Source organism: Nocardia caishijiensis NBRC 108228, assembly GCF_001612825.1.
Lineage (GTDB): Bacteria > Actinomycetota > Actinomycetes > Mycobacteriales > Mycobacteriaceae > Nocardia > Nocardia caishijiensis.
This window is the reverse complement of record NZ_BDBE01000033.1, coordinates 55173-111021: the sequence shown is the minus strand read 5'-3', so window position 1 is coordinate 111021 and position 55849 is coordinate 55173. Positions and strand designations below refer to the sequence as shown.

Genomic DNA, 55849 nt, shown 5'->3' with positions numbered 1-55849 from the left:
GTCCGAACCCGGTCTCGCACCGGCCCATCCGGCTCCGGCGCCGCGGGCGCACGACACCGCCGACACCGGTTCGGCCGGTGGGATCGGCTCGGGCAGCGGGCTCGCGGTCGACCCGACACCGCCCACCGACATCTGGCCGTACGAGAAGGTGTCGCCGAACCCGCAACTGGTGAACCCGGGCGAGTTCCCGCTGGACTACCCGACCCAGCTCTACGGCGACGCGGCCGAGGACGAGCCGCTCCCGCTGGAACCGGTGCAGGCGGTGGCGCCCGAGATCCCGGCCGCCGCGCAGACCGTCCCCGGCACCGGCATCCCGCCGAGCATGCATCCCGCGCAGGCGATGACGCCGCCGCAGGGCGGGATGTCCCAGTCGGCCGACTGATCCGTACACGGGCCGCGCGAGCTGATCGCGCGGCCCGTTCCGGGTCAGGAACCGGTGCGGCGCTGGTACATCCACCGCGCGGCGAGGTATCCGGGCGCCGCGATTCCCGCGCACCACAGCACCGCGAGCACGCCGCTGTCCCCGATGGGCGTACCCATCAGCAGCCCGCGCATCGTCTCGATCACCGGCGTCACCGGCTGGTTCTCGGCGAAGGTGTGCAACCAGGTCGGCATGGTCGAGGTGGGTACGAACGCGCTGCTCACGTACGGCAGGAACATGAAGAAGAACGTGAACCCATTGGCCGCCTCCGGGTTCCTGGCCAGCAGCCCGAGCCCCGCCGACAACCACGACAGCGCGAACACGAACATCGCGAGCAGACCCGCGACACCGAGCCAGCGCACCGGATCGGTGGTCGGCCGGAAACCGAGCACCACGGCCACGCCGATCACGATGGCCGAGGTCACCAGGTTGCGCAGCACGCTCTCCACGACATGACCCGTGAGGACCGCCGAGCGGGTGATCGCCATGGCCCGGAACCGGTCGACGATGCCCTCGGCCAGATCCGTCGACAGCGCCACCGCCGTGGTCGAGGCACCGAAACCCGCGCACAGCAGGATGATCCCGGGCACCACGTAGTCGATGTAGGCGCCGTCCACGCGCATCGCGCCACCGAAGACGTAGACGAACATCAGCAGGATCATGACCGGCAGGGCGATCGTCATGATCATGGTGTCGGGGCTGCGCAGGGTGTGGCGGATATTGCGGTCGAGCATGGTGACCGAATCCCGCGCGGCGGTCAGTGCGCTCATGCCGCCACCGCCGTCCGGCCGGTCAGCGCGAAGAACACGTCGTCGAGGTCGGGGGTGTGCACGGTGAGTTGCTCGATGGCGATGTCGAGTGCGGCGAACCGGTCGAGCAGCTGTTTGATCTCGACGGCGCTGCCGGTCGAGGACACCTGCATGCTCAGCTGTTCGGGGTCGACCTGTGCGCCCGGCACCGCCCGCGCGGCCGCTGTGAGCAGCGCGTGGTCGGCGAAACGGAACCGCAGGTGGCCGCCGGGAACCAGCCGCTTGAGCTCGTCGGGGGTGCCGTCGGCGACGATGCGGCCACCGTCGAGCACGGCGATGCGGTCGGCGAGCTGATCGGCCTCCTCCAGGTACTGGGTGGTGAGGAAGACGGTGGTTCCGTCGGCGGCCAGTTCGCGGATGGCGGTCCACAGGTCGCGTCGGCTGCGTGGGTCGAGGCCGGTGGTCGGCTCGTCGAGGAAGACCAGGCGTGGGCGGCCCATCAGGCTCATCGCCAGGTCGAGTCGGCGGCGCATGCCGCCGGAATAGGTGTCGGCCGGTTTGACGGCGGCGTCGACGAGATCGAACCGGTCGAGCAACGCCGCACTGCGGTGGGCGATGTCGGACTTGTCCAGGTGCAGCAGTTTGCCGGTGAGGCGCAGGTTCTCCCGGCCGGTGAGAACTCCGTCGACGGCCGCGAACTGGCCGGTGACGCCGATCAGCGCGCGCACGTCGTCGGCCTCGGTGACCGGGTCGTGGCCGAGGACACGCAATTCGCCCCGGTCCGGTCGGGTCAGGGTGGCGAGGATGCGGACCAGCGTCGTCTTACCCGCGCCGTTGGGGCCGAGCAGGGCGAAGACGGTGCCCGCCCGGACCTCGAGGTCGAGGTCGTCGAGGACGACGTGTGCGCCGAATGACTTGTGGAGCTGCCGCACCGACAGTGCGGGTGGTTCGGGTGCCATGGGGTTCTCTCCGCTCGGGCAAAACTGTTTATGGTCTATATTGTTTATAAGGTAAACAGTTCTCGGGCGCAAGGGGGTGGCGGGCTACAGTCGTGACGAGCGAAGGAGGCGAGGAGTCGATGACGACCGGCGAAGCGGCGTTGCCCAGGGCGGTGGAACTGATGTGGGGACTGGCCCCGCCCGCCGGTCGCGGCCCGAAACGGACGCTCACCATCGAGCAGATCGTCGACGCGGCCGTCGACGTGGCCGACACCGAGGGTCTCGCCGCGCTGTCGATGAGCAGGGTGGCCAAGCAACTCGGCTTCACCGCCATGTCGCTGTACCGCTACGTCGACAGCAAGGACACCCTGCTCGACCTGCTGACCGACCGTGTGGTTGGCTCACCGCCCGACATCCCCGCCACGACCCCCTGGCGCGCGGGCCTGGAACAGTGGGCCGTCGCCGAGTTCGACCGGGTCGGCAGGCATCCGTGGTGGATCGACATCCCCCTCGCACGGCCGCCGATGGGCCCGAACAACATGGCCTGGCTCGAGGTGGCGCTCGGCACGCTCGCCGGAACCGGTGTGCCGGAGCCGGTGAAGCTGCAATTGGTGATGAACCTGTCGGTCTACGTCATCGGCAAACGCCGGATGCTGCGCGATCTGCAGACCGAACAGGGCGCCGATTTCGCCCCGGTGATGGCGCGGGTGCTCGACCCCGCGCGGTTCCCGGCGGTGACGACGGCCATGTCGGGCGCGGCCTTCGACGGCGACGAGGGCGTCGACTTCGACTGGGCCCGAGCTGATTTCGAATTCGGTTTGGCGCGGATGCTCGACGGTTACGAGGTGTTCATCCGCACCTTCGCCGACTGACTACACCGACAGGTCGCGGCGCAGTTTCGCCACGTGGCCGGTGGCGCGCACGTTGTACTGGGCCACCTCGATCGTGCCGTCGGCATCGACGAGGAAGGTCGAACGGATGACGCCGGTGACGGTCTTGCCGTACATCTTCTTCTCGCCGAACGCACCCCACTGCTGTAGCACGGCGCGGTCCGGATCGGACAGCAGCGGGAAGGTGAGGCCCTCGGCGTCGCGGAACTTGGCCAACTTGGCGGGTTTGTCCGGGGAGATGCCGAGGACTGCGATCCCCGCCTCGTTCAGTTCGGCGAGGTTGTCGCGGAAATCGCAGGCCTGCTTGGTGCAGCCGGGGGTCGAGGCGGCCGGGTAGAAGTAGACGATCACCTTGCGGCCTCGGTAGTCCGACAGCGACACGTCCTTGCCGTCGGCGTCGGGCAGCGTGAAATCGGGTGCGGTGTCTCCAGGGGAGAGGCGATGGTTGTCGGTCACCTCCGCACGGTAACCGACCGGGTCCGCCGACGGCATGGATAGACTCGGGCGAGCACAGACACATACCTGGAGGTGACGGTGGCCAAGGACGACACCGACCGGATCGAACGCGAGATCGAGATCGCGCGCGCCCGGTTGGCGACCACACTCGACGAACTGGCGGTGCGCGCCGATCCGCAGCGGATCGCCGACGACACCAAGGCGATCGTGGTCGCCAAGTTCAACGAGCCCAAGGTCAAATACACGCTGATCGGCGCGGGTGCCCTCGTGGCGGGCCTGGTCCTGGTCAAACTCTTCCGCCGCTGACAAACGGCCCGGAACACAGAAACACCCGATGCGGCACCAGCCACATCGGGTGTTCTGTATTCAACGCACCCACCCCGACCCGACCTCGAGGAGGGTCCGCCGCGAAGCGGCGGTTGGCGGCCGTCCCGTCGATCAGGCGCCGTTGCGTAGGCGACGAAGGAGCAAGCAACGGTGCCTGATCGACGGGACCTCAGGGCCGCCAACTCGAGCGCGCCAGCGCTCCAAAACTACTGCGTGGGGCAAGCGAGGCCGTCACCGTCGGGGTCGAGGTGGGGGGAGTAGCCCGCCTCGCCGCGGAAGAGCGGGGCGCGACCGGCGGCCATCGCCTCCTCGCAGCTGCGGAACGCGCCGCCCGCCGAACCGGACTGGACCAGGTTGGCCGAGCCGGTGGCGCCGAGCAGGGAGTCGAAGCTGGACGAGCCGGTGCCCGCGGAACCCGTCACCAACGGGTTGGCCTGAGCGGCGGGGGCGCCGAGCAGGCCGAGGCCTACGGCGGCGAGGCTGACAGTGAGCCGACGAACGTTCATGAATTCCTCTATGTCTGCTGCGGTTCGGATGTTGGCCCGGACACACGCGTCGGGCGGCCAAGTCAACCTTCATGACGGGGCCCCCGCTTGTCAACCGCACCGCGCGTGCCTCCCGCGTTACTCGCCGAGCCTGCGTCCGGTGAGGTGTTCGGCGGGCACGGTACCCATCCGTCCGGCCTGGAAGTCCTCGATGGCCTCGATGATCTCGGCGCGGGTGTTCATCACGAACGGTCCGTACTGGATCACGGGCTCGCGCAACGGTTTTCCACCGAGCAGCAGTACTTCGAGGTCGCCGAAATCCTGGTCGGTGTCGGCCGTGAGCGTGATGGCCTCACCGTGGCCGAACATCACGAGTTGGCCGGTGTGGATCGGCCTGCGGTCGGTGCCCGCCGTGCCACGGCCCGACAGCACGTACGCCATGGCCGTGAATTCCTGCGGCCACGGGGTTTCCAGCTGCGCGCCGGGGCTGATCGAGGCGTGCGCGTAGGCGATCGGGGTGTAGGTGGAGCCCGGTCCGGCGAAGCCGCCGACCTCGCCCGCGATGAGCCGCACCAGGGCGCCGCCGTCGTGCGAGCTCACCAGGGTGAGTTCGCTGCCGCGCAGGTCCTGGTAGCGCGGGGCCGCGAACTTCTGGGCGCGGGGCAGGTTCACCCACAGTTGGATGCCGTGGAACCGGCCGCCCGAGATGACGAGTTTCTCCTCGGGCAGTTCGTCGTGCAGCATGCCCGAGCCCGCTGTCATCCACTGGGTGTCGCCCTCGCCGATCACGCCGCCGCCACCCTGGGAGTCGTGGTGGACCATGATGCCGTCGAGCATGTAGGTGACGGTCTCGAAGCCGCGATGCGGGTGCCACGGCGCGCCCTTGGCCTCGTACGGCTCGTAGGCGACGGGGCCCATCTGGTCGAGCAGGATGAACGGGTCGGCCGCACGCAGGTCGACGCTCGGGAAGGGGCGCGTCACCTCGAAGCCCGCGCCCTCGCGCCGGCGCTGGGCGGTGACGATCTGACGTACCGGTCGCTGGGTTTCGGTGACGTCCGGGCGGGGGAGCCGGGGTAGCACCATGAGGTCGTCGACAGTGATCGCGGGCATGGGAAGCGCCTCCTGGAAGGGAACCTATTTGGTTTCCATGTCAACCAATCGGGTTCTAGGATCATTCCCGTGACCCGATGGTTGTCCGAACAGGAACAGCAGACCTGGCAGGCCTTCATCCGGATGCGACAGCGCCTGGACGCGGCGCTGTCGGCCGGGCTGGCCGAGCACGGGCTGTCGATGGCCGACTACGAGCTGATGGTTCCGCTGTCGGCCGCGCCGCAGGGCTGTCTGCGGGCCAGGGACCTGGCCGCCGAGGTGTGCTGGGACAAGTCGCGGCTGTCCAAGCAGCTCGCGCGGATGGCGGCGCGGGGGCTGATCGAGCGCGCCCCGGCCGCCGACGACGCGCGTGGCATCGTCGTCACGCTGGCCGACCACGGGCGCGAGGTGTTGCGCGCCGCCGCGCCCGAACACGTCGAGCTGGTGCGAAAGCTGTTCGTGGACAACATGACCCGCCAGGAAGCCGCGGCATTGCGGTCACTCGCGGACAAGGTCGCCTCGGCGGTCGAGCAGCGCTGACTACCGGCGTCGCCGGGTGCCGAACAGGCTGCGGCTGATCTCGCGCCCCGCCGCACTGGCCGCCGAGCGCAGGAAGCTCTTCACGGCCGGGTTCTTCATGATCCGTTCGGCCGCCGAATCCGCGTCCGGTCCGGCGGGCGGCGGGGCTGTTTCCGGTGTGGGTGCGGCAGCCACGCTGGCCAGCAGCATCTCGTAGGCCGATTCGCGGTCGATGCTCTGCCCGTACTTGCCCTGCAACGAGCTCGACCGGGCGGCGGAGCGGATGGCGTCGTCACCGATGGTGTCCATCAGCGACCGCGGCGGCACGATCCTGGTCCAGGCGACCGGGGTCGGGGCACCCCGCTCCGACAACACTGTGACGATCGCCTCACCGGTACCGAGGCTGGTGAGCGCCTCCTCGAGGTCGTAGACCTCCGACTTCGGATACGTGCGAACCGTTTTCGCCAACGCCTTCTGATCGTCGGGGGTGAAGGCGCGCAGCGCGTGCTGGACGCGGGCGCCGAGCTGCGACAGCACCGCGTTCGGGATGTCGGTGGGCAGTTGGGTGCAGAAGAACACACCGACGCCCTTGGAGCGGATCAGCTTCACGGTCTGCTCGATCTGCTGGAGAAATGCCTTGGAGGCGTCGGCGAAGAGCAGATGGGCCTCGTCGAAGACGAAGACGAGCTCGGGTTTGTCGACGTCACCCACTTCGGGCAGCGTCTGGAACAGCTCGGCGAGCACCCACATCAGGAACGTGGAGAACAGCGCGGGCCGCGCCGCCTGCTGACCCAGTTCGACCAGCGTGATGACGCCCTGGCCGTCGACGACCCGGGCCAGGTCGGCGGGATCGAGTTCGGGCTCGCCGAAGAACGTGTCGCCGCCGTCGGCCTCGAGGTTCACCAGCGAACGCAGGATCACCCCGGCGGTCTGGCTGGACACCCCGCCGATGCCCTTGAGGTCTTCCTTGCCCTCAGGGCTGGTCAAGTGGGTGATGACCGCGCGCAGATCCTTCAGATCGAGCAGCGCGAGGCCCCGCTGATCGGCCCAGTGGAAGATCAGCCCGAGGGTCGATTCCTGGGTGTCGTTGAGGCCGAGGACCTTGCTGAGCAGGATCGGGCCGAAGGAGGTGATCGTGGCGCGGATCGGCACGCCGATGCCCTCGGTGCCGAGCGAGACGAAGTCGGTGGGGAAACCGCTCGGTGCCCAGTCGCTCGCGCCGGTCTCGGCGGCGCGAGCGCGGATCTTGTCGTTGTCGGCGCCGGGATCGCGCAGCCCCGACAGGTCGCCCTTCACATCGGCCAGCACCACGGGAACGCCCGCCCGCGAGAGCTGTTCGGCGATGCCCTGCAGGGTTTTCGTCTTGCCCGTGCCGGTCGCTCCCGCGACGAGCCCGTGCCGATTCATCATCCGCAACGGAATACGCACGCGCGCAGCGGGATCGGTGGTTCCGTCGACGACAACGGTGCCCAGCTCCAGAGCCTGACCCTCGAAGGTGTAGCCGGCCGCGATCTGTGCGGCGGCCCCCGACCCGGCCGAGCCCTCGGGTGACGTTGCCGCCGAAGCCGATTGCGCCGCCTCCCGCTCGGCGGCCTCCGCCGCGGCGGCTGCCTCGGCGGCCACACGCGCCGCCTCTTCGGCTGCCAGGCGAGCCGCTGCCGCCTTCTCCTGAGGGGTGGTCATCGCGTCCTCCGTCTCGATCGCAAGAACATGAACGGACAATCTCAGGCAAACTGTATCCGTGCCGGTCACCCCTGTGGTGGCCTTCGGCGGGTGTCGTCGGCAAACACCTTCGCCGCGCCCGCGCGACACACCTGTCGGCGGGGCGCGCCGATACCCCATTAGGGTGGCTCGGGTGAGCGACAAGCTACTGGTCTGGATGGATTGCGAGATGACGGGGCTCCGTCTCGACAGCGACAAGCTGATCGAGATCGCCGCGCTCGTGACCGACAGCGACCTGAACATTCTCGGTGACGGTGTCGACATCGTCATCCACGCCGACGACGCCGCCCTGGCCTGCATGCCACCCGTCGTCGCCGACATGCACGCGAAATCCGGCCTCACCGAGGAGGTCCGGCGCTCGACGGTCACCCTCGAGCAGGCCCAGCAGCAGGTGCTCGACTACGTGCGCCAGTACGCGCCCGCCGCGCGCACCGTGCCGCTGTGCGGCAACTCCATCGCCACCGACCGGGGTTTCATCGCGCGCGACATGCCCGAGCTGGACGCGTACCTGCACTACCGGATGGTCGACGTGAGCTCGATCAAGGAACTGTGCCGCCGCTGGTACCCGCGTATCTACTTCGGTCAGCCGGAGAAAGGGCTCGCGCACCGCGCGCTGGCCGACATCAAGGAGTCCATCCGCGAGCTGGAGTACTACCGGCGCACCGCGTTCGTGGCGCCGCCCGGCCCGTCGTCGGCGGATATCGCGGACATCGCGGCAGCCGTCACCGAGGCCGTCGACGTCACCGGAACGGGCCCCCGACCAGCGGATTAGGGCATCCGGGCCGGTACAAGCTAGTATTTACCGCGCCGGTGCAAGCCGGTGATGGTGACCGTAGTTCAGTTGGTAGAGCACCAGGTTGTGATCCTGGCTGTCGCGGGTTCGAGTCCCGTCGGTCACCCCGAAGAGAAGGCCCTGATCCTCAGGATCGGGGCCTTCTTCGTGCCGGGGGTCGGCTTCCGCTTCATGACGCAGGTCACGTTTGAGCCGCTACACTCTGGACGGCTGCCCAAATGTGGGCGTCGCCATACCCTCGTTCGACCGGAAAGACCCTTGATGAAGCGTTCCACCGTCGTCGTGGCCCTCGCGGCCGCCACCGTGCTCGGCCCCGTCGCAGGCACCTCGGCGGCGCAGTCCCCCGGCCTGCCCCTCACCGACTTCACGGCCACCCCCTCGGGCGGCATGGAACTGCCGGGGCCGCCCGAGACCGGATCGGCGCAGAGCGGATCGACCACCGGCCTCGAGACCACCGGCTCCTCCGGTACCGGCTCGGCCGGGCTGCCCAACCTCGACCGCCTCCTGTTCGGCGGACGCATCCTGTGCGGCGCCCTCGGCAGCGCCATGGCCGTGGCCGGTGAGGCGATGATGGACTGCGCCGATCTGCCCACCCCGATCTGACCAGAGGCACGAAAAAAGGCCGCCGGAAGTATCCGGCGGCCTTTCATCTTCGTGAGGTCAGGAGACGTCGGCGTTGCCGGCCTTCCACTCCGCCCACGGCACGTTCCAGTCACCGAGGCCGTCGACACCCGACAGCGTGCCGCCGACCGTGTTCTTGATGATCGTGATGTCACCGCGCTTGGCGTTCTCGAACACCCAGCGGGCATTGGCGGGACTCAGGTTCAGGCACCCGTGGCTGGCATTCGAGTAACCCTGCTGACCGACCGACCACGGCGCCGAGTGGAAGAAGATGCCGCTGTAGGAGATCCGCGTCGCGTAGTCCACCGGCGTGCGGTAGCCGTCGGCGGAGTTCACGGCCACACCGTAGGTGGACGAATCCATGATGATCTTCTCGTGCTTGTCGGCGACGATGTAGATGCCGTTGTCGGTCGGCGTGGAATCCTTGCCCATCGAGGTCGGCATGGTCATGATCACCTCGCCGTTGCGCTCGACGGTCACCTGGTGGGTGTTGTCGTCGGCGGTGAAGATCACCGCGTCACCGATGGTGAAGTGCGAGGTGATGTTGTCCTGGCCGTACAGACCCTTGCCCAGGTCCTTGCCGTAGACATTCACCTCCACGTTCACCCGGGTACCCGGCTTCCAGAAATGCTCTGGGCGCCACCGGACCTCGCGGTTGTTCACCCAGTAGAACGCGCCTTCGACCGGCGGATCGGTGGTGATCTTGATGGCGTCCTGCGCGGCGCGGCGGTCCGGGATGTTCTCGTCGAACTGGATCGCCACCGGCTGACCGATACCGACCACCTCGCCCTCGCCGGGCATCAGGTACGGCTTGGTCTGGTTGTTCGGTGCGCTCGTGGTGAAGCTCAGGGTGGAGGAGTTCGCTCCGCCGAGGCCGATCGCGGCGGCCGAGAGCTGGTAGGTCTTGCCGTAACCGAGCACCTCGGTGGTCGCCCACGACCGTCCGTCCGGCGCCAGCTGACCCGACACCGGGGTGCCCTGCTGGTTGGTCAGCTTCACCTCGGTGAACTTGCCGTCCTGCACCTCGAACTTCAGCGGCATCCCCGGCGAGACGCCGACCTGACCGTCCTTGATCTCGGAGACCAGCTTCGGCTTGATGAGTTCGGTGATCGGGTTGCGGTCGATCGCCACCTCGACCCCGGCGCCCTCGGCCGACGAGCACGCGGAGGCGCCGAGGGCGAACACCGCCAACAGCGCCACCGGAACGATCATCCGCAGTGACCGAGGTTTCCCCCGCTTCTTACCCATGTCCAACCCCGTTTCCATACCGACGCCCCGCCATTCTGCCAGCCCACACGGTCGCCACCAACGTCGAAAGCGGCGCGACACGACCCTTGTGGGCAATCGTTAGATACGTACCGGGGCCCGATCCGTTAACACTGCGAATCGTCCGGCATCGGTGCTGGTCAGGGGCCGATTTCACTTTTGACCCTCGGGCCTGTTAATGTTTCTTCCGCACCGCAGAGCGGGGCAAGGACAAGCGCCATTAGCTCAATTGGCAGAGCAGCTGACTCTTAATCAGCGGGTTCGGGGTTCGAGTCCCTGATGGCGCACAGTAGACCGCATCCCGGCAGTTATCACTGCCGGGATGCGGTCTTTTTGCGGTCTGCCAGCCTGTTACCGATCGTTACCTACGAGGCCTCGCGCGCCCGTTTCTCCGCCGCGAACAGCCAGGAAACCTGATTTGGGCAAATTTTTTCTGTGACCCATACCACGGCCGACGAGGTTCTAAACCCCCTGCATACATAACGATTCTGCAACCGCCCGGGGAAGCGACCAAGATCGGCAGCACCTGCCGTTCAGATTTCGTTCACCTCGCGTTAACCATCCGTGACCATTCTGTCATCAGGTCACAAACAGACCTGCGGTTTGGTTAGCCACCGGGAACCCGGATACCGAACAGCGCGTGGTCTCCCCGCAGCCAGCTGTGGAGCACCGTGCGACGAACGGGACAGCCATCGAGCGTCTCCGTCACCACAGCGTCGCACATTCCCATACCGACAGAAACAACACATCGCCTGACCGGCGTGCGCCGCTGCGCGCGCTGCGCGGTCCACCGCGCCTCCACCGGGGCCTGCGGTCGCCAGACAGAGATGAAGGAACAGAGAAGCACATGATCGTCAAAGACAAGCTCAGCTCCATGATCGGCCACCGCCGCGAGGCGTTCACCGTGGCGGTCGCCGCGGTCGGCCTGGTGGCCGTTGCCGCGTCCTCGGCGGTGTCCTTCGCCGACGACAGTGTTCCGCAGCGTGCCGCCATGGTCGTCGAGCAGGCCGAGGCCATCCCGGCCGTCGGTGCCGCCCCCGCCGTCGAGGCGATTCCGGCCCCGGCTCCCGAGGTGCTGCCCGCCCCGGCCGCGGCTCCCGAGCCTGCCCCCGCCCCTATGCCCGCGCCCGCCCCGGCGGCGCCGGTGTACCCGAACAACCTCGACGGTTGGATCCGTGAGGCCCTCGACATCATGGCCGCCAAGGGCATCCCCGGCAGCTACGAGGGCATCATGCGCAACATCATGCGTGAGTCGACCGGTAACCCCCAGGCCATCAACCTGTGGGACTCCAACGCCGCCGCGGGCATCCCCTCCAAGGGCCTGCTCCAGGTGATCGACCCGACCTTCGCCGCCTACCACGTGGAGGGCACCCCCTTCGACGTGTGGCACCCCGTCGCCAACATCGTCGCGGCCTGCAACTACGCCGCCGACCGCTACGGCTCGATGGACAACGTCAACAGCGCGTACTGATACGCACTGGAGAACACGGCAACGCCCGCGCACCGGTTTGGGGAAGACCGGGGCGCGGGCGTTCGCCGTAGAATGCCTCTTGTGCCAGACAGCGCCGATCAGGCACCCGATCACGCGCATTCCGACGCGGCGACAGCCAGCCGCGTCGCCAAGGCCCGCCGCTTGGCGGCCTACCTCTGGGCGCGCGACATCAGCAGCGCCGAATTGCTCGCCCTGCCCGCGCCGACGCTGCGCAAGCTCGCCCGTGCCGCCGAGACCAATCCGCCGAGCACCGGCGAGACCTGGCGGGTGGTCGCGGACCTGCTCGACCAGAAGGACGCCTGGGCCGTCCGCAACCCCGATCACGCGGCCGCCCGCCGTCCGCATGCCGACGAGAAGCTGTTGTGGGTGAAGCCGCCGGTGACGCCGTGGTCGGCGCGGTCCTGAGTCAGCCGAGGACGAGACCGATGGCGAGTGTGAGCATCACCACCGCGATCAGCGAGTCGAGGATGCGCCAGGCCAGGGGTTTCGCGAACAGCGGGCCGAGTCGGCTCGCGCCGTAACCGAGGCCGAAGAACCACAGCACGCTGGCCAGCATGGCCCCGGCCGCGAGGAACCAGCGCTCCGAAGGCGCCCAGGTGCTGGCGAAGGAGCCGAACAGGACGAGCGTGTCCAGGTAGACGTGCGGGTTGAGCCAGGTGAGCGCGAGACAGGTGAGCACCGAGGCGCCCAGTGCCGCCGAGGCGCCCGAGAGGTCGGCCTGCAGTGCCGACGACCCGAACGCCCGCCGGGCGGCGAACAGGGCGTAGCAGACCAGGAAGGCCGCCCCGGCCCACCGTGCGATGGTCACCACTACCGGAAACGACTCGACGACCGTGCCGAACCCGGCCACCCCGGCCGCGATCAGCACCACATCCGAGAGTGCGCACACCGCGACCACCGGGAGGATGTGTCGGCCGCGCACGCCCTGTCGCAGGACGAACGCGTTCTGCGCGCCGATCGCGACGATGAGCGAGAGCCCGAAACCCAATCCCGAGAGTGCGGCCAGTGCGGCCGACGATGATGTCATGCTCCTGACGCTAGGAACCACGTCGTCTTCAGTCCAGCTGATAATTCTGCAGAACCATTAGAATCTCTGATGTGGACTTCCAGCTCGACCAGTTGCGCGCGCTCGACGCCGTGCTCACCGAAGGCACCTTCGACGCGGCCGCCCGGCGGTTGAACCTCACGCCGTCGGCCGTCAGCCAGCGCATCAAGGCACTGGAGGAGACGGCGGGCCGGATTCTCGTGCAGCGGTCCAAACCGGTGCGGGCCACCGAATCGGGGCTCGCCGTGCTGCGGCTGGCCAGGCAGATGCACGTGCTCGCCGCCGACACCGCGCGCGAACTGGGCGAGCCGGACCGGCCGACCGGACGGCCCGCGCGCATCCCGATCGCGGTGAACGCCGACTCGCTCGAAACCTGGGTGATGCCCGCCGTCTCGCGGATCGCGAGCATCGCCTGCGTCGAACTGCACCGCGAGGACGAGGAACACACCACCCGACTGCTGCGCGACGGCACGGTGATGGCGGCGATCACCGCGACCGCCACTCCGGTGCAGGGCTGCCGCGTGCGACCGCTCGGCGCGATGCGCTATCAAGCGCTCGCCAGGCCGGACTTCGCGCAGTACTGGTTCCCCGACGGCGCGCGCCCCGGCTCCTACGCCCGGGTGCCGATGATCCAGTTCGACCGCAACGACGATCTGCAAGCCCGCCACCTGCGCGACGCCAACGGGCGACCGGCCGATCCGCCGACGCATTTCGTGCCGTCCTCGACCGCGTTCCGCGAGGCGGTTCGGCTCGGCATGGGCTGGGGCATGCTGCCCGATCCGCAGACCGAAACCGACCGAGCCGACGGCACCCTGGTGAACATCAACGGTCGCGCGCGCATCGATGTGCCGCTGTACTGGCAGCAGTGGAAGCTGGATTCGCCCGCCCTGAACGCCGTCGCGGCGGCCATCACCTCGGCCGCCGCGACGGCCCTGCTGCCCGTCGAGTGACGGGTCAGCCGCCGAGCTTCTTGTAGAAGGCACCCGCGATCGGCGCGGTCATCGCGCGCGGACCGTAGTTGCCCGCCACGCTCATGCCCTTGCTGATGAGGCCGGGGACGATGCGCATCTTGTTGCGGGCCAGCGCGTCGATCGACACCTTGGCGGTGTATTCGCTCGACACCCACAGGAAGTCGGGGACCATCTTGTCGACGATCGACTCCTCTTCCGGCGCAGGCGTTTCCGTACGAACCGGGCCGGGCGCGAGCAGGGTGACGTTGACCCCGCTGTCCTTGAGTTCACCGCGCAGCGACTCGGAGAAGGTGTTGGCGAACGCCTTCGACGCCGCGTAGGTGGCGTTGTTCGGGATGGGCATGTTGCCCGCCGCCGAACCGCTGATGAGGATGCCGCCCGCCTTGCGCTCGATCATGCCGGGCAGCACGGCCAGCGTGAGATCGTGGACGGCGGTGGCGTTGAGCTCCATCTGGGCGCGTTCGTAGGCGAAGTCGAGTTCGGCGACGGGGCCGAAGGTGGCGATGCCCGCGTTGTTGCACAGAATCGCGATATCGCGCACCGACAACTCGTCGACCAGACTCGCACGCTGGGTGCGGTCGGCGAGGTCGACGGCGCGGACCTCGGCGGTGATGCCGTGCGCCAGCGTCAACCGCTGCGCCAGTTCGGTCAGGATCTCGCCGCGCCGGGCGACGAGGATCAGCGAATAGCCGCGCCCCGCCAGTTCGGCGGCAAGGGCGGTACCGATACCGGAGGACGCGCCGGTGACGACGGCACGATTGTCAGCAGTGGGGGAGGGCAGGCTCACACGGCGAAGCTTAGGGGATCGCCCGCCCGGCCATAGCATGGCAGTTGCCATGACAACTGACTCCTCGCCCCGCGCCCAGGAGGCGCCGCTGCTGCTCACCACCGAGCCGCCGCGCACATTCGGTTTCGCCGACCAGGCCGCCTTCTGGACCAATCTCGGGGTGAGCCTGATCGGGTTCACCGGGGCCGTCTACGTGCTGCAGCCGCCAGGGTACGACCGGTTGCCGCTGCTCGGGGCGGTGCTGGCGACCGTGGTCGGCACGATCGTCGGCACGTCGATGGTGGCCGCCGCCGGTGCGGTCGGTGCCGGAACCGGTGCGCCCGCGATGGCCAATTTCCGTGGGCTGTTCGGCACCAGACTGTCCGGGCTGCCGACGGTCGCCAACGTGGTGCAGTGCGTCGGCTGGGGTGTCTACGAACTGACGGTTATCGCGGCGGGCATCGCGGCGCTCACCAGCGACCGGGTGCCGCACGCGGTGGCGGTGATCGCGGCCGGGGCGCTGAGTACGGTGATGGCGATCTGGCCGATGCACGTGGTCGGCATCCTGCGGCGGTACGTGACCGTGGCCGTCGGCATCGCCATGCTGTATTTCACCGTGCAGATGCTGCGTCAGCCACTGCCCGACTTGGGGCAGACCTCCTGGTCCGGGTTCTTCCCCGCCGTGGACACCGCACTCGCCGTCGCGGTGTCGTTCGTGCCGTTGGCCGCCGATTACACCCGGCATTCGCGGTCGGTGAAGGTGGCGGGCGGTGCCACCGTGATCGGGTATTCGGTGGCCCAGATCTGGTGCTACCTGCTGGGTATCGTCGCCCTGCTGCACGTGGGTGGCGACCCGAACCAACTGTTCGACTCGTTCCTCGGGATCACCGCGGGCTGGGTGTTCTTCGCGGTGCTCGTGCTGCGCGAGACCGACCAGTCCTTCGCCAACGTGTACTCCACGGCCATGTCGCTGCAGAACCTGCTGCCGAGGGTGGATCGCCGCATCCTGGCCGCCGTCGTCGGCGTGCTCGCCACCGTCTTCGCCCTGAATGTGCGCGATTTCAGTTCTTACGCGAACTTCCTGCTGCTCATCGGCTCGGTGTTCGTTCCCCTCACCGCCGTGCTCGTGGTCGACTACTTCTTCGGGCGCGGCCGAACCGGCTGGGACCTGTCCGACAACTCGCCCGCCCGCCCGATCATGCTGCTGCCCTGGGCGATCGGCTTCGTGGTGTACCAGCTGTGCAATCCCGGCTCGGTGTCGTGGTGGGCCGACCAGTGGATCGGGATCCAGGACGCGCTCGGCGTGCACCCGACCTGGTGGACCTCGGCATCGCTCTTCTCCTTCCTCGCGGCAGGCGCCGCGACCGGTGTCGTCGTGGTCGTCGGTCGGCGACGGTGACTCGGCGGCGCGGCGGGGTGCTCAGGCCACGGCCGTTCCGGCGCGTCGGTGACGCTGTCGGCTACCCGGCGGCCATCCCGCGATGTCGAACCCGTCGGCTCTCCCCGAGGCGCCGGGCGGCCGGACGGAGCCCGAGCGATGGATGAGGAGCGCGTTTTCGGGATGGGCGACGAGCCGCTTGCCGCACCGACATGGCCCGCGCTCACCGAAGCCGAAGCCTCCTCTGCCGTCGCGGCCACGTGGGGCCTGGATGGGACGACGATCGAATGGCGCAGTGCGCGACCGCTTTCCGCGACGGTCGGGGTGCGCACCGGCAGTGAGCGATTCGTCGTCAAACGGTTGCCGAGTGCGCTGCGTGACCCGGTTGCCCTGGCGGAGGAGCACCGGTTCATGGCACATCTACGCGCACGCGGGATTCCGGTGCCGGAGGTGCGCACCGTCACCGGGTCCGCGTCGCAGTCGGCTGCCTCCTGCGACCGGCTCGGGCAGCACCGGTTCGACGTCGTGCCCGTCAGCGCGGGTGACGGCCACGCCGATCATCGTCATGCGTTCGTCTATGAGGTGCATCAGGCGGGAGAAGGGGACGATCGGTATCGCGCGGACTTTTCCTGGACACCGTTCCGCGACGTCGAGGACGCCGCCGGAGCAGGCACGATGCTGGCCCGATTGCATTCGGCGGCAGAGTGTTTCGATGCCCCCGCCCGTCCCGCCCGCCCGTTGCTCGCCAGCATGCACAACGACGTCGTCAGCGCCTTCGAATGGCATACCGCGCGTCGGCCCGCTCTCGCGGCCTTCCTCGCCGACCGCGATTGGCGCACGGAAGTCCCCGATCTCCGCGCCGATCCCACCACCGTCGAACCCTTGTGGACGCATGGTGATTGGCACCCCACCAATCTCCTCTGGCGCGACCACGAGGTGACCTCGGTGATCGATTTCGGTCTGTCCGACCGCACCACCGCCGTCTTCGACCTCGCCACCACCGTGGAACGTACCGCCGTGGACTGGATCTCCCTCCGGGACCGCGGCCCCGCCAACGTTCGCACGGACCAGATCACGGCCCTGTTCGAGGGCTACCAATCCATCCGTCCGCTGAACCACGCGGAAAGCCGACTGCTACCGGATCTGCTCCCCCTGGCACACCTCGGCTACGAACTCTCCGAGATCGACTACTTCCTCACGATCCCCCAGGAACCCCGCAACGCCGAAATCGCCTACCACGACTGGCTTCTGGGTCACCTACGCTGGTACGAAACGCCCGAAGGCCACGACCTCAGAACACTGCTCCACGAACTATGCGTGTGCTGAGAGCTGTGGTTGCGAATTGCGTATTCCAGCTGTCAATGCATTTGAGTCGGCGACCGTCGCATTTCCAGCACACCATCCTACCTGCGCGTCAGTGGGGTCAGTTCTGCGCGGATCCCTCGATCACGAGGATCCCTGTATCTCCAAATACCAGATTGTGTGCTCGCCACCAATACCTTTGGTTACAGCTGATTTTGGGCTCACGATGGAGTCTGGAGTGGCATAGGTGAGTCTCTTGACGATGGGGCCTCGGTCTCTGTCGTCGTAGGCAAAGACAACTTTGCCATCGTGCACGAACACCTGTGTTGTAGATTCGGAGTGGGTGTGCAGCCCGGTCCATTTCGCTCCGTCCGTTCCCAGTGCTCGATTGAGTTCGTCGCTGGTATTGGGGGAGTTGAAGCTGTACATCCGGTCCCATGGACCGATTTGAGCGCCGGATGATGTGATGATATCGCCCAATCGGGCGGTTCCCTTTTCTTCCAAGAGATGCGCGAAAGCCGCAGTCAAGGCAGGACTCCCGTCCTGTACGGTGATTTGTTCACCGTTCGATGAGGAACTGCATCCGGCGACCGAGGTGAAGGCTACCGTGGCTACGAACGCCAACAGCAGGCTGCTCATCCGTTTCCGAGTACGCACCGAAGCTCCTTTGAGGTGTCGACCCACGTCGGGGTTAGGTCATTTGGGAGACGGCTTGTTGTCCGGAATCAATGAGCCGGGCAGTGATTGCTGCTGATCGATCAACGCGGTAGGTGGTTCGTAGCCGAGGGTGGTCCCGCGGGGCCTGGCGAGGTTGCCGTTCTGATCGATCACGGCTCCATCACCATTGTTCCACGCATCAATGATCTTGTTCTGCAATCCCACAGGACCGAGTCCAGGATTCTCCGTGGCAATCCTTCGGCCGAGTTCGTTGTTGTACAGGTCCATCGCTCGTTGGGCCATTTCGTCATCTTCTGTTGATCAGGGTTGACCTGGTATGTGTAAAGAATCATCTCGAGGTCTGCGCCGAGAGGGATAGGAACATCGGCAAAAACCTTGACTATCGCCTCGCCAGCGGAAGTCGCAGCATCGCCAGCCTCCCGCAGTGACTTTTTGATGGCGTCTTCGTGCTGACATTTCCCCTCGACGAGCAGCGCAACCGGAGTTGGTTTCGTTAGGTCGTCCCGGCCGACCCGCGTAAGTATGATTTCGATCGTAAAGGAACCTCGCTCGAGACTTCAGGGTGCCTTACACCGAACCTGTATCGAAAACAACACCCCACCCACCGGATGCGAGTTCGGTGGATGGGGGCGCTGCGAACGGCCGTCCGTCGCGTCGGACGACCGGGTCTAGAGGCGGGCGGCCAGGCGGGTGCCCTGGTCGATGGCTCGTTTGGCGTCGAGTTCGGCGGCCAGTTCGGCGCCGCCGATGAGGTGGAGGTCGATGCCTGCGGCGCGGAGGGGTTCTTCGAGTTCACGCACCGATTCCTGCCCGGCACAAACGATCACGTTGTCCACCTCGATCACTCGCGGCTTCTCACGCTTCTCGCCGAAGCTGATGTGCAGGCCCGCGTCGTCGATGCGCTCGTAGTTCACCCCACCGATCTGCTCGACACCCTTGGCCTTGAGCGCAGCACGGTGGACCCACCCGGACGTCTTGCCGAGATCCTTACCGAACGGTGTCGACTTGCGTTGCAGCAGCACGACATCGCGGGCGGCGGGGGAGGGGTTGGGCTGCTTGAGCTGGCCGGGTACCTGCTCGTTGTCGGAGTCGACGCCCCACTCCTCCTTCCACTCGTCGAGCTTGAGCGTGGGATGCCCGTCGACGGTGAGGTATTCGCTCACGTCGTAACCGATGCCGCCCGCGCCGATCACCGCGACCTTCTTGCCGACCGGCTTCTCCTGCTTCACCAGCTCCGCGTACGACAGGACCATCGGGTGGTCGATGCCGGGGATGTTGGGGATACGGGGGCGCACACCGGTGGCCAGCACGACCGAGTCGTAGCCGCCGTCGATCAGTTCGGTCGCGCTGACACGCTTTTCGAGGTGCAGTCGTACACCGGTGAGCTCGATCTTGCGGCGGAAGTAGCGGATCGACTCGTCGAACTCCTCCTTGCCGGGGATGCGGCGGGCGATGTCGAACTGGCCACCGATCTTGTCGTCGGCCTCGAACAGGTCGACGTGGTGGCCGCGCTCGGCCAGGTTCACCGCTGCCGAGAGTCCGGCGGGGCCCGCGCCGACCACGGCGATGCGCTTGGCGCGGCGGGTGGGCAGCAGGTTGAGGGTGGTCTCGCTGCCCGCGCGCGGGTTCACCAGGCACGACACCTTCTTGTTGCCGAAGGCGTGGTCGAGGCAGGCCTGGTTGCAGGCGATGCAGGTGTTGATCTCGTCGGCGCGGTCGCCGCGCGCCTTGTTCGCCCAGTCGGGGTCGGCGAGCAGGGGACGCGCCAGCGAGATCAGGGCCGCGTCGCCCCGGGTGAGGATCTCCTCGGCGATCTCGGGCATGTTGATCCGGTTCGACGCGCACACCGGGATGGTCACCTTGCGGGCGATCTTGGCGGTGAACTCCACGAACGCCGCACGCGGCACCGAGGTGACGATGGTCGGCACCCGAGCCTCGTGCCAGCCGATGTCGGTGTTGAGGATGTCGACGCCGACGGCCTCCAATTCCTGTGCGAGCGCGACGATCTCGTCGAAGGTCTGACCCTTCTCCACGAGCTCGGCCATCGACAACCGGAACACGATGATGAAATCGGGGCCCACCTCGGCGCGGATGCGGCGGGCGATCTCCACCGGCAGTCGCCGCCGGTTCTCCGGGGTGCCGCCCCACTTGTCGGTGCGCTTGTTCACGCGGGGCGCGAGGAACTGGTTGATGAAGTAGCCCTCACCGCCCATGATCTCGCAGCCGTCGTATCCGGCGAACTTGGCCAGCCCGGCGCACCGGGCGTAGTCGTCGATGGTGCGTTCGATGCCTTTGGCCGACAGCGCGCGCGGCTTGAACGGGTTGATCGCCGACTTGATCGCCGAGGCCGAAACGCTGGTCGGCATATAGGAGTAGCGGCCCGCGTGCAGGATCTGGATGGCGATCTTGCCGCCTTCGTCGTGCACCGCCTTGGTGATGCGCCGGTGCCGGTAGGCCTCGGTCCTGGTGGTGAGCTTGCCACCGAACGGGAGGAGCCAGCCGGTGCGGTTGGGTGCGTAGCCGCCGGTGATGATGAGCCCGACACCGCCGCGGGCGCGCTCGGCGAAGTAGGCGGCGAGCTTGTTGGTGTCCCAGGCGCGGTCTTCCAGACCGGTGTGCATGGAGCCCATGACCACCCGGTTGCGCAGGGTGGTGTGGCCGAGGTCGAGGGGCTCGAACAGATGGGGATAGGCAGTCATGGGCGATGGTCACCTTTTCGCGGTCGCAGGGCCTGCAGTACTTCGTCGCACCATTCGACGTAACCGGTCTCCGCGCGGATGCCCGCGCGCAGCACCAGGTACTGGTGCAGAGCGGTGCCGGAGAGCTGGTCCGGCACCGGAAAGAATTTCTTCTCGCTGAGCTGGTACTCCTCGAGGCGTCGCGCGTGTTCGGCGCGATGACGGGCCACCTCGGCGCGGACGGCGTCGATATCGCCGTGCGCGGCGCCACGCACCTTGACGCCGAGTTCGTCGCGGGTGGGTGTCGACTCGACGGGCTCGGCGATCCAGCGGGCCAGTTCGTCGGCTCCGGCGGGCGCGACCGCGTACACCTTCTTGTCGGGTTTGCCCTGCTGGGCGACCGATTCAACGGTGACCCAGCCCGCTTCCTCCATCCGCTTGAGCACGCGGTAGATCTGCTGGTGGGTGGCACTCCAGAAGTAGCCGATCGACTTGTCGAATCGGCGGGCCAGTTCATAGCCGGAGCCTGCTCGCTCGCTCAGCGAGACCAGGAGCGCGTGCTCGAGTGCCATGCGACGAGGATATGCGCAACCAGCGGTCCTATGCAACCAGGTTCATATCCATTGACGGCGTGGCGGATCGTCGATGCCCTGCCGGGCGCCGAACCCGCCGTTACCCTCGGTGCATGACCGAGGTGAGCGCGTCCGCGACCATCGGTGAGGCGGCCGGACGCGGACAGGTGACGGCGTGGGGACTGTGGGATTGGGGGTCCTCGGCGTTCCAGGCCGTGACGCTCACCTTCGTGTTCTCGGTGTATCTCACCGACAAGGTCGGCGACGACCTGCCCGGCACGATCTCCGCGAGCGCCTGGCTCGGCTGGGCGCTGGCCGGTGCGGGCCTGGTTGTCGCGTTGACGGCACCGGTGTGCGGGCAGTACTTCGACGCCGTCGGGTCGCGCAAACGCGCGCTGGCCACCCTCACCGCGCTCACCGTCGGGGCGATGGCACTGATGTTCTTCGTCCACGACGACCACAACGACCTGTGGCTGGGTCTGGCGCTGCTCGGGTTCGCCTCGGCCACCTTCGAACTGGCCACGGTGCCGTACAACGCGATGATGCGCCAGGTGTCGACACCGGCGACGGTCGGTCGGGTATCCGGATTCGGTTGGGCGATGGGCTATTTCGGCGGCATCGTGCTGCTGCTCGCCTGCTATGTCGGCTTCCTCGCCGGTGACGGCGACCGGCGCGGCCTGCTCGACATGCCGACCGATCAGGGCCTCAATGTGCGCCTGGTGATCGTGCTCGCCGCCGTCTGGTTCACCGTGTTCGCGCTGCCGGTGCTGTTCACGGTGCCCGAACTGCCGCGCACCGGCGCCGATCCCGGCGCCGACCGGGTCGGCTTCCTCGGCTCCTACCGGGTGCTGTGGCGTGATGTGCGCGAGCTGTGGGCCACCGATCGGCACACCGTGTGGTTCCTGCTGGCCAGCGCCATCTTCCGCGACGGATTGGCCGGGGTGTTCACTTTCGGGGCCGTGCTGGCGGTCGGGGTGTACGGCTTCGCCGACGCCGACGTACTGCTGTTCGGCGTGGCCGCGAACGTGGTTGCTGGGGCGGCGGCGATCGCGGCGGGGCGTTTCGACGACCGGCTCGGCCCCAAGCGGGTGATCGTCGGTTCGCTGATCGGGATGATCGGGTGCGGGGCGGTGCTGCTGGTGGTCACCGGGCCGCTGATGTTCTGGATCTTCGGTCTCGCGCTCACTGTCTTCGTCGGTCCCGCGCAGGCCTCGGCCCGATCGTTCCTCGCCCGGTTGGCGCCGCCTGGGCGCGAAGGTCAGCTGTTCGGCCTGTACACCACCACCGGCCGTGCCGTCTCGTTCCTCGCACCTGCCCTGTTCGGCCTGTTCGCCTGGGCTTTCCACAACGACCGTGCCGGTATCGTCGGCCTGCTGGTCGTCCTCGTCGTCGGACTACTCGTGCTCCTGCCGGTGCGTGCGCCGAGCGGCGTGCGGGACGCCAAACCTGTGTAGCGTCACCGATTTTGCCCGCGCCGTCCTGTGAACACCTGTACTCCGAAGGGGATCAGCCTCGGAAACCGGGCGAACATGGGTAACTCACCGGGTATGAACGTCCGCGAACACCATGCCCTCGACGGGCGCCGACGCGCATCCGCCGCGGCGAACGCTCGGGCGGGCCCGTGAGCCCGAAACCCCGGACGACGCGGATCAGCGCGGGGTCCAGGCGGCGATGCCGAGGGCGATCAACCGCATCTGCATCACCGTGCGCTCCACCACCGCGGCCTCTTCCCTCGGCGTCGCCGAGACGAAGGCCGCGATACCGTCGGTGACGGTGCTGACCAGCAGGTCGGCGGCGATCTCGAGCTCTGTCGTGCTCCACGAGTCGAGCGCGCGCAACCGCGACAGGTCGGCGACGATCTCGCGCACGATCAGCTGCATCTCCATCGCGATGGCCTGACGCAGCGGCGACGAGCCGCCGTGGCGCTCGCGCAGCAGGAATCCGAACAGGGCGCGCTTGGCGGCGACCTGTTCGAACACGAAGCGCACGGTGTCGGCGAGGTGGGCGTCGGGCTTGCGCCTGACCTCGCGCAATGCCAGCCGTAGCGCGGTGACGCCCTCGTCGACGAGGGTGGCGCCGAGATCGTCCAGCGACGCGAAATGGCGGTAGAACGCCGTCGGCACGATCCCCGCCGAGCGCGCGACCTCGCGCAGGCTCAGTGCGGCGAATCCGCGCTCCGACGCCAGGGCCAGCGTGCCGTCGAGGAGAGCCGCCCGAGTGTGCGCTTTGCGCTCATTCCGGGTTCCTGCCTGCTCAGTCACATCGGTGAGCATACATCCGTTCACCATAGTCGCTTCCTTGGAAATGTAGTCCGGCTCACATCGTTGCCGGTTGACAGTGGACCGGGTCGATCCGGCACACTGGTGAGTGTACAGGCGTGCACTGAAATTTTCGCCAGCACGTCCACGGAACATCCGCAGAGGGGCAAGACACATGGTGGGACTGATCGACCTGGTGCAGACGTTGACGACGCCGCATCCGCTGGACCGGTACCTCGAGCTCGTCAGCCCGGCGCTGACCGCGCGGGAGCTGCGTGCCGAGGTCACCCATGTCTCGCGCACGGTGCCCGGCTCGGTGACGCTGACCCTGCGTACCTCGCGGCGCTGGCGTGGCCACAAGGCCGGGCAGTACATCCAGATCGGTGTACTGATCGACGGCGTTCGCCACGTGCGCTGCTACTCACCCATCGACCCGGAGGGCGGCAGCGACCGTTTCCTGCAGCTCACCGTCAAGGCGCATCCGGGTGGGCTGGTTTCGAACTACCTACACGATCACGCCGAACCGGGCATGATCGTCAACCTGGAGCCCGCGGGCGGTGTGTTCGCGCTCCCCGCCCAGCGACCCGCGAAGGTGCTGCTCATCAGTGGTGGCAGCGGCATCACCCCGGTGCTGTCGATGCTGCGCACCCTCGATGCCGAGGCGTACACCGGTGAGGTCACCTTCCTGCACTACGCGCGTCAGCCGGAGATGGTTCCGCACCGCGCGGAGCTGGCCGCGATCGCCAACCGGCGCCCCAACTTCCGGGTGGAATACCGCTACCCGGTGGAGCCGGGCACCGTGATCGACGGTGAGACGTCCCCCGGCAGCGGCTTCTTCGACTACGACGAGCTCGAGCGGGTGGCGCCCTGGTTCGCCGACTCGCAGACCTTCGTGTGTGGTCCGCCGCCGCTGATGCGGGCCGTGCGAACCATCTTCGAGGCCGAGGGTCTGGCCGATCGGGTGCACAGCGAGGAGTTCACCCTCACCACCGTTCCGGTCGACCCGGCCGAGGCCACCGGCACCGTCACCTTCTCCGGCAGCGACGTCGCCGCCGAGAACAACGGTTCCTCGCTGCTCGAACAGGCCGAATCGGCCGGGCTCACCCCGGAATACGGCTGCCGCATGGGGATCTGCTTCTCCTGCACCGCGACCAAGGTGTCCGGCTGCACCCGCAACCTGCGCACCGGCGAACTCGACGCCGACCCCGACAAGCAGATCCAGATCTGCGTGAACACCGCCGTCGGCGACGTCGACATCGCCCTCTAGTCAACCGATCACCGCGAAACAACCCAGGGGAGATACTGCTATGACGATCCTCACCGAAACCGCAGACGGCCCGGTCATCCTGACCCCCGACCAGGTCGAAGAGCTCGGCAAGGCGCTCGACGACCTGCGTGCCCGCGTCGTCGCCGACCTCGGCGAACGCGACCGCGACTACATCTACAAGATCATCAAGACCCAGCGTGGGCTCGAGGTGGCGGGCCGAGGACTGATGTACCTCGGCTTCCTGCCGCCGTTCTGGCTGGCCGGTGTCGCCGCGCTCGGTGCGTCGAAGATCCTCGACAACATGGAGATCGGCCACAACGTCATGCACGGTCAGTACGACTGGATGCGTGAGCGCGGCGTGAACTCCCGCGAATTCGACTGGGACACCGTGTGCCCGGCCGATCAGTGGAAGCACTCGCACAACTACATGCACCACACCTACACCAACATCCACGACATGGACCGCGACATCGGTTACGGCATCCTGCGTATCGATGAGGGTCAGAAGTGGAACCCCTACTACCTGGGCAACCCCGTCTATGCCTTCCTGCTGATGGTGCTGTTCGAGTGGGGCGTGATGGTGCACGACCTCGAAGCCGACAACATCATCAAGGGCAAGCGCAAGTGGTCCGACCTCAAGCCGCTGCTCAAGGGGCAGGCCAGGAAGGCGGGCAGGCAGGTCCTCAAGGACTACGTGGTGTTCCCGGCTCTGACCGGCCCGCTGTTCCTGCACACCCTGGCGGGCAACGCGGCCGCGAACCTGGTGCGCAACCTGTGGACCTTCTCCATCATCTTCTGCGGTCACTTCCCGGCGGGCGTGCAGACGTTCACCAAGGAGGAGACCGCCGAGGAGACCCGCGGTGAGTGGTACGTGCGCCAGATGCTCGGCTCGGCCAACATCAAGGGCTCGCGACTGTTCCACATCATGTCGGGCAACCTCTCGCACCAGATCGAGCACCACTTGTTCCCGGATATCCCGGCCAACCGGTACCCGGAAATGGCGCCCGAGGTGAAGGCGCTGTGCGAGAAGTACGGTCTGCCCTACAACACCGGCCGTTTCTCCAAGCAGATCGGTTCGGTGTGGGTCAAGATCTTCCAGCTCGCGTTGCCCGACAACATCATCAAGAGGGCGCCCAAGCCCGGTGTTATCGTTATGCGTAATCGGAAGGCAACCGAAGTGGGCGTGTGATGGTCGGCAAATTCGAAACCAACAAGGATCTCGTCCAGGAAATGACGACCTCCGGTGCGCAGCGGGTGGGCAATATCGCCGCGCTCATCACCGGAACCGTCGCGGGAGTGGCTCGGGAGATCGGTGAGTTCATCACCGACGTGATCGAGATGAAGGAAGCGGCCGCCGCGGCGCGCCGTGACGCGGCGGACTCGGACTACGACGCCGACGAGGTGCGCGTGGCCGAGCGTCCCGTCGCCGAGGCCGGGACCGAGGTCGTCGAGACCGAGGTCGTCACGCCGAAGCCGGTTCCCGACCAGCACTGATCACCACACCGGCAACCGGCGGCGGTGCTCGATCACATCGGTGATGAGATCGCGGTAACCGTCGGCCAGTTCGGCCAGCCGGGACCAGTGCAGATGAGTACGACCCTCCGGATCGCCGTCCAGCGCATGCTGGGCGGCGATCCATTTTCGTGCCATCCGGTCGATCACCGCGCCGAGCGTCTCGGTGTGCAGCGAGGCGCCCGCGCGATGGGCCAGGTTGGTGGCCACCCAGGTGTCGATGAGCGTCATCTGGGTGCTGCGTTCACGGTCGATCTCGTCGATCAGGCACAGGATCCGCGCGCTCGACACCGCCGGATCGCGGGCCTCCTCGATCACCGCGTACCGGCGGGCGTGGCATTCGGCGAGGGCGGCGGCCGCGTCGAGCACCCGGTGATGGGGGCGGTTGCGATCGATCGGCCGGACGAACGCCCGTAACAAGGCCGACGGCGACGGTGGTTGTGTCAGGTGGCCGGAGTCGATCGGCATGGTGCACGCCCCTGAAAAGCTTGCGAGGTGGATACGCCGGGCCGGGGAATCGCCGGGACGCGCCCCGGCACCGGCGTAGACCCGCCCAGGCGCCGACGAATTCCGCGACGCTGCGGTGAGGATGACGGCCCGGGAAATCGGGACCCTTCCAGGAAAGCGCGATCCAGGATCGACGCGCAATAGTATGGTGTACAAAACTCGCGGCAGGCAGAAATTGTTATGTGCCGATGACGGGCGGGTCACCTGCCGGTGACCGGGAAACCGACGCGGCACATTCACGGCAATCTCGCCCACGCCGATGCCCGCGTATGCACTAGCCTCGGTAGATGTGCCGGCCTATGTGTCCTCGCCCGAGCTGACTTTCGGCTTCCTCTTCGCGCTGGAAGATCCCCAGCGAATCGCCGACGTCGTCCGCGACCTCATGGAACGTCGTGCGGTGTCGGTGTTCCGGCTCGCCCGCCTGTCCGACGACGAGGGACCGCCGCAGCGCTACGTGGTGAACTGGGCGGCCATCCCGCAGATCGCCATCACCACCAGCGCCCCCGACGCCGAGGAGTTGCGGGCGCAACGGATCATGCTGGTCAACGCCTTCATCGGGGAAGGTGGCGAGGTGAGTATGTACTCGGGGAATCCGAACGCGCCGAGCTGATCTCAGCGCGCCGATTCATAGATTCGGCGCACCACGTCCTCGATGCCCGGCTCCTCGATGGACAGATCGCGCACCTTGACCCGATCCGAGACCGCCGCGAGCAACGCCGCGGCGGTGGTGTGTTCGGCGTCGAACGCCAGACGCTGACGCATCCCGCCCGCCGCGCTCGACAGCAATTGCGCGCCGCACGGCAGATCGTCGAGATCCGGTGTGGGCTCGGCCAGGTCGACGACGAGCACCCGACGCGCGCCGACGGTGGCACCGAGACCGGTGAGCGAACCGTCGTAGACGAGCCTGCCGTGGTCGACCACGAGCACCCGTTCGCAGAGCCGTTCGATATCGCCCATGTCGTGGGTGGTGAGCAGCAGGGTGGTTCCGCGCTCCATCCGCTCGGCGCGCAGGAACTCGCGTAATCGTTGTTTGGACAACACGTCGAGACCGATCGTCGGCTCGTCGAGAATCACCAGCTCCGGCGAATGCAGCAGGGCGGCCGCCACTTCGGCGCGCATCCGCTGACCAAGCGAGAGCTGACGCACCGGTGTGTCGAGGGTGTCGGCCATCTCCAGCTGTTCGACGAGTTCGTGTGTTCGTTTGTCCGCGACCTCCGGGTCGAGCCGGTGGATCGCGGCGAGGATCGAAAACGATTCGTGCAGCGGCAGATCCCACCACAGTTGGGACCGCTGACCGAACACCACACCGATCCGCGAGGCCAGTTCGCGGCGCTGTCGCACGGGTTCGAGGCCGCACGTGCGGACCGTGCCCGTGGTCGGGACGAGGATGCCGGTGAGCATCTTGATGGTGGTCGACTTACCCGCGCCGTTGGCGCCGATGTAGCCGACGGCCGACCCGCGTTCGACCGTGAAGCTCATCCGGTCCACGGCGGTGATGACGTCGCGATGTCTGCGCCAGCGGCTGCCGTTCTTGCGGTAGACGCTGAATTGCCGGGTGAGGTCGTCGATGTCGATGATCGGATCCGATGTGCCGTTGTCGTCCATCGTTATCCGCCTCCTCCCTGATAATGCCGTGTCCCGACCCGCCACGCCGCCGCCGCGAGCAACCACACCCAGGCGGCGGCCAGCGGCGTGAGCCACGCCGACCATGCCGGGAGCAGCGGCGGACCTGGCAGACCGAGCAGCGCTGTGGTCGGCACGTACGCCGTGAACGCGACCGGAATCGCGAACCCGAACAACAGTTTCAGCGGTGTCGGGAACACCGAGGCCGGTTGCATCGCGGCGAACGAGCCGCCGTAGGTGAAGCTGTTGGTGAGCTCGGCACCGTCTATCAAGAAGAACTGTAGCCCCGCCGCGCATACGAAAAGGCCACAGAACAGCGCGATTCCACTCAGCAGGGTGATCACGATCAAGGTAACCGGCGCGATGCCCCAGTCGATGTCGTTGCGCCACAGCCCGATGCCGAGCACGATCACCGCGACGGCGGCGCGGGCGATCCGGCGCAGTGAGATGTCGCTGGTGATTAGTTGCATCAGCAGTGGTTGCGGGCGAAGGTGATACGCGTCGAGGGTGCCCATGCGGATCATCGTCGGCAGCGAGTCGAGGTGGCCGACCAGGACCTGCGCGAGCGCGAAGGCGGTGTTGGACAGGCCGAACAGCAACAGTGCCGCGTCGACGTCGAGTCCGCCGAGGGTGCCGACATTGTGGAAGATCACCCACACCTCGGCGAACTCGACGAGCCCGATCAGGAACGCGCTGAACACCTCGGTGGCGAACGAGATCCGGTAGACCCGCTGTGCTTTCACGCGCGAACGCAATACTGCGAGGTAGGGGGTGAACCAGGTCCCGGACACAATGCGCGCGGTCTCCGGTTCAGCCACCCTGTACCTCCAACCTGCGTTGACCCGCTCGCAACAACACCCTGCCGAGCAGCCCGATCACCAGGACCCAGAAGCCTTGAACCGCTACGGTCGTCAAGGCTTCCATTCCGGTGACCCGCCCTGACAGCGTATCGATCGGGGACTGGAGGATGGATGGAAACGGGGTAGCGTGCGCGACTACGCGCAACCACTCGGGGAACATGTGCACCGGAACGAAAAGCCCAGCGAGGAACGTGCCGACGATCTGGTACAGCGTGCGGATGCCACGGATCTCCACCACCCAGAAACCACACAGCGCCACCGCGAACAAGCACAGGAACGACAACGCGACCGCGAGCAGCACACTCATCAGGCCGAGCAGACAGGCCAGCGGTGTGTCCGGCATCGACAGGCCGAACACCGTCGCGCCGATCAGAATGCTCGGCAACGCGCGCGGCAGGAAGGTGCACGCCGCCCGACCCATGTCGGCGGCGAGATAGCCGAGCTGCACGTCGACCGGTCGCAGGAAATCGATGGCGACGTCACCGGTCTTGATCCGCTCGACCAGCTCGATCGGTGGCCCCATGAACTGCGTGGCCCCGAGCAGTGCCTGCGACAACCACACGTACGCGGCGATGGTTGCCTCGTCGTACCCGCCGAAATCACCGGCCGATCGCACCGCCGCGACCATCACCGCGGCACGGACGAACCCGAAGACACAGTTGGTGAACAGTCCGGCGAACATCGCCAGCTTGTATTGCGCCTGCCGTTGGAAACCCGCCCGTGCGAGCGTCCAGTACACCCCGGCGGTACCCGGTGCGCGCCGTCGGCACCTGCGTCGGCGCACCGCGAGAGCGATCCCCGCGTCCCCCTCCGCATTGCCCCGCACAATCAGTCAACTCTAGGCGGCCGCCCCTGGATCAGGACGAAAACGGCGTTGTTCGCCGATCGCTGTCAGTCCTTGGGGAACCCCGTCGCGAACAGGATCGCGATGGCGACAGAGCTGACCACGGAGATGGCGAGAATGATCCACATGAGGGGCAAGATTACCTGTCGCCCACTCTTGACACGGCATCGGTCCGGCTCGCCCGGCGGCGCTGGTCGCCGCCGGGCTCGGTGTTCTCCCCACGACGTCGGATCGGGCGCCCTGGGGCCGGGGTCAGACCGGCACGCTGACGGAGTCGTCGCGTGGCTCGTCGACATTTCGCCGGTCGGTGCGGGCGAGGAAGTCGGCGATGGCGGTCCAGGTGCCGGTGCGCGCGTTCGGGCCCGCGATGATGCCGAGGTGGCTGCCGTCGACCTCGGCGAAGGTGACCGGGGCTCGAGTGAGGACCTCGACTCCGGCCGCTACCGAGGCGGCGGAGGCCAAGGTGTCGCGGTTGCCGCCGATCAGCAGGACCGGGACGGTGACGGTGGTCAGGTCCACGGCGTGTTCTGGGTTGAGATGCACTGTGCCCGTCCACATTTCGTTGCGCAGGATCAGCTGACGGTAGACCTGCCGGTAGAAGCGGCCCGGGTAGCCGGGCATCGTATCCATGAACCGGTCCACGGCCTGCATCCGCGCCAGGGACTCGGTGTCGCCCACGTGGCGCGCGATGTAGAGGGGTTTGGTCAGCTCGCGGTCCAGTGATTGGGCGCGGAAGCCGAGGCGCACGGCGTGCTTGGGGATACCGCCGAGGAGCCGCACCGGCGCGGTGACGAGCTGGGTCGGTGCGAGTCGGCCGAGTGATCTGGCCAGCGCCATCTGTCCGTTGCGGCGTTGGTCGAAGGGGGTGCCGACCGCGGTCACCGAGGAGACGGGTAGTGCGGGGTCCGCGGCGGTGGTCAGCAGGCTGATGGTGCCGCCGAACGACCAGCCGATCACCTCGACCGGCGCGTAGGCCTGCTCGGCGCTGACCCGGCGGATCGCGTCGGGGACGATGTCGTCGACCCATTCCTCGAAGCCGAGATCGCGGTCGGCGTAGGTGATGTCGCCGTAGTCGATGACATAGACCTCACGCCCGAGATCGAGCAGGAACTCGACCAGGCTCTGGCTGGGTCGCAGGTCGTAGCAGGAGATGGTGACCGCCAGCGGCGGGACGAGCAGGATCGGATTGCCGCTGCCCGCGGTCGCGCGGCGGTAGTGCCGCAGCCGTCGGTGCGGATGGCGATAGACGTCGACCGATGGTGTCGGGGTGTACGGCTCGACCCCCGCCCGGAACAAGGCGCCGATATTGCGCACCGCGGTGCCCCATCCGACCATCATCTTCCCTCCATCACCCCGGATCCACTGACCTGGACATCGTGTCTCACTTACATCCGCGCTGCAACTTTCGCTGTCGCGCCGACATCGGTGCTGTCGACATCGGTAGTGGTCAAGGGCGGTAGACCGTAGAGATTCCAGGCGAAACGGCGTGTTCGGGCACCGTTTCGGGCGTCGTCGCGACCGGCGGAATTCGCTCCATCCGAGGTGTTGACTTGGACACGATGTCCAATATACCTTCCTGGTACACGTAGTCCCACGTACTTGGGATAACGCGACACACAGGAGTGCGTACATGACACAGAAGGTGTTCGTCGTCGGCGTCGGCATGACGAAGTTCGAGAAGCCGGGCGCGCTGGAGTGGGATTACCCCGACATGGCCCGCGAGGCGGGCACCAAGGCACTCGCCGATGCCGGAATCGACTACAACCAGGTGCAACAGGCCTACGTCGGCTACGTCTACGGCGAGTCGACCGCCGGTCAGCGCGCCGTCTACGAGCTGGGGCTCACCGGCATTCCCGTGGTGAATGTCAACAACAACTGTTCCACCGGCTCCACCGCGCTGTACCTCGCCGCCCAGGCCATCCGAGGCGGCCTGGCCGACTGCACGCTGGCGCTCGGCTTCGAGAAGATGCAGAAGGGTTCGCTCGGCTCCACCTACGACGACCGCGAGCAGCCGATGATGCGGCACCTGCTGGCGCTGGCCGAACTGCAGGAATTCGCCATGCCGCCCGCGCCGTACATGTTCGGCGCCGCGGGCAAGGAGCACATGGAGCGGTACGGCACCACCCTCGAGCAGTTCGCCAAGATCGGCGTCAAGAACCACAAGCACTCGGTGAACAACCCGTACGCGCAGTTCCAGAAGGAATACAGCCTGGAAGAGGTGCTCGAGGCCAAGCAGATCTACGGGCCGCTCACCAAGCTGCAGTGCTCGCCGACCTCCGACGGCTCGGGCGCGGTGATCCTGGCCGGCGAGTCGTTCGTCGACAAGCACAACCTGGCCGACCAGGCGATCGAGATGGTCGGGCAGTCGATGGTCACCGACCTCGAGAGCACCTTCTCCACGCAGAGCGCGATCAACCTGGTCGGCGCCGACATGTCGCGCACCGCCGCCGAGGCCGTCTACGCCCAGGCCGGTATCGGGCCCGAGGACGTGGACGTGATCGAGCTGCACGACTGCTTCTCCACCAACGAACTGCTCACCTACGAGGCGCTCGGCCTGTGCGCTGTCGGCGAGGGCGGACGCCTGGTCGACGACAACGCCACCACCTACGGCGGCAAGTGGGTCGTCAATCCCTCCGGCGGCCTGATCTCGAAGGGTCACCCGCTCGGCGCGACCGGGCTGGCCCAGTGCAGCGAACTCACCTGGCAGCTGCGCGGCACCGCCGACGCCCGCCAGGTCGACGGCGCGCGCGTCGCCCTGCAGCACAACATCGGTCTCGGCGGTGCGGTCGTGGTGACCGCCTACCGCCCGGCCAACCGCTGATTTTCCACCATCGCAACGAGGAGTATCCCCATGGCATCTGTGTCCGTCTCCACCGAACTGCCCATCACCCCCGAAGCCGCGTGGGCCAAGCTCAGTGACCTGGCGACCTGGGAGGAATGGCTGACCATCCACCAGGGCTGGCGGTCGGACCTGCCCACCGAACTGACCGTCGGCGCGCGCTTCATCGAGGTCGTGTCGGTGATGAACATGGCCAACAAGATCGAGTGGACCGTGGCCGAGGTCGACCCGCAGAAGTACCTGAAGATCACCGGTACCGGCATGGCGGGCGTCACCGTGGAATTCGTGCTGAAGGTCGAGCCGACCGCCACCGGTTCGTCGGCCGCGTTCGACGCCTCCTTCAAGGGCACCATGATCGTCGGCCCGATCGGCAAGGCCGTCGCCAAGAACGCCGAGGCGGATCTGAAGGAGTCGATGGCCAAGTTCACCGAGCTCGTCGGGTCCGCGGCGTGACCAGCGGCGAAGCGACCACGGCCGGAGTCGTCTTCGACGGCTCCGGCCTGGGGGAATGGACCGAGGAGGAGCGTTTCTCGGTCACCGCCGAGCGGATCGCCGAATACGCCGCCGCGACCAATGACCCGATCGCGGCCCACCGCGACGGGACGGTCGCGCCACCGGTGTTCGCGGTGGTGCCGGTGTTCACGTCGATGGCGCCCGCCGCGCTGTCGGTCGCCCCGGTGGAACTGCTGATGAAGCTGGTGCACGGGGAGCAGGACTTCCTGTTCCACCGGCCGATCCGGCCCGGCGACGAACTGGTCGTGCGCGCCAAGCCGATCGGGTACGTCGGCAAGCCCAACGGCTCGACCGTCGTCGTGTACGCCGAAACCCGGGACGCGGCGGGCGAACTCGTCAACGAGCAGTGGCTGACCGCGTTCTTCCGCAAGGTCGACGCGGGCACCGGCGAGGGCGAGGCCGCACCGGAGCACCGCATCACCGACGCCGATCGCGCGGGCCAGGCCGCGGCGCGGGTCACCGCGCAGATCGACAAGGATCAGACCTTCCGGTATTCGCCTGCCTCCGGCGACCCGATGCCGATCCACCTCGACGACGAGATCGCGCAGATGGCGGGTCTGCCCGGCATCATCAACCACGGCCTGTGCACCATGGCCTTCACCTCCTGGGCGGCGCTGACCGAGCTCGCCGACAGCGACACCGCGCGCCTGCGCCGACTGGCCGTGCGTTTCGCCAAGCCCGTGCTGCCGGGCCAGGAGATCACCACCACCTTCTGGCCGACCGAGTCCGCCGACACCGGCGTGCGCGCCTACGCCTTCGAGGCCGAGGCGGCGGGCCAGATCGCCATCACCGACGGCCGCGTCGAATTCAATTAGGAGACAAGACTCATGGGAAAGCTTGACGGTCGCGTCGCGGTGATCACCGGTGCCGGTCGCGGTATCGGCCGCGAACACGCGCTGCTGTTCGCCAGCGAAGGCGCCAAGGTCGTCGTCAACGATCTCGGCGGCGCCAACGACGGCACCGGCACCGATGCCGGACCCGCCCAGCAGGTGGTCGACGAGATCGTCGCCTCGGGCGGGCAGGCCGTGGCCAACACCGACAACATCGCCACCTGGGACGGGGCGAAAGCCCTTGTCGACCAGGCGATCAGCGAGTACGGCTCGCTCGATGTGCTGGTGAACAACGCGGGCATCCTGCGCGACGCGTTCATCGCGGGCATGGACGAGTCCCAGTGGGACGCGGTCATCGCCGTGCACCTCAAGGGCCACGCCGCCACCCTGCACCACGCCGCCGCGTACTGGAAGGCGCGGACCAAGGCCGGTAACCCGGTCTCGGCATCGGTGATCAACACCGCCTCGGCCTCGGGCACGTTCATGCCCAACGCCGGTCAGGCCAACTACGGCGCCGCCAAGGCGGGCATCGCCGCGCTGACGCTGGTGGCCGCCGACGAACTCGAGCGCTACGGCGTGCGGGTGAACGCGATCGCCCCGATCGCCCGCACCCGGCTCACCCTGGCCACCCCCGGCATGGGCGCGCTGTTCGCCGCCGAAGTGCCCGAGGGCGAGTTCGACGCGTTCTCCCCGGCCAACATCTCCCCGCTGGTCGCGCACCTGGCCGAGGCCGACTGCCCGCTCACCGGCAAGGTCTTCGCGGTGCAGGGCGGTGCCATCATCGAACTCGGTGGCTGGCACGACGTGCGGACGGTCGAGACCGACGGGCCGTGGACCATCGACGGGGTCGCCGCGCAACTGAAGGAGACCAGCTAGTCATGGCGCGCAACAGCTATGAGCTCGGCGTGGGCGTCAGCGAGGACCACCTGGCCCTCGCCGACGCGGTGAGCGGCTTCGTCGAGCGCACCATCACCAGCGAAAGCGTCCGGGCGGCAGTCGAATCCACCGAGAACGGCAAGCTGCCGTACTGGGACGCCCTCGTCGGCCAGGACCTGCTCAGCCTGCACATCGCCGAGGAACTCGGCGGACAGGGCGCGGGACTGCTGACGCTGGCCGTCGCCCTCGAGCCGCTGGGACGCGGCCTGCACACCGGTCCGTTCGTGCCGACGGCGCTGGCGAGCGCGGTGCTGGCACAGGACGGGGGAGCGTGGGCGCGCGCCCAACTGCCCGGTCTCACCGACGGTTCGCGCACCGGTGCGGTGGCGCTGTCGTCGGCGCTGACCGGTGTGCTGCGCGACGGCGCGCTGATCGTCGACGGCACCGCCGACGGCGTGCCAGGGGCGGCGTCGGCGGATGTGCTCCTCGCACCGGTCACCGTTGACGGTGCGCAGCGCTGGGTCGCCTTCGACAACGTGGAACTGACCGTGAGCAGGCAGGACAACATCGATGTCCTGCGCGGCGCCGGACACCTCCAGGTCGACGCGGTCGAGGTGCCCGCCGAGCGGGTGCTCACGGTGAGCTCGACCCGGGTGCGCTCGGTGGCCGCGGTCGTACTCGGCGCCGAGGCTGTCGGCGTGATGTCGTGGTGTGTCTCCACCGCCGCCGAATACGCCAAGACCCGCGTGCAGTTCGGTCGCCCGATCGGGCAGTTCCAAGGTGTGAAGCACAAGTGCGCGCACATGGGCATCGCCCTGGAGAAGGCCCGCGCCGTGCTGTGGGACGCCGCGTACGCGCTCGATCGCGACGACGACACCGCCGACTACGCGGCCGCGATCGCCGCGCTGATCATTCCCGACGCCGCCGTCGAGGTGGCCCAGGACTGCATCCAGGTGCACGGCGGTATCGGCTTCACCTGGGAGCACGACGCGCACCTGTACTACCGGCGCGCGCTCGCGTCGCGCGGTCAGCTCGGTGGGCGCGACGAGCGGGCCGAGGCGGTCGCGGGGTACGCCTTGGCGGGCACGACCCTGTCGAACGAACTGGAACTGCCCGCCGAAGCCGAGCGGATCCGGGCGGGTATCCGCGCCGAACTGGCCGAGATCGCGGCGATCGACGACGAGGACGACCAGCTCGTCGCCCTCGGCGACGGCGGCTGGAACCTGCCACACCTGCCCCGCCCCTACGGCCGTTCGGCCTCGCCCCTCGAACAGGTGGTGATCTCGCAGGAGATCAAGGCCTCCGGTATCGCGATGCCGCAGCTGCTGATGGGGACCTGGGCGGTCGGCGCCATCGTGCCGCACGGTGACGAACGGCAGAAGCGGGAACTGGTCGTGCCGACCCTGCGCGGTGAGTACGTGTGGTGTCAGCTGTTCAGCGAACCGGGCGCCGGGTCCGACCTGGCGAGCCTGACCACCAAGGCCGTCAAGGTCGACGGTGGCTGGCGCGTCACGGGTCAGAAGATCTGGACCACGGTCGCGCAGTTCGCGCAGTGGGCGATGCTGATCGCCCGCACCAGTCCGGACAAGCCGAAACACGAGGGCATCACCTACTTCGTGCTCGACATGTCGAGCCCGGGTATCACGGTGCGCCCGCTGCGGGAGATGACCGGGTCGGCGCTGTTCAACGAGGTGTTCCTCGACGACGTGTTCATCCCGGACGAGAACGTGGTGGGCGCGGTCGACGACGGCTGGCACGTGGCCCGCACGACCCTGGCCGGTGAGCGGGTGGCACTGAGCCAGAAGATGGAGGCCTACGCCACCGACACCGACCTGCTGCGATTCGCGATCGGCCGCGACCTGTCGCCGGTGGCACGCTACCGGGTCGGCGAGCTGATGGCCGAGAGTCGCGCGGTGGACGTGATCGGTTCCCGGGTGGTGCTCAAGCAGCTGTCCGGCATCGATGTCTCCACCACGTCGAGTGTCGGCAAGCTGCTCGGAATGGGTCTGGGACAGGCGATCTCGGAGTTCATCGTCGCCGAACTCGGGGTCGCGGGTGTGGTCTCGGTGCCGGGGGAGCGCAGCGATCACGCGATGGAACAGCTCATCGCCGGTCGGGCGACCACCATCTACGGTGGCACCACCGAGGTGCAGCTCAATGTCATCGGTGAACGCATGCTCGGGCTCCCGCGCGACGCGGCGGCGAGCGCGTAACCGTGCCGACCAGCAGCGGTCGTCTGCCCGGCTGTCATCACGTGACAGCCGGGCAGCGGCGCCGAAGCGGCGTCGCAGGCCCGGTCACGGGCACATCGACGACCGATCTCGCGGTGTAGGGTCCGACTGTGCCGAATCCGCAATCCACCGCACCCGCTACCTCGTCCGATGGTCGATCGCAGCGGTGGGACGGGCACAAGGCCGAGCGACGTGACCAGATCCTGGCCGCCGCCGTCGTCGCCATCCGCGAGGGTGGTGCGCGGGTCGGCGTGAAAGACATCGCCGAACGGGCCGGTGTCCCGCGCTCGGTGGTCTACCGGCTCTTCGGCGACCGCGACGACCTCGACGAACAGGTGCGCACCCGGATCATCTCCGAGGTGATGACGCGGCTGACCCCGGTCCTCAGCCCGGAGGGCACGGTCGGCGACGCGGTCACCCGGGCGGTCGAGACCTACATCGGCTGGATCGTCACGAACCCGCACCTGCACCGATTCCTGGCGGCCGGATCGAAACGGGTCGTCGGCACCTCGCCGTCGGTCTCCGACGCGCGCACCGCGGTCGCGGTGCAGACCGCGCGGCTCTTCGCGATCAGTATCGCGCGCCACGGCGGGTCCACCGAGGTCGCCGAACCGATGGCGTTCGGTCTGGTCGGCATGGTCGACAACTCGGTCAATCGCTGGCTCAGCCGCGGCATGCAGCCGCTCAGCGCCGACGAACTGTCGCGCGTGCTGCAACGCTGGATCGTGAACACCATCGCCGTCACCATGGCCGACGTCGGCGTCGACGTCGACGCGCAGACCCCGGTCGCCGACCTCTTCGGCCCCGACCAAGATAACTGAGACATCAAATCCCACTTACCTATTGTGTGGGACGTCGATCTCACTTACCGTGAGAGCACGCGGCTCCGACCGGCGAGACTTCGTGATGCCGCACGTCCGATAGGGGTTCCTCACATGACCAGATTCGCTCAACGACCGCCCGCGCCGCAGGACGACCAGGACTACCGGGAGCGTCTGCGGCTGCTGTCGGAGGGATCGGTCACCCGGCGGTTCGATCCCTATCTCGACATCGACTGGGACGCACCCGAGATGGCGATCGACCGCGACGACCCGCGCTGGGTGCTCTCGCCGCAGGCCGACCCGCTCGGCGCGACGAGGTGGTACCAGCAACAGCCCCTCGCGCGGCAGATCGCGATCGGCCGCTGGCGGCAGGCCAACGCCATCCGGGTCGGCGCCGCGTTCGAGAGCATCCTGATCCGCGGCATGATGCAGTACGTCTTCAAGCTGCCGTACAACTCGCCCGAGTTCCGGTACTGCATGCACGAGATGACCGAAGAGTGCAACCACATCCAGATGTTCCAGGAGCTGGTCAACCGGATCGGCGAGGACGTGCCAGGCATGCGGCCGGTGTTCAAACTGATCTCACCGTTCATCGGTGTCGCCGGTGGCTACGCGCACACCATCCTGTTCATCGGCATCCTCGGCGGTGAGGAGCCGATCGATCACTACCAGAAGGCCGTGATCCGCGAGGGCGCGAACGTGCCGCCGGTACTGCACCGCTGCATGGAGATCCACATCGCCGAGGAGGCACGCCACATCTCCTTCGCCGGGGACTTCCTGCGCGCGCACGTCTCCCGGATGAACGCCCCGATACGCTTCCTCCATTCGCTGGCCTTCCCGATCGCCATGCAGTGGCTGGTGAACGAGCTCGCCGCGCCACCACGGGAGATGGCCCGCATCTTTGACATCCCGAAATCGGTGATGCGCGACGCGTTCTGGCAGTCACCGCATTCGCGCGAACTCAAGGCCGGATATTTCGGCGACATGCGCGCCCTGGCCGGTGAGCTCGGTCTGATGAACCCGGTCGCCGTCGGTTTGTGGCGTGCGTTCGGCATCTACGGTCCGCCCACCCGGTACCGCAGCGAACCCGAACGTCGTGGCGCCCGGAACCGCTGAGCACTCTGCGTCGGCCGGTCAGACCGTGATCGGCGCGTCGAGTTCGAGGCGCTGGTAGCGCACGGTGTCGGGCAGCAACCCCGCCAGTTGGTCGGTCAGGGTGCGGCCGACGTCGTCGAGGTCGCCGTCGTGGATGGGGACGACGAGGCCCGGCCGGGTCGCGTCGACGTAGTCCACGGCATCGGCGTAGCGCATCCAGGGCCCGCTCACCGGCAGGAACAGCACGTCGAGGGCGGTGCCGTCGGGCAAGTCGGGGAAGGCGTCGCCGGGGTGCAGGATCCGGTTGTCGATCAGGTAGGCGACATTGGGGGAATCCGGCAAGCTGGGGTGGATGGCGGCATGGTCACCCACGATCGGCCGCACCGCGAAGCCCGCGATGTCGAAACGGGTGCTCTCCACGGCCCCTTCGAGCTGGCCGCCCGCGGCGACCAGTTTGTCGATGACCGGTTGCGGTGCGAGCACCCGGGTGCTCGGTCGCGCGGCCGGCGCGGCGGTCACCCGCGCGATATCGACGTGGTCGTCGTGGTCGTGGGTGATCAGAAAAGCCGCCACGTCGTCGAATGCCTGCGACGGTGCCAAGGTGCCGGGGTCCACGACCACCACGCCGTCCCCGACCGTCAGCCGCACTGTCGAATGTCCCAGCGACGCAATCGAAACACTCATCCTGGTTCTCCCGTTCCGCGAAGTGGGCGATGCCGTGCTTCGGCTCGGTGAGCACCGTGATCCGCTCATCGGCGGCGGTCGTACGGAGCCGAGGGGAAGTTCAGACCGCGCACTAGCGCACCCTGCTCGCGGGTTCTCGCTGCCTACGACGGCCACGTCGAGGAGAATTCAGCCGCATGCGCGCCAGGTCCAGGCGTACCGCAGGATGAGGACGAGCAGGATCAGTTCCAGCGCGACGCCGAGGCCGTAGAAGAACAGCCAGGATTCGCCCAGTACGTTGAAAGCCGTCACGGGAACATAGAGCGATGCCACGGTGAGGTTGGCGAAGCGGTTCACCCTGGCGGGCAGCGTGATCGACAGCACGATCATGAAGATCGGGACGGCCATCAGGATCAGCGCGGTGGTCGAAAAGGTTTGGGAGAGGTCGAATTCGAAGACCTTTCCGGCGAGGATGTCGTCGATGACGCCGGGCGTGAAGAAGTTGAGAATGTCCACGTAGGCGTACAGGAACATGAGGCTCGTCCACGCTGCGGCGAGCTTGGCGCGCACCGGCATCGGCTGGTCCTGCGGGGTGGTGCTGGGTTGCGGGTTCGTCATCATGGGCTCCGTTGAGTAGGTAGGTCCACGATCGCCCGACCTGGCCTCGAACACACCGGTCCGGAGGTCGGAATGCCCTGGCCGATGGCATGATCTCGCTCTCGTACTTTCGACGGATACGCCGGGGAGCGCCGGTCCCTATGCTGAAGCCGTGGTCACCGTCTGGCATGAGCCGCGGGCCGCGGACGCCCCACCCATCGGTCGTCTCGACTGGCTGGTGGCAGGCGTGCTCGCGGCCGCCGCCGTGGTCGAGAGCGTCGCTCGGCCCGACCTGCCCTGGCGACCCCTGGTCACGGTGTTCACGCTGGGGTTGATTCCCGCCCTGCTCTGGCGCCGCCGCGGCCCCCTGATCGCTGTCCTGGTCGGGTGGGGCGTCGCCGGGCTGCTCGCGATCCTCCAGGTGACCGCGCACACCCAGGACCTCGGCCTCTACGCCATGTCGGCCGACCTGATCCTGCTCTACTCCCTGGTCCGGTGGGGTTCGGGACGGGAGATGGTGGTTGGCACGGCATTCGTGACCGTCGTCGTCGCGCTCGGGATGTACGCCTCCGCCGCGGGGTGGGCCGACGTTTTCGGCGGAACCGTCCTCCTGTTGTTGTTCGTCGCCCTCGCGGCGGTGTTCCGCTACCGGGCGGATCTCTGGCGTCGTCAGCGGCACGAGATCCGCAATCATGAGCGGTTGGCGCTGGCGCGCGAGCTGCACGACACCGTGGCCCACCATGTCTCGGCCATCGCGGTGCAGGCGCAGGCCGGGCGCGTGGTCGCCGGAGTCCAGCCGGAGAAGGCAACCGAGATCCTGGCCGCGATCGAGTCCGAAGCGTCGCGAACCCTGACGGAAATGAGGACCATGGTCCGGGTGCTGCGTGCGGACGAAGCGGTCGCCTTGGCACCCCAGCCGGGTATCGCGGACCTGCCCGGGCTGGCACGCACCGGCGCGACACCCGTCGTCGAGGTGTCGCTGGACGATTCGCTGACCCGGCTGGCACGACCCGTGGACGCCGCCCTCTACCGGCTCGCGCAGGAGTCGCTGACCAATGCCGTACGGCACGCCCGGAGCGCGACCCGCGTCGAAATCGACGTCCGCCGCGAGGGTGACGCGGTCAGGTTGCGTGTCAGCGACGACGGACAGGCCGACCCCGGACCGGCCCCGAAGCCAGGATTCGGCCTGCTCGGCATGGCCGAACGCGCCCAGCTCCTCGGCGGATCGCTCTCCGCCGGGCCGGGGGCCGAGGGAGGCTGGGTGGTCGAGGCCGTACTGCCTGGGGAGGCGCTGGCATGAGCATCCGTGTCGTCGTCGCCGACGATCAGGACCTGGTCCGGACCGGGCTGGTGATGATCCTGGGCGCCCAACCCGACCTCGAAGTCGTGGGAGAGGCGGCGGACGGGCTCGCGGCGCTCGACCTGGCGACCCGGCTGCGTCCCGACGTCCTGCTCGTCGACATCCGAATGCCCGGCCTCGACGGCGTCGAAGTGACGCGGCGCCTGGCCGGTCCAGGCGTCCCGGACCCGATGGCGGTCGTCGTGATCACCACCTTCGACCTCGACGAGTACGTCCTCGGCGCCCTCCGCGCGGGCGCCCGCGGCTTCCTGCTCAAAGACGCCGGACCGCAGCTGCTCGTCCAGTCCGTCCACGCGGCGGCCGACGGGGACGCGCTGATCGCCCCCAACGTCACCCGCCGACTACTGGCCACCTTCGCCGACCAGGCCCCGGCGGTACCGGCCCAGCCCATCGACCCGCTCACCGACCGCGAGGAGCAAGTGCTCGCCCTGGTTGCCCGCGGCCGCACCAACGCCGAGATAGCCACCGAACTCTTCGTCGGCCTGAGCACGGTCAAGTCCCACGTCGCCGCACTGATGACCAAACTCGGCGCCCGCAACCGCGTCGAGATAGCGATATGGGCATACGACACCAGGCGTATGCGAACCAGTTGACGGGCGCACCCGGTGGGCTTCGGTGGCGATGATCCCGATCGCCGCGTAGCCGATGCAGATCAGCCCGTCGCATTCGAACTCCTCGAGGATCTTGTTCAGCGATGAGTGTCAGCGCGACCGATCGAGTGCAGTGGGGGCGTCGGTCGGTTGTCCTGTCAGCCGCGTAGAAGGTCGACGACGCCGGTGGTCGACTCGTTCCCGCCGCCCTCGGCGACTCGGCGCTCCATCAGTTTCATGAAGGGCTCGAGAAGTTCCGGGCTGACGCCCTGTTCCAGGGCGGTACGTCGTAGCGTGTCGTTTGTCGTAGCCATCATCGCCAGGTTCGACTCCACACCTTTCGTGTAGTCCCCGCTCGCCAGCTGCGCGGCGGTGCCGTAGGCGTACCCGGCCATCGCCTGTTGGTAGGCCACCATGAGTGGCGCGAATTCGATCGGGGAGATGTCCTCGCCCCCGATGAGCGCGAACGCGTGTGCGGCGCCGGCGAACATGCCCCACATCGCGCTGAGGAGGGCGATGTCGTAGAGGGCTGCGAATCCGGCGTCCGTGCCGACGTAGTTCACTCCGGCGGGCACCGCCAAGGTCTCGGCATGGGTCTCGTGCAGCTGTGCCGAACCGCTGTAGAAGACATAGGCACCGGAGTCGGGGGCGCCGATCATGGAGGGAACGGCCATGATTCCGCCGTCGAGGAAGCCACCGCCGCGCGCGGTGATCCATTCGGCGAGCGCACGGGCCTCGGCGGGTGTGCTCGTGGTCAGGTTGACGATGTCGCGGCCGGTCAGATCGACGCCGTCGAGGGTCGCGCGCACCGACGCGTCGTCAAGGAGACACACCACCACGAGCGTGTTCGCGGTGACGGCGTCAGCGACGGTCGCGGCGACCACTGCCCCCTCCGGGGCCCGCCTGGAACTGCGGTTCCACACGGTGACTGTGTATCCCGCCGCGAGCCACGAACGGGTCAGGGCCGAGCCCATGTCGCCGAGCCCGAGGACGGTGAGCGCATTATTTTTGTTGTCGGACATGCGGTTTAGTGTTGGCGCGGCCCCCGGGCCGAACAAGTACGCACAGTGAAGTGGGTACGCACTCCCGGGATAGCGGACAGGTAGAGGGAAGGAACCATCGTGCCGATGACACGCAAGCCGGGCGCGTACCGATGCGGACTCGACGCCACCATGTCGGTACTCAACGGCAAGTGGAAGATGATGATCCTCTGGCCGCTGAGCGAACGCCCCCACCGCTTCGGCGAGTTGCGCCGTGCGGTGGACGGCGTCACCGAGAAGGTCCTCACCACGCAATTGCGCGAGTTGGAGGCCGACGGGATCGTCCATCGGAGGGTGTACAACGAGGTGCCGCCCCGGGTCGAATACTCCCTGACACCGCTGGGCGAGCTCCTCAACAGCGCGCTGCTCCCCTTGGAGGCCTGGGGTCGCGAGCACCTCATGGGTGAAGATGTCGTCCGAACCGGTTCCTGAGCCGGTTCAGCCGTACCAGCCCTCAACAGAGTTGATGGCTTCGGTCCGCCGAGTTCCTGTGGAACACGCGCACGAGCTGAGACATCTTGGACGGGAACTGCTGCAAGCTTCGGTACTGCCGGTGAGCGAACTCCGGCGTCAGGGGCTTCCGGGTCCGCTGATTCAGGCGGTTCAGGGTGTGCTCGATGTAGCCCCCGAGCACAGAACGTGTCAGGGATAGAGAGTTGGCGGCAGGTCCTTGCTCACGAGGTACTTGCGGAAGTAGCCGACGTCCCTGGAGTAGGTGTCGATCGTCCCCTTGGACTTGATCTGCTGTCGCAGTTCGCTCATGAAGTCTTCGAGGAGCTCGTCAATATCGTCCAGATCCTGACCTATGCAGGCAGTCTATCTGCGAAGTTCCTGGCTGTTAAAGCATTGTGCCGAGAATGAAGACGGCTCCTGACCGGCAATCTGTGCAGGTCAGGAGCCTTTTTGCGCCCCCGGCAGGAATCGAACCTGCGACCTAGGGATTAGAAGGCCCTTGCTCTATCCAACTGAGCTACGGAGGCAGACGCATTCACCTTTGTCGATGTCGGCTTCGGTGTCCAGCGCGAAAAGTATAGCGACCGACCGGGTGGTGGGCGGGGTCGGGAGCGACGACCCATGGGCGCGTGGGGGAGGGGGCCGAACTACCCTCGTTGACATGTCGTTATCGCAAGACCGCTCCGCAGGAACCGTCGGCGACGGCGCTGGACCGGCGGAGACGGCTCGGGCGGGCGCGACGGGCGGCGGTGCCTCGGCGGGTGGGCGGACGTTCGGTGCGCTCGGCGTGATCGCGGGGGCGGTGGCCGCGGCGGTCGCGGCGATCGTCGTCGCGTTGTCGGCGGCGCAGGCGCTGAGTTTGCTGGGGATTCCCGATCCGGGCGCGCTCACCACGTACGGATTGCCCGCGTTGCGGGCTGTTGCCGACCTGGCCGCCGCGGTGACGGTCGGTTCGTTGCTGTTCGCGGCGTTCCTGCTGCCGCCGAAGGACAGCGGGTTGCTCGAGGCCGGTGGGTATCGGGCGGTGCGGCGGGCCTCGGACGCGGCGATCGTCTGGGCGGTGTGCGCGGCGTTGCTCGTTCCGCTGACGGTGTCGGACACGACGGGTCAGCCGGTGGGGTCGATCTGGCGGCCCGAGGTGCTGTGGCCGGTGATCGCCCAGGTCGAGGTGGCGGGTGCCTGGCGGACGACGACGTTGCTGGCGCTCGTCCTCGCGATCGGCTGCCGTTTGGCGTTGCGCTGGAGTTGGACGCCGATCCTGCTCGCGCTCGCGATCGCCACCATGATGCCGTTGGCCCTGACCGGACATTCGTCCTCGGGTGGTTCGCACGACGTGGCGACCAACTCGCTCATCCTGCACATGATCTCGGCCGCGGTATGGGTCGGTGGGCTGGTCGCGGTGCTGGCTCACGCGCTGCGCGGCGGGGCGGACACCGATGTGGCCGCGCGTCGTTTCTCGCTGGCCGCGACCGTCGCGATCGTGGTCATCGCGCTCAGCGGTGTGATCAACGCCTGGGTTCGCGTTCCCGCGGCCGATCTGTTCACCACGACATACGGCAGGCTCGTGCTCGCCAAGACGGCGGCTCTGGTGCTGCTCGCGGGCGTCGGTTTCCTGCAGCGGCGGGCCGCGTTGCCCGCACTGGCGGCCGACGCGCGCGATCGCGCCGCGCTGATCCGGTTCGCGGGCGTGGAGATGCTGATCTTCGCCGCCACGATCGGGCTGGCGGTCGGTCTCGGACGGACTCCGCCCCCGCCGCCGACCGCCGTGCCGACGCCGACCGAGGTGGAACTCGGCTACACCGTCGACGGCCCGCCGACCGTCGGCAGGTTGCTGTTCGACTGGCGCTTCGACCTGATCTTCGGGACGCTCGCCATCGTGCTCGCTGTCCTCTACCTGCTCGGCGTGCGCAAGCTGCGCGCGCGTGGCGACGCCTGGCCGCTCGGCCGGACCATCGCCTGGTGCAGCGGCTGTCTCGTGCTGCTGCTCGCCACGTCCTCCGGTGTCGGCCGGTACGCGCCCGCCATGTTCAGTGTGCACATGGGCGCGCACATGGCGTTGTCGATGCTCGCGCCGATCCTGCTCGCCCTGGGCGGTGCGGTGACCCTCGCCCTGCGCGCGCTCTCGCCCGCCGGTCGCGGCGGGATTCCGGGACCGCGCGAGTGGATTCTCGCGGCGGTGCACAACCCGATCTCGCGTTTCCTCACCCAGCCCGTGGTCGCCGCGGTGATCTTCGTCGCCGGGTTCTACGCGCTCTACCTCGGTGGGATCTTCGACGCCTACGTGGATTCGCACGCGGCGCACCTGATGATGAACGCGCACTTCCTCATCAGCGGTTATCTGTTCTACTGGGTGGTGATCGGCATCGATCCCAAACCGCGTGAGGTGGCGCCGTTGACCAAGCTGGCCATGGTGTTCGGCACCCTGCCGTTCCACGCCTTCTTCGGCATCGCTCTGATGAGCATGACGACCGTGCTCGGCGGCTGGTTCTATCGCACCCTCGACCTCGGCTGGAATATCGACCTGCTCGCCGACCAGCGCAACGGCGGCAGCTTCGCGTGGGCGAGCGGTGAGGTGCCGCTGGTCGTGGTGATGCTGGCGCTGCTGATCCAGTGGTCACGCAGCGATCAACGGCTGGCCAAGCGCACCGACCGCGCGGCCGACCGTGACAACGACGCCGAACTCAACGCCTACAACGCGATGTACGCCGAGCTGGCGCGGCGCGACCGTGGGGTGCGTCCGTGACCGAATGCGGTACACCGGCGAGCCAGACGAGCCGACCGGTCAGGGTGCCGCGCGTGCTGCGAACCGATGTGCGCACGGCGCGGCGTCGATTATCGGGTCGGGTGCGCAAGACACCGGTTTTCCACACCAGTGTCGACGGGCCCGACGGACCGGTGCCGGTATCGCTGAAGATGGAGTTCCTGCAGCACGGCGGCACGTTCAAGGTGCGTGGCGCGTTCAACGCGCTGTTGGCCGAGGAGTCGGCGGAGCATGTCGTCGTCGCCTCGGGTGGCAACGCCGGGATCGCGTTCGCCCTGGCCGCGGCGCAGCTCGGCAAGGAATGCACGGTCGTCGTGCCCGAATCCGCACCGCACACGAAGGTCGCCGCCATGTGGGCGCACGGCGCCGAGGTGCTGTGGCACGGGGCGACCTTCGCCGAAGCCGAACGGCACGCGGTGACACTGGCCGCCGAACGCGGCGCCGGACATCTGCACGCCGACGACATCCCCTCGGTGGTGGCAGGTGCGGGCATCATCGGACTCGAGCTGGAGGAACAGGTGCGTGGGCGGCCGCCGGTGCTGGCGGCGGTCGGATGCGGCGGCCTGATCGCCGGGCTCGGTGCCGCGCTCGGCAAGCGGCGCCAGATCGTCGGCGTGGAATCCGAGCACACGCCCGCGCTGTCGGCCGCGCTCGCGGCGGGTAAGCCGGTGGAGGTGGCCGCGCCGTCGGCCGGTGACGAACCGATGTGCGCGACCCGCGTCGGCACCATCGCCTACGACATCGCCAGCCGTCATCAGATGCGTGCGCTCGGCGTGGCCGACGACGCGGTGACCAGGGCGCGCGAGTACCTGTGGCGCGAGTTCCGCGTGGTCGTCGAACTGGAGGGTGCGGCGGCGTTGGCCGCGGTGCAGAGCGGGGCCTACACCCCGGAGCCCGGCGTACGCCCGATCGTGGTGTTGTGCGGGGCGAACACCGAACTCCCCGTGTTCTGACACGGTAGATCTCCACAACCCGCGAAGTTGTCCACAAATCGCGTCGGCGTCGGTGCGGCGGTGCCTGTCTGATCCATCCTTGGATGGTCAGAGCAACAACACCGAAAGTCTGAGCGGGGGCGGTTTCGATGTACGAGGCGAATGCGACGGTGATCGGCACGGTGGTCAACCACCCCGTGCGACGGGATCTGGCCAACGGCGAACAGGTGGTGTCGTTCCGGATGGCGAGCACCGCACGCCGGTTCGACCCGACCTCGGGCGAATGGGTCGACGCGGGCACGCTCTATCTCACGGTGAGCTGCTGGCGCAGATTGGTCACCGGGGTCGACCGGTCACTGCGCCGGGGTGACCCGGTGATCGCCTACGGTCAGCTGCGTTCGCACGAATACCGGGGCAAGGACGGCGGCGAACGGCGCGACCTGGAGATGCGCGCCGTCGCGGTGGGGCCGGACCTCGGCCGATGCAGCGCCACGATCCAGCGGCGGTCGGAGGCGCCACGATTCACTCCGCACCCGGTGCGGAATATTTCCGAGCATCAGGGCGCTGCACTGTCGGCTGTCACACCGCGGGCGGCGGAGGGCGAGTATGCGCCCGAGGGCCGCTCTGCCGTAGCCTCTACGTCCGCGGCGGATTCCCTCCCGGCGCGCTCGCCGGACGAGATGCCGATCGAAGGCATCCCCGCGCAGGTCGACGCCTGAGGGTTGGTCCGCGGCACCGGCCCGCTCCGCATCGCATCCCCGTTACCCGCACCGATAGGCTTCCGTATATGGCTGAGTTCATTTATCAGATGATCAAAGTTCGCAAGGCGCACGGCGACAAGGTCATTCTCGACGACGTGACGCTGAACTTCCTGCCCGGCGCCAAGATCGGTGTGGTCGGTCCGAACGGCGCGGGTAAGTCCAGCGTGCTGAAGATCATGGCGGGGCTGGACCGGCCGAACAACGGTGAGGCATTCCTCGCGCCCGGCGCCACCGTCGGCATCCTGCAGCAGGAACCGCCGCTCAACGAGGAGAAGACCGTCCGCGGCAACGTGGAAGAGGGCCTCGGCGAGGTGAAGGTGAAGCTCGACCGCTTCAACGAGATCGCCGAGCTGATGGCCACCGAATACTCCGACGAGCTCATGGACGAGATGGGCAAGCTGCAGGAGTTCCTCGACCACGCCGATGCCTGGGATGTCGATTCCCAGCTCGAGCAGGCCATGGACGCGCTGCGCTGCCCGCCGCCGGACGAGCCGGTCACCAACCTCTCCGGTGGTGAGCGCCGCCGTGTCGCGCTGTGCAAGCTGCTGCTGAGCAAGCCCGACCTGCTGCTGCTCGACGAGCCGACCAACCACCTCGACGCCGAGAGCGTGCTGTGGCTCGAACAGCACCTGGCCTCCTACCCGGGCGCCGTGCTCGCCGTGACCCACGACCGGTACTTCCTCGACAACGTGGCCGAGTGGATCCTCGAACTCGACCGCGGCCGCGCCTACCCCTACGAGGGCAACTACTCCACCTACCTGGAGAAGAAGGCCCAGCGTCTCGAGGTGCAGGGTAAGAAGGACCAGAAGCTCCAGAAGCGCCTCAAGGAGGAGCTGGCCTGGGTGCGTTCCGGTGCGAAGGCCCGCCAGGCCAAGAACAAGGCGCGCCTGGGTCGCTACGAGGAGATGGCGGCCGAGGCCGAGAAGCACCGCAAGTTGGACTTCGAGGAGATCCAGATCCCCGCGGGCCCGCGTCTGGGCGACATCGTGGTGAACGTGTCCAACCTGGACAAGGGCTTCGGCGACCGTCAGCTCATCAAGGATCTGTCGTTCACGTTGCCGCGCAACGGCATCGTCGGTGTGATCGGCCCCAACGGTGTCGGTAAGACCACGCTGTTCAAGACCATCGTGGGGCTCGAGGCGCCCGACAGCGGCGAGGTGAAGGTCGGCGAGACCGTCAAGCTCAGCTACGTCGATCAGAACCGCGCCGGTATCGACCCGAACAAGAACGTCTGGCAGGTCGTGTCCGACGGGCTCGACTTCATCGAGGTCGGCAATCAGGAGATGCCCTCGCGCGCCTACGTCAGCGCGTTCGGCTTCAAGGGCCCGGACCAACAGAAACCGGCGGGGGTGCTCTCCGGTGGTGAGCGCAACCGGCTGAACCTGGCGCTCACCCTCAAGCAGGGCGGCAACCTGATCCTGCTCGACGAGCCGACCAACGACCTCGACGTGGAGACCCTGAGCTCGCTCGAGAACGCGCTGGAACAGTTCCCGGGCTGCGCCGTCGTGATCTCCCACGACCGGTGGTTCCTCGACCGCACCTGCACCCACATCCTGGCGTGGGAGGGTGACAGCGACAACGAAGCCAAGTGGTTCTGGTTCGAGGGCAACTTCGAGGCGTACGAGGCGAACAAGGTCGACCGTCTCGGCGCGGAAGCCGCTCGCCCACACCGGGTTACGCACCGCAAGCTCACTCGCGACTGATATCCGCGCGGACCGCATCGACGGCCCGGCCTGACGATCGAAACTCGATCGACCGGCCGGGCCGTCGGCGTTTCAGAAGTTACCGGCGGGGAAGCCGGATTTCCGACGGCACGGCTCGCGCGGCGGCGTTAGTCTCGGAATCGCGTCACCGGACTTTACGGAATCGAAGCCAACCGAAACATGGGAGCAGGCGAAAGATGACGGTCTCGTCGGAAATGTCGAGTGCGGGCTGGGCGGCGGGAATGCCACCGAGTTTGCGCGACGATCTCGCGACACTCGAGGAGGCGTATTTCCGACACGTCGACGCGGGGGACGTGGATTTTCCGATCACCGGAATCACCCAGATCTTCCGCCACCACATGGAACTCGCCGCCGTGCGTCAGCCGGGGAAAACCCTGGTCGAGGTGCATCATCCCGACGACGGGTCGGGGATGGGCGCGGCCGTGCAGGTGGTGACCGACGACATGCCGCTGCTGGTCGAGTCGATCACGGCGGCGCTCGGTCGCATGCAGGTGAGCGTGAGCGAGCTGATCCACCCCATCTTCGAGGTCACCCGCGACGCCGACGGCACGCTCGTCGGCGCGGCGCCGCACGAGGTGGACGGCAACGGTGCCGAGGGGCTGGCCGAGTCGTGGATGCACCTGCAGTTGCACCCGTCGACCGGGCAGGCCGAGCTCGACGAGATCGCCCGCACCCTGCCCGAGGTCCTCGCCGACGTGCGCCAGGTGATCGACGACACCGAGGCGATGGTCGAGGTGCAGAGTTCGCTCGCCGATCATCTCGACCGGACCGCAGGCGCGGGCGCCGCGCCCTTCCCACCGGTCGACCTGGCCGACTGCGCCCAACTGCTGCGCTGGCTGGCCGACGGCAACTTCACGCTGCTCGGCTACGCGCGCTACCAGCGCGCCACCGAGGACGGCCGGACCGTCTCCGCGCGGGTACCGGGAACCAGCCTCGGCGTGCTGCGGCCCGATATCGGCACCGACTTCCAGGTGCCGATCAACGGCGGCGACCGCCCGCTGCTGATGCTCACGCAGGGTCTGGTGCGCGCGACCGTGCACCGCTCGGTGTACCCGTACTTCATCGGTGTCGCCGATGTCGACGACGCGGGTGCCGTGGTCGGTGTGCACCTGTTCATCGGTGTGTTCACCGTGAGCGCCGTGCACGAGAACGTCCTCGACATCCCCGTCATCAATCGCCGCGTGCGCACCGCCATCGAGGCCGCGGGGTTCGACAAGGATTCGTTCTCCGGGCAGGCGATGCTCGAGGTGATCGAGTCGTTCCCGCGTACCGAACTGTTCTCCGCCGACACCGCGACCATGCGCCGCACCGCCGTCGCGGTCCTCGGCGTCGGCCTGCGCAGGCAGGTGCGGCTGTTCCTGCGTTGCGACGCCTACGGTCGGTTCGTGGCCTGCATGGTGTACCTGCCACGCGACCGATACACCACCGCGGTACGGCTGGAGATGCAGTCCATCCTGGTGCGTGAACTCGGCGGCGTCGATATCGACTATTCGGCGCGGGTGAGCGAAAGTGAGCTCGCCAGTGTGTATTTCACGGTGATGCTGCCGAGCGAGGCGGCCACCGGGCAGGCCGCTCCCGACACCTCCGAGGAGAACCGGCGCCGCCTGCAGGCGCTGCTGAACGCGGCCAGCCACTCCTGGGACGACCGGATCGGCGATGAGGTCGCGTCGTCGACCGTGCTCGATCCCGCCGTGGTGTCGCGGTATGCGAAGGCGCTGCCGGAAAGCTACAAGGAAGACTTCACGCCCGCGCGTGCCCTGGCCGACATCGCCCGCCTCGAGCGGCTGTCCGAGGGCGGCATCGACCAACACCTGTACCGCCGCAGCGAGGCCGAGCCCGGTTCGTGGCGGTTCAGTCTCTACATCGCCGGGCGTGGTGTGTCGCTGAGCCAGGTGCTTCCGGTGCTGCAGAGCCTGGGTGTCGAGGTCGTCGACGAGCGGCCCTACCAGCTCGAACTCGACGGCGGCACCGAGCGCTGGATCTACGACTTCGGCTTGCAGGCGCGTCCGGAGCTGCTGCGCAACGCCCTCGGCGGCGATCTCGACGCGGAACTGCTCGAGCACCCCGGTCAGGCCGACGGGTTGCGCGCCCGCTTCACCGAGGCGTTCGCGGCGGTGTGGTACGACCGTGCCGAAGCCGACGGTCTCAACGAACTGGTCCTGCGGGCGGGCCTGCCCTGGCGTTCGGTCGCCATCCTGCGCGCCTACGCGAAGTACCTGCAGCAGGCGGGTTTTCCCTACAGTCAGGTCAATATCGCCCGCGTCCTGCTCGCGCATCCGGAGGTGGCACGCGATGTCGTCGCCCTGTTCGCCGCGCGTTTCGATCCCGACACCGTGTCGGCCGACCACGCCGCCGAACTGGAATCGCGCGTGCGCACCGGCATCGACGAGGTGGTCAGCATGGACGCCGACCGCATCCTGCGCGCCATCCTCGGTCTGGTCAAGGCCACCCTGCGCACCAACAACTACGTCGTCGACGCCGACGGCGCGCCGCGCGGGTACCTGTCGCTGAAGGTCGAGCCGCGCGAGATCGCCGAACTGCCCAAGCCGCGACCGCAATTCGAGATCTTCGTGTACTCGCCCCGGGTCGAGGGTGTGCATCTGCGCTTCGGTTCGGTGGCACGCGGCGGTCTGCGCTGGTCGGACCGGCTCGAGGACTTCCGCACCGAGATCCTCGGCCTGGTGAAGGCCCAGGCGGTGAAGAACGCGGTGATCGTGCCCGTCGGCGCCAAGGGCGGCTTCGTGGTGAAGCGGCCGCCCGCCGCCACCGGCGACCCGACCGTCGACCGCCAGGCGAGCATCGCCGAGGGCGTCGACTGCTACCGCACGTTCATCTCCGGCCTGCTCGACGTCACCGACAATGTCGATCTGGCCACCGGTGCCGTGCTGCCGCCCGACCGGGTGGTCCGCCGCGACGGCGACGACACCTACCTTGTGGTGGCCGCCGACAAGGGCACGGCGAGCTTCTCCGACATCGCCAACGACGTGGCCGCGCGCTACGGCTTCTGGCTCGGCGACGCCTTCGCCTCCGGCGGGTCGGCCGGTTACGACCACAAGGCCATGGGTATCACCGCCAAGGGTGCGTGGGAGTCGGTGAAGCGGCACTTCCGGGAGATGGGGATCGACACCCAGAGCCAGGATTTCACGGCGGTCGGCGTCGGCGACATGAGCGGCGACGTGTTCGGCAACGGCATGCTGCTCTCGCGGCACATCCGGCTGGTCGCGGCCTTCGACCACCGGCACATCTTCCTCGATCCGAACCCCGACGCGGCCACGTCCTACGCGGAACGGGAGCGGCTGTTCGCGCTGCCGCGGTCGTCGTGGGCGGACTACGACCGCAACCTCATCAGCGCGGGCGGCGGCGTCTTCGAACGCACCGTGAAGTCGGTGCCGATCTCGCCGCAGGCCAGGGCGGCGCTCGGCCTGCCCGACGCGGTGCAGGCGCTGTCGCCGCCGGAACTGGTGCGCGCCATCCTGCTCGCGCCGGTGCAGTTGCTGTGGAACGGCGGTATCGGTACCTACGTGAAGGCCAGTACCGAGACCAATGCCGAGGTGGGCGACAAGTCCAACGACGCGGTCCGGGTGGACGGCAACCAGTTGCGCGTCAAGGTGGTCGGTGAGGGCGGCAACCTCGGTGCCACCGCGCTCGGTCGCATCGAGTTCTGCCGTGCGGGCGGCAAGATGAACACCGACGCCCTGGACAATTCGGCGGGCGTCGACTGCTCCGACCACGAGGTCAACATCAAGGTGCTGCTCGACGGTGTGGTGAGCGCGGGCGCGCTCGCCCCGCAGGACCGCAACCCGTTGCTCGCCTCGATGACCGAGGAGGTCGCGCGAATGGTGTTGCAGGACAACGTCGACCAGAACTTCCTGATCGGCATCGCGCGCACCGACGCGGCGCAGATGGCCAGCGTGCACGCCCGCGTGATCGCCGACCTCGAACAGCGTCGTGGCCTGGACCGCGAGCTCGAGGCCCTGCCGACCGAGGCGGAGCTGAAGCAGCGCGAGGAGGAGGGCGCCGGGCTCACCTCACCGGAGCTGGCGAACCTGCTCGCCCACGTGAAGCTCGGACTCAAGGCCGACCTGCTCGACACCGACCTGCCCGACAGCGCGGCCTTCGCGGGTCGGTTGCCGCTGTATTTCCCCACGCCCCTGCGCGAACGGTTCGGTGCCGAGATCAAGAAGCACCGGCTGCGCCGCGAGATCGTCACCACGATGATCGTCAACGAGGTGGTCGACTACGGCGGCATCACCTACGCCCACCGGCTCAACGAAGAGGTCGGCGCGTCCACCTCCGACACGGTGCGCGCCTTCGCCGCGGCGACGGAGATCTTCCAGCTGCACGACGTGTGGTCGCGGATCCGCGGCGCCGACGCCCCGGCCTCGGTGTGCGACCTGCTCGAACTGGAGTCCAAGCGCACGCTCGACCGGGCCTCGCGCTGGTTGCTGAGCAACCGCCCGCAGCCCATCGCTGTCGGCGCGGAGATCAACCGCTACCACCGGCGGGTACAGGAGCTGGCACCGCAGGTGCCCGGGTGGCTGCGGGGGCACCACGTCACCTCGCTCACCCAGGGCGCGGCCGAACTCATCGCGCGCGGCGCGCCGACCGAACTGGCCACCGAGGTGTTCGGACTGCTCGGTCTGTTCCCGCTGCTCGACGTGGTCGACATCGCCGACATCACCGACCGTGACGGAGCCGAAGTCGGTGCGCTCTACTACGCGCTCAACGAGCACCTCAAGATCGATTGGCTGCTCGAGGCGGTGAGCCACCTCGAGCGCGGCGACCGCTGGCACGCGCTGGCCCGGCTCGCGCTGCGCGACGACATGTACGGTTCGCTGCGCTCGCTGACCCTCGATGTGCTCTCGGCGGGCGACCCGGAGGAGACGCCCGACGAGAAAATTGCATACTGGGAGTCGAAGAACCAGTCCCGGCTCGGTCGCGCGCGCGCTGCCCTGTCGGAACTGTTCGAGTCCGGGACCCACGACCTCGCCACACTGTCGGTCGCCGCGCGACAGGTGCGGAGCATGGTGAGCGGGGTGGGCGCCCAATCGGAGGTACCACGGTGACGAGTTCGCCGAACGGCAGCATCGCCGCGCCCGAGGCACAGCTGGTGCTGCCGCAGCGTTTCCACGCGAAGGTCGAGATCCGCTGGTCGGATATGGACGTGTTCCAGCACGTGAATCATGCCCGCATGGTGACCTTGCTGGAAGAGGCCAGGATTCCGTGGTTGTTCGACGACGACAAGCCGACCGCGTCGATGGGCAGGCAGGGTTGCGTGCTCGTCGACCTGCACGTGAAGTACCGGGGGCAACTGCGGCACGAGGACACCCCGCTCGATATCGCCATGTGGATCAAGCAGTTGCGCGCCGTCGACTTCACCGTGGGCTACGAGGTGCGGGCCAGCGGTGCCGCGCCGGACTCGCCGCCCGCGGTCACCGCGACCACCCAGCTCGCCGCGTTCGATATCGACACCCAACGGTTGCGCAGGCTCAGCGACACCGAACGCGACTACCTCGCGTTGTGGCGGGCCTGATTTCGTGAGTTCCGAACAGCGAGTGCTGCATACGCCCGATCCGGCCGAACGCGAGAACCTGGCCACTTTCCTCAGCCGTGCGTTGCGCCTGGACCAGGCGGCGGTCGTGCGGTTGCGCAAGCGTGGGTCGAGTCTCGTATCGGCGTGGGTGGCAACGGGTTTCGAGACGCTGGCGGTGCGCACAATCACCGCCGAACTCGG

The 55849-nt window shown here is 67.8% G+C and carries 55 protein-coding genes and 3 tRNA genes (2 of these 58 only partly in view); 35 read left to right on the top strand and 23 right to left on the bottom strand.

Annotation, left to right across the window (positions count from 1 at the left end; all coding sequences use genetic code 11):
* A protein-coding gene (locus tag NC7_RS17745; RefSeq protein ID WP_157102056.1) for a hypothetical protein crosses the window boundary here: on the top strand, nt 1-382 show its 3' portion. 833 nt of this gene lie to the left of the window's left edge; 382 of the gene's 1215 nt are visible here — the last part of the coding sequence; its start codon lies beyond the left edge, outside the window; it ends in the stop codon at nt 380-382.
* A 44-nt stretch (nt 383-426) separates the two neighbouring features.
* Here the strand turns inward: NC7_RS17745 and NC7_RS17740 are convergent, their stop codons facing one another.
* Both NC7_RS17740 and NC7_RS17735 read right to left on the bottom strand, forming a co-directional pair.
* Nucleotides 427-1191: an ABC transporter permease gene (locus tag NC7_RS17740; RefSeq protein ID WP_067984498.1), complete on the bottom strand. Its 765-nt coding sequence runs from the start codon at nt 1189-1191 to the stop codon at nt 427-429.
* Nucleotides 1188-2129 (bottom strand): ABC transporter ATP-binding protein, encoded by a 942-nt coding sequence (locus tag NC7_RS17735; protein WP_067984496.1) that lies wholly within the window; start codon nt 2127-2129, stop codon nt 1188-1190. The genes NC7_RS17740 and NC7_RS17735 overlap by 4 nt, the downstream gene beginning before the upstream one ends.
* Before the next feature lie 119 nt (nt 2130-2248).
* Between NC7_RS17735 and NC7_RS17730 the strand changes: the two genes are divergently transcribed.
* Nucleotides 2249-2980, top strand: coding sequence for a TetR/AcrR family transcriptional regulator (locus NC7_RS17730; protein ID WP_067984493.1), 732 nt, complete (start codon nt 2249-2251; stop codon nt 2978-2980).
* On the opposite strand, the gene bcp is transcribed toward NC7_RS17730, so the two are convergent.
* Nucleotides 2981-3454, bottom strand: coding sequence for a thioredoxin-dependent thiol peroxidase (gene bcp / locus NC7_RS17725; protein WP_067984716.1), 474 nt, complete (start codon nt 3452-3454; stop codon nt 2981-2983).
* 72 nt (nt 3455-3526) lie between these two features.
* Between bcp and NC7_RS17720 the strand changes: the two genes are divergently transcribed.
* A complete protein-coding gene (locus NC7_RS17720; protein WP_084458565.1) occupies nt 3527-3760 on the top strand; it encodes a DUF3618 domain-containing protein in 234 nt (77 codons plus the stop codon).
* Between the two features lie 227 nt (nt 3761-3987).
* Here the strand turns inward: NC7_RS17720 and NC7_RS17715 are convergent, their stop codons facing one another.
* Both NC7_RS17715 and NC7_RS17710 read right to left on the bottom strand, forming a co-directional pair.
* A complete protein-coding gene (locus NC7_RS17715; RefSeq protein WP_067984491.1) occupies nt 3988-4287 on the bottom strand; it encodes an excalibur calcium-binding domain-containing protein in 300 nt (99 codons plus the stop codon).
* A gap of 117 nt (nt 4288-4404) precedes the next feature.
* On the bottom strand, nt 4405-5376 hold the full coding sequence (locus NC7_RS17710; RefSeq protein WP_067984489.1) for a pirin family protein: 972 nt from the start codon (nt 5374-5376) through the stop codon (nt 4405-4407).
* A 69-nt stretch (nt 5377-5445) separates the two neighbouring features.
* On the opposite strand from NC7_RS17710, the gene NC7_RS17705 reads away from it, so the two are divergent.
* Complete coding sequence (locus NC7_RS17705; protein ID WP_067984487.1) at nt 5446-5895, top strand: MarR family winged helix-turn-helix transcriptional regulator; 450 nt, start codon at nt 5446-5448, stop codon at nt 5893-5895.
* On the opposite strand, the gene NC7_RS17700 is transcribed toward NC7_RS17705, so the two are convergent.
* A complete protein-coding gene (locus NC7_RS17700) occupies nt 5896-7557 on the bottom strand; it encodes a helicase HerA-like domain-containing protein (protein WP_067984485.1) in 1662 nt (553 codons plus the stop codon). It lies immediately after the preceding gene.
* A 172-nt stretch (nt 7558-7729) separates the two neighbouring features.
* Here NC7_RS17700 and orn point away from each other — a divergent pair, with 172 nt between their 5' ends.
* The 3 genes from orn to NC7_RS17685 all read left to right on the top strand — a co-directional run bounded on the left by orn (nt 7730) and on the right by NC7_RS17685 (nt 8992).
* Nucleotides 7730-8368 carry an oligoribonuclease gene (gene orn, locus NC7_RS17695; RefSeq protein WP_067984483.1) on the top strand — a complete coding sequence of 213 codons (639 nt, stop codon included), beginning with the start codon at nt 7730-7732 and terminating at the stop codon, nt 8366-8368.
* Between the two features lie 54 nt (nt 8369-8422).
* A tRNA-His gene (locus NC7_RS17690) sits at nt 8423-8495 on the top strand.
* Between the two features lie 155 nt (nt 8496-8650).
* Nucleotides 8651-8992, top strand: coding sequence for a hypothetical protein (locus tag NC7_RS17685; RefSeq protein WP_067984480.1), 342 nt, complete (start codon nt 8651-8653; stop codon nt 8990-8992).
* 57 nt (nt 8993-9049) lie between these two features.
* Here the strand turns inward: NC7_RS17685 and NC7_RS17680 are convergent, their stop codons facing one another.
* The gene (locus NC7_RS17680) at nt 9050-10258 is read right to left on the bottom strand and encodes a L,D-transpeptidase (RefSeq protein ID WP_067984478.1); all 1209 of its coding nucleotides are present in this window, start codon (nt 10256-10258) and stop codon (nt 9050-9052) included.
* A 232-nt stretch (nt 10259-10490) separates the two neighbouring features.
* Here NC7_RS17680 and NC7_RS17675 point away from each other — a divergent pair.
* The 3 genes from NC7_RS17675 to NC7_RS17665 all read left to right on the top strand — a co-directional run bounded on the left by NC7_RS17675 (nt 10491) and on the right by NC7_RS17665 (nt 12173).
* Nucleotides 10491-10563 (top strand) — tRNA-Lys (locus NC7_RS17675).
* Nucleotides 10564-11123: 560 nt separating this feature from the next.
* A complete protein-coding gene (locus tag NC7_RS17670; protein ID WP_067984477.1) occupies nt 11124-11747 on the top strand; it encodes a transglycosylase SLT domain-containing protein in 624 nt (207 codons plus the stop codon).
* 81 nt (nt 11748-11828) lie between these two features.
* Nucleotides 11829-12173, top strand: a complete 345-nt coding sequence (locus NC7_RS17665; protein ID WP_236573559.1) for a hypothetical protein — start codon at nt 11829-11831, stop codon at nt 12171-12173.
* 1 nt (nt 12174) lies between these two features.
* On the opposite strand, the gene NC7_RS17660 is transcribed toward NC7_RS17665, so the two are convergent.
* Nucleotides 12175-12795, bottom strand: a complete 621-nt coding sequence (locus NC7_RS17660; protein ID WP_067984473.1) for a LysE/ArgO family amino acid transporter — start codon at nt 12793-12795, stop codon at nt 12175-12177.
* A 71-nt stretch (nt 12796-12866) separates the two neighbouring features.
* Here NC7_RS17660 and NC7_RS17655 point away from each other — a divergent pair, with 71 nt between their 5' ends.
* Nucleotides 12867-13763: a LysR family transcriptional regulator ArgP gene (locus tag NC7_RS17655; RefSeq protein ID WP_067984471.1), complete on the top strand. Its 897-nt coding sequence runs from the start codon at nt 12867-12869 to the stop codon at nt 13761-13763.
* Between the two features lie 4 nt (nt 13764-13767).
* Here NC7_RS17655 and cmrA read toward each other — a convergent pair whose 3' ends face one another.
* Nucleotides 13768-14571, bottom strand: a complete 804-nt coding sequence (gene cmrA, locus NC7_RS17650; protein WP_067984469.1) for a mycolate reductase — start codon at nt 14569-14571, stop codon at nt 13768-13770.
* Between the two features lie 49 nt (nt 14572-14620).
* On the opposite strand from cmrA, the gene NC7_RS17645 reads away from it, so the two are divergent.
* Together NC7_RS17645 and NC7_RS17640 are read left to right on the top strand one after the other, a co-directional pair.
* A complete protein-coding gene (locus tag NC7_RS17645) occupies nt 14621-15949 on the top strand; it encodes a purine-cytosine permease family protein (RefSeq protein ID WP_067984467.1) in 1329 nt (442 codons plus the stop codon).
* A 138-nt stretch (nt 15950-16087) separates the two neighbouring features.
* Nucleotides 16088-17254 (top strand): phosphotransferase enzyme family protein, encoded by a 1167-nt coding sequence (locus tag NC7_RS17640; RefSeq protein ID WP_201449908.1) that lies wholly within the window; start codon nt 16088-16090, stop codon nt 17252-17254.
* Between the two features lie 120 nt (nt 17255-17374).
* Here the strand turns inward: NC7_RS17640 and NC7_RS29190 are convergent, their stop codons facing one another.
* From NC7_RS29190 to NC7_RS17625, 4 genes are all read right to left on the bottom strand, one after another.
* Nucleotides 17375-17869 carry a hypothetical protein gene (locus NC7_RS29190; RefSeq protein WP_157102055.1) on the bottom strand — a complete coding sequence of 165 codons (495 nt, stop codon included), beginning with the start codon at nt 17867-17869 and terminating at the stop codon, nt 17375-17377.
* Between the two features lie 57 nt (nt 17870-17926).
* Complete coding sequence (locus tag NC7_RS17635; RefSeq protein WP_067984463.1) at nt 17927-18175, bottom strand: hypothetical protein; 249 nt, start codon at nt 18173-18175, stop codon at nt 17927-17929.
* A gap of 401 nt (nt 18176-18576) precedes the next feature.
* Nucleotides 18577-20607 carry an NADPH-dependent 2,4-dienoyl-CoA reductase gene (locus NC7_RS17630; protein ID WP_067984461.1) on the bottom strand — a complete coding sequence of 677 codons (2031 nt, stop codon included), beginning with the start codon at nt 20605-20607 and terminating at the stop codon, nt 18577-18579.
* Entirely contained in the window at nt 20604-21158 is a 555-nt protein-coding gene (locus tag NC7_RS17625) for a PadR family transcriptional regulator (RefSeq protein ID WP_067984459.1), read from the bottom strand. Before NC7_RS17625 ends, NC7_RS17630 begins: the two co-directional genes overlap by 4 nt.
* A 113-nt stretch (nt 21159-21271) precedes the next feature.
* On the opposite strand from NC7_RS17625, the gene NC7_RS17620 reads away from it, so the two are divergent.
* A complete protein-coding gene (locus tag NC7_RS17620) occupies nt 21272-22612 on the top strand; it encodes an MFS transporter (RefSeq protein WP_067984457.1) in 1341 nt (446 codons plus the stop codon).
* A 195-nt stretch (nt 22613-22807) separates the two neighbouring features.
* On the opposite strand, the gene NC7_RS17615 is transcribed toward NC7_RS17620, so the two are convergent.
* Complete coding sequence (locus NC7_RS17615; RefSeq protein ID WP_067984455.1) at nt 22808-23446, bottom strand: TetR family transcriptional regulator; 639 nt, start codon at nt 23444-23446, stop codon at nt 22808-22810.
* A gap of 145 nt (nt 23447-23591) precedes the next feature.
* Here NC7_RS17615 and NC7_RS17610 point away from each other — a divergent pair, with 145 nt between their 5' ends.
* The 3 genes from NC7_RS17610 to NC7_RS17600 are packed head-to-tail and all read left to right on the top strand — an operon-like array spanning nt 23592 to nt 26177.
* Nucleotides 23592-24683: a ferredoxin reductase gene (locus tag NC7_RS17610; protein WP_084458564.1), complete on the top strand. Its 1092-nt coding sequence runs from the start codon at nt 23592-23594 to the stop codon at nt 24681-24683.
* Between the two features lie 40 nt (nt 24684-24723).
* On the top strand, nt 24724-25872 hold the full coding sequence (locus NC7_RS17605; RefSeq protein WP_067984451.1) for a fatty acid desaturase family protein: 1149 nt from the start codon (nt 24724-24726) through the stop codon (nt 25870-25872).
* The gene (locus NC7_RS17600; protein WP_067984449.1) at nt 25872-26177 is read left to right on the top strand and encodes a hypothetical protein; all 306 of its coding nucleotides are present in this window, start codon (nt 25872-25874) and stop codon (nt 26175-26177) included. Before NC7_RS17605 ends, NC7_RS17600 begins: the two co-directional genes overlap by 1 nt.
* Here the strand turns inward: NC7_RS17600 and NC7_RS17595 are convergent, their stop codons facing one another.
* The gene (locus NC7_RS17595) at nt 26178-26663 is read right to left on the bottom strand and encodes a DUF4254 domain-containing protein (RefSeq protein ID WP_084458563.1); all 486 of its coding nucleotides are present in this window, start codon (nt 26661-26663) and stop codon (nt 26178-26180) included.
* A 328-nt stretch (nt 26664-26991) separates the two neighbouring features.
* On the opposite strand from NC7_RS17595, the gene NC7_RS17590 reads away from it, so the two are divergent.
* Nucleotides 26992-27312 (top strand): hypothetical protein, encoded by a 321-nt coding sequence (locus NC7_RS17590; RefSeq protein ID WP_067984446.1) that lies wholly within the window; start codon nt 26992-26994, stop codon nt 27310-27312.
* A gap of 2 nt (nt 27313-27314) precedes the next feature.
* On the opposite strand, the gene NC7_RS17585 is transcribed toward NC7_RS17590, so the two are convergent.
* The 4 genes from NC7_RS17585 to NC7_RS17570 form a co-directional block, all read right to left on the bottom strand.
* A complete protein-coding gene (locus tag NC7_RS17585) occupies nt 27315-28307 on the bottom strand; it encodes an ABC transporter ATP-binding protein (RefSeq protein WP_067984443.1) in 993 nt (330 codons plus the stop codon).
* Nucleotides 28308-28309: 2 nt separating this feature from the next.
* Nucleotides 28310-29143: an ABC transporter permease gene (locus NC7_RS17580; protein ID WP_067984441.1), complete on the bottom strand. Its 834-nt coding sequence runs from the start codon at nt 29141-29143 to the stop codon at nt 28310-28312.
* A complete protein-coding gene (locus NC7_RS17575) occupies nt 29136-30011 on the bottom strand; it encodes an ABC transporter permease (protein WP_236573557.1) in 876 nt (291 codons plus the stop codon). The genes NC7_RS17580 and NC7_RS17575 overlap by 8 nt, the downstream gene beginning before the upstream one ends.
* Before the next feature lie 270 nt (nt 30012-30281).
* Complete coding sequence (locus tag NC7_RS17570; RefSeq protein WP_236573556.1) at nt 30282-31367, bottom strand: polyhydroxyalkanoate synthase family protein; 1086 nt, start codon at nt 31365-31367, stop codon at nt 30282-30284.
* Between the two features lie 292 nt (nt 31368-31659).
* On the opposite strand from NC7_RS17570, the gene NC7_RS17565 reads away from it, so the two are divergent.
* From NC7_RS17565 to NC7_RS17535, 7 genes are all read left to right on the top strand, one after another.
* On the top strand, nt 31660-32850 hold the full coding sequence (locus NC7_RS17565; protein ID WP_067984440.1) for a lipid-transfer protein: 1191 nt from the start codon (nt 31660-31662) through the stop codon (nt 32848-32850).
* A 30-nt stretch (nt 32851-32880) separates the two neighbouring features.
* On the top strand, nt 32881-33321 hold the full coding sequence (locus tag NC7_RS17560) for a type II toxin-antitoxin system Rv0910 family toxin (RefSeq protein ID WP_067984438.1): 441 nt from the start codon (nt 32881-32883) through the stop codon (nt 33319-33321).
* Nucleotides 33318-34196: a MaoC/PaaZ C-terminal domain-containing protein gene (locus tag NC7_RS17555; protein WP_067984435.1), complete on the top strand. Its 879-nt coding sequence runs from the start codon at nt 33318-33320 to the stop codon at nt 34194-34196. The genes NC7_RS17560 and NC7_RS17555 overlap by 4 nt, the downstream gene beginning before the upstream one ends.
* A gap of 12 nt (nt 34197-34208) precedes the next feature.
* Nucleotides 34209-35087, top strand: coding sequence for an SDR family oxidoreductase (locus NC7_RS17550; RefSeq protein WP_067984432.1), 879 nt, complete (start codon nt 34209-34211; stop codon nt 35085-35087).
* Nucleotides 35088-35089: 2 nt separating this feature from the next.
* Nucleotides 35090-37300 (top strand): acyl-CoA dehydrogenase family protein, encoded by a 2211-nt coding sequence (locus NC7_RS17545; RefSeq protein ID WP_067984430.1) that lies wholly within the window; start codon nt 35090-35092, stop codon nt 37298-37300.
* 128 nt (nt 37301-37428) lie between these two features.
* Nucleotides 37429-38139 (top strand): TetR/AcrR family transcriptional regulator, encoded by a 711-nt coding sequence (locus NC7_RS17540; protein WP_067984428.1) that lies wholly within the window; start codon nt 37429-37431, stop codon nt 38137-38139.
* 114 nt (nt 38140-38253) lie between these two features.
* Nucleotides 38254-39255 (top strand): AurF N-oxygenase family protein, encoded by a 1002-nt coding sequence (locus NC7_RS17535; protein WP_067984426.1) that lies wholly within the window; start codon nt 38254-38256, stop codon nt 39253-39255.
* A gap of 18 nt (nt 39256-39273) precedes the next feature.
* Here the strand turns inward: NC7_RS17535 and NC7_RS17530 are convergent, their stop codons facing one another.
* A complete protein-coding gene (locus NC7_RS17530) occupies nt 39274-39918 on the bottom strand; it encodes an MBL fold metallo-hydrolase (RefSeq protein WP_159372888.1) in 645 nt (214 codons plus the stop codon).
* A 168-nt stretch (nt 39919-40086) separates the two neighbouring features.
* Nucleotides 40087-40518: a DUF6326 family protein gene (locus NC7_RS17525; protein WP_236573555.1), complete on the bottom strand. Its 432-nt coding sequence runs from the start codon at nt 40516-40518 to the stop codon at nt 40087-40089.
* Nucleotides 40519-40666: 148 nt separating this feature from the next.
* On the opposite strand from NC7_RS17525, the gene NC7_RS17520 reads away from it, so the two are divergent.
* Together NC7_RS17520 and NC7_RS17515 are read left to right on the top strand one after the other, a co-directional pair.
* Nucleotides 40667-41794, top strand: a complete 1128-nt coding sequence (locus tag NC7_RS17520) for a sensor histidine kinase (protein ID WP_067984420.1) — start codon at nt 40667-40669, stop codon at nt 41792-41794.
* On the top strand, nt 41791-42447 hold the full coding sequence (locus NC7_RS17515; RefSeq protein ID WP_067984418.1) for a response regulator: 657 nt from the start codon (nt 41791-41793) through the stop codon (nt 42445-42447). Before NC7_RS17520 ends, NC7_RS17515 begins: the two co-directional genes overlap by 4 nt.
* Before the next feature lie 155 nt (nt 42448-42602).
* Here NC7_RS17515 and NC7_RS17510 read toward each other — a convergent pair whose 3' ends face one another.
* Complete coding sequence (locus NC7_RS17510) at nt 42603-43466, bottom strand: NAD(P)-dependent oxidoreductase (RefSeq protein WP_067984416.1); 864 nt, start codon at nt 43464-43466, stop codon at nt 42603-42605.
* Nucleotides 43467-43571: 105 nt separating this feature from the next.
* On the opposite strand from NC7_RS17510, the gene NC7_RS17505 reads away from it, so the two are divergent.
* Nucleotides 43572-43916: a winged helix-turn-helix transcriptional regulator gene (locus NC7_RS17505; RefSeq protein ID WP_067984413.1), complete on the top strand. Its 345-nt coding sequence runs from the start codon at nt 43572-43574 to the stop codon at nt 43914-43916.
* A gap of 474 nt (nt 43917-44390) precedes the next feature.
* Here NC7_RS17505 and NC7_RS17495 read toward each other — a convergent pair.
* Nucleotides 44391-44464: transfer RNA gene (locus tag NC7_RS17495), tRNA-Arg, on the bottom strand.
* A gap of 134 nt (nt 44465-44598) precedes the next feature.
* Between NC7_RS17495 and NC7_RS17490 the strand changes: the two genes are divergently transcribed.
* The 7 genes from NC7_RS17490 to NC7_RS17460 all read left to right on the top strand — a co-directional run.
* Nucleotides 44599-46680 carry a bifunctional copper resistance protein CopD/cytochrome c oxidase assembly protein gene (locus NC7_RS17490; RefSeq protein ID WP_067984409.1) on the top strand — a complete coding sequence of 694 codons (2082 nt, stop codon included), beginning with the start codon at nt 44599-44601 and terminating at the stop codon, nt 46678-46680.
* 53 nt (nt 46681-46733) lie between these two features.
* Entirely contained in the window at nt 46734-47651 is a 918-nt protein-coding gene (locus tag NC7_RS17485) for a serine/threonine dehydratase (RefSeq protein ID WP_084458577.1), read from the top strand.
* Nucleotides 47652-47779: 128 nt separating this feature from the next.
* Complete coding sequence (locus NC7_RS28590) at nt 47780-48349, top strand: single-stranded DNA-binding protein (protein WP_084458559.1); 570 nt, start codon at nt 47780-47782, stop codon at nt 48347-48349.
* 68 nt (nt 48350-48417) lie between these two features.
* On the top strand, nt 48418-50094 hold the full coding sequence (gene ettA, locus NC7_RS17475; RefSeq protein WP_067984405.1) for an energy-dependent translational throttle protein EttA: 1677 nt from the start codon (nt 48418-48420) through the stop codon (nt 50092-50094).
* 197 nt (nt 50095-50291) lie between these two features.
* Nucleotides 50292-55181: an NAD-glutamate dehydrogenase gene (locus tag NC7_RS17470; RefSeq protein ID WP_067984403.1), complete on the top strand. Its 4890-nt coding sequence runs from the start codon at nt 50292-50294 to the stop codon at nt 55179-55181.
* Between the two features lie 41 nt (nt 55182-55222).
* Nucleotides 55223-55648 carry an acyl-CoA thioesterase gene (locus NC7_RS17465; protein ID WP_067984703.1) on the top strand — a complete coding sequence of 142 codons (426 nt, stop codon included), beginning with the start codon at nt 55223-55225 and terminating at the stop codon, nt 55646-55648.
* A 4-nt stretch (nt 55649-55652) separates the two neighbouring features.
* A protein-coding gene (locus NC7_RS17460; RefSeq protein ID WP_067984401.1) for a DUF8185 domain-containing protein crosses the window boundary here: on the top strand, nt 55653-55849 show its beginning. It continues 475 nt past the right edge of the window; only the first 197 of its 672 coding nucleotides appear in the window; it begins with the start codon at nt 55653-55655; its stop codon lies off the right edge, out of view.

Excerpts from the sequence above, each read along its gene's own strand:
- NC7_RS17740 (WP_067984498.1), bottom strand. The coding sequence starts at position 1,191 with ATGAGCGCACTGACCGCCGCGCGGGATTCGGTCACCATGCTCGACCGC.
- NC7_RS17735 (WP_067984496.1), bottom strand. The coding sequence starts at position 2,129 with ATGGCACCCGAACCACCCGCACTGTCGGTGCGGCAGCTCCACAAGTCA.
- NC7_RS17730 (WP_067984493.1), top strand. The coding sequence starts at position 2,249 with ATGACGACCGGCGAAGCGGCGTTGCCCAGGGCGGTGGAACTGATGTGG.
- NC7_RS17715 (WP_067984491.1), bottom strand. The coding sequence starts at position 4,287 with ATGAACGTTCGTCGGCTCACTGTCAGCCTCGCCGCCGTAGGCCTCGGC.
- NC7_RS17710 (WP_067984489.1), bottom strand. The coding sequence starts at position 5,376 with ATGCCCGCGATCACTGTCGACGACCTCATGGTGCTACCCCGGCTCCCC.
- NC7_RS17700 (WP_067984485.1), bottom strand. The coding sequence starts at position 7,557 with ATGACCACCCCTCAGGAGAAGGCGGCAGCGGCTCGCCTGGCAGCCGAA.
- NC7_RS17685 (WP_067984480.1), top strand. The coding sequence starts at position 8,651 with ATGAAGCGTTCCACCGTCGTCGTGGCCCTCGCGGCCGCCACCGTGCTC.
- NC7_RS17680 (WP_067984478.1), bottom strand. The coding sequence starts at position 10,258 with ATGGGTAAGAAGCGGGGGAAACCTCGGTCACTGCGGATGATCGTTCCG.
- NC7_RS17670 (WP_067984477.1), top strand. The coding sequence starts at position 11,124 with ATGATCGTCAAAGACAAGCTCAGCTCCATGATCGGCCACCGCCGCGAG.
- NC7_RS17660 (WP_067984473.1), bottom strand. The coding sequence starts at position 12,795 with ATGACATCATCGTCGGCCGCACTGGCCGCACTCTCGGGATTGGGTTTC.
- NC7_RS17645 (WP_067984467.1), top strand. The coding sequence starts at position 14,621 with ATGACAACTGACTCCTCGCCCCGCGCCCAGGAGGCGCCGCTGCTGCTC.
- NC7_RS17640 (WP_201449908.1), top strand. The coding sequence starts at position 16,088 with ATGGATGAGGAGCGCGTTTTCGGGATGGGCGACGAGCCGCTTGCCGCA.
- NC7_RS29190 (WP_157102055.1), bottom strand. The coding sequence starts at position 17,869 with ATGAGCAGCCTGCTGTTGGCGTTCGTAGCCACGGTAGCCTTCACCTCG.
- NC7_RS17635 (WP_067984463.1), bottom strand. The coding sequence starts at position 18,175 with ATGGACCTGTACAACAACGAACTCGGCCGAAGGATTGCCACGGAGAAT.
- NC7_RS17630 (WP_067984461.1), bottom strand. The coding sequence starts at position 20,607 with ATGACTGCCTATCCCCATCTGTTCGAGCCCCTCGACCTCGGCCACACC.
- NC7_RS17625 (WP_067984459.1), bottom strand. The coding sequence starts at position 21,158 with ATGGCACTCGAGCACGCGCTCCTGGTCTCGCTGAGCGAGCGAGCAGGC.
- NC7_RS17620 (WP_067984457.1), top strand. The coding sequence starts at position 21,272 with ATGACCGAGGTGAGCGCGTCCGCGACCATCGGTGAGGCGGCCGGACGC.
- NC7_RS17615 (WP_067984455.1), bottom strand. The coding sequence starts at position 23,446 with ATGGTGAACGGATGTATGCTCACCGATGTGACTGAGCAGGCAGGAACC.
- NC7_RS17610 (WP_084458564.1), top strand. The coding sequence starts at position 23,592 with ATGGTGGGACTGATCGACCTGGTGCAGACGTTGACGACGCCGCATCCG.
- NC7_RS17605 (WP_067984451.1), top strand. The coding sequence starts at position 24,724 with ATGACGATCCTCACCGAAACCGCAGACGGCCCGGTCATCCTGACCCCC.
- NC7_RS17600 (WP_067984449.1), top strand. The coding sequence starts at position 25,872 with ATGGTCGGCAAATTCGAAACCAACAAGGATCTCGTCCAGGAAATGACG.
- NC7_RS17595 (WP_084458563.1), bottom strand. The coding sequence starts at position 26,663 with ATGCCGATCGACTCCGGCCACCTGACACAACCACCGTCGCCGTCGGCC.
- NC7_RS17585 (WP_067984443.1), bottom strand. The coding sequence starts at position 28,307 with ATGGACGACAACGGCACATCGGATCCGATCATCGACATCGACGACCTC.
- NC7_RS17570 (WP_236573556.1), bottom strand. The coding sequence starts at position 31,367 with ATGATGGTCGGATGGGGCACCGCGGTGCGCAATATCGGCGCCTTGTTC.
- NC7_RS17565 (WP_067984440.1), top strand. The coding sequence starts at position 31,660 with ATGACACAGAAGGTGTTCGTCGTCGGCGTCGGCATGACGAAGTTCGAG.
- NC7_RS17560 (WP_067984438.1), top strand. The coding sequence starts at position 32,881 with ATGGCATCTGTGTCCGTCTCCACCGAACTGCCCATCACCCCCGAAGCC.
- NC7_RS17550 (WP_067984432.1), top strand. The coding sequence starts at position 34,209 with ATGGGAAAGCTTGACGGTCGCGTCGCGGTGATCACCGGTGCCGGTCGC.
- NC7_RS17545 (WP_067984430.1), top strand. The coding sequence starts at position 35,090 with ATGGCGCGCAACAGCTATGAGCTCGGCGTGGGCGTCAGCGAGGACCAC.
- NC7_RS17535 (WP_067984426.1), top strand. The coding sequence starts at position 38,254 with ATGACCAGATTCGCTCAACGACCGCCCGCGCCGCAGGACGACCAGGAC.
- NC7_RS17530 (WP_159372888.1), bottom strand. The coding sequence starts at position 39,918 with ATGAGTGTTTCGATTGCGTCGCTGGGACATTCGACAGTGCGGCTGACG.
- NC7_RS17525 (WP_236573555.1), bottom strand. The coding sequence starts at position 40,518 with ATGATGACGAACCCGCAACCCAGCACCACCCCGCAGGACCAGCCGATG.
- NC7_RS17515 (WP_067984418.1), top strand. The coding sequence starts at position 41,791 with ATGAGCATCCGTGTCGTCGTCGCCGACGATCAGGACCTGGTCCGGACC.
- NC7_RS17510 (WP_067984416.1), bottom strand. The coding sequence starts at position 43,466 with ATGTCCGACAACAAAAATAATGCGCTCACCGTCCTCGGGCTCGGCGAC.
- NC7_RS17505 (WP_067984413.1), top strand. The coding sequence starts at position 43,572 with ATGACACGCAAGCCGGGCGCGTACCGATGCGGACTCGACGCCACCATG.
- NC7_RS17490 (WP_067984409.1), top strand. The coding sequence starts at position 44,599 with ATGTCGTTATCGCAAGACCGCTCCGCAGGAACCGTCGGCGACGGCGCT.
- NC7_RS28590 (WP_084458559.1), top strand. The coding sequence starts at position 47,780 with ATGTACGAGGCGAATGCGACGGTGATCGGCACGGTGGTCAACCACCCC.
- ettA (WP_067984405.1), top strand. The coding sequence starts at position 48,418 with ATGGCTGAGTTCATTTATCAGATGATCAAAGTTCGCAAGGCGCACGGC.
- NC7_RS17470 (WP_067984403.1), top strand. The coding sequence starts at position 50,292 with ATGACGGTCTCGTCGGAAATGTCGAGTGCGGGCTGGGCGGCGGGAATG.